The organism is Gordonia aichiensis NBRC 108223 (genome assembly GCF_000332975.1).
Taxonomy (GTDB): Bacteria; Actinomycetota; Actinomycetes; order Mycobacteriales; family Mycobacteriaceae; genus Gordonia; species Gordonia aichiensis.
In genome coordinates this window covers 1-57,671 of the sequence record NZ_BANR01000024.1, presented here as the reverse complement: position 1 = coordinate 57,671, position 57,671 = coordinate 1, and the positions used below count along the sequence as shown (strand labels likewise).

49 protein-coding genes and 1 pseudogene (1 of these 50 running past the window's edge) are annotated in these 57,671 nt (G+C 63.1%); 27 read left to right on the top strand and 23 right to left on the bottom strand.

Annotation, left to right across the window (positions count from 1 at the left end; all coding sequences use genetic code 11):
• The 8 genes from GOACH_RS18700 to GOACH_RS18665 all read left to right on the top strand — a co-directional run.
• Positions 1–1,870 carry the 3' portion of a phosphoketolase family protein gene (locus GOACH_RS18700; RefSeq protein ID WP_005178199.1) on the top strand. It extends 551 nt beyond the left edge of the window, so only the last 1,870 of its 2,421 coding nucleotides appear in the window; its start codon lies off the left edge, out of view; the stop codon is at positions 1,868–1,870.
• Positions 1,871–2,502: 632 nt separating this feature from the next.
• Positions 2,503–3,804, top strand: a complete 1,302-nt coding sequence (locus tag GOACH_RS18695; protein ID WP_005178197.1) for a TrpB-like pyridoxal phosphate-dependent enzyme — start codon at positions 2,503–2,505, stop codon at positions 3,802–3,804.
• A 2-nt stretch (positions 3,805–3,806) separates the two neighbouring features.
• On the top strand, positions 3,807–4,535 hold the full coding sequence (locus GOACH_RS18690) for a DUF429 domain-containing protein (RefSeq protein ID WP_005178195.1): 729 nt from the start codon (positions 3,807–3,809) through the stop codon (positions 4,533–4,535).
• Positions 4,536–4,812: 277 nt separating this feature from the next.
• Positions 4,813–5,784 (top strand): formylglycine-generating enzyme family protein, encoded by a 972-nt coding sequence (locus GOACH_RS18685; RefSeq protein ID WP_005178193.1) that lies wholly within the window; start codon positions 4,813–4,815, stop codon positions 5,782–5,784.
• A 51-nt stretch (positions 5,785–5,835) separates the two neighbouring features.
• On the top strand, positions 5,836–7,779 hold the full coding sequence (gene gyrB, locus GOACH_RS18680) for a DNA topoisomerase (ATP-hydrolyzing) subunit B (RefSeq protein ID WP_052004072.1): 1,944 nt from the start codon (positions 5,836–5,838) through the stop codon (positions 7,777–7,779).
• Between the two features lie 237 nt (positions 7,780–8,016).
• A complete protein-coding gene (locus GOACH_RS18675) occupies positions 8,017–8,814 on the top strand; it encodes a GntR family transcriptional regulator (protein ID WP_245551956.1) in 798 nt (265 codons plus the stop codon).
• A gap of 89 nt (positions 8,815–8,903) precedes the next feature.
• The gene (locus GOACH_RS18670; RefSeq protein ID WP_005178188.1) at positions 8,904–10,283 is read left to right on the top strand and encodes an arylsulfatase; all 1,380 of its coding nucleotides are present in this window, start codon (positions 8,904–8,906) and stop codon (positions 10,281–10,283) included.
• A gap of 240 nt (positions 10,284–10,523) precedes the next feature.
• Positions 10,524–12,071: a SulP family inorganic anion transporter gene (locus GOACH_RS18665; protein ID WP_005178185.1), complete on the top strand. Its 1,548-nt coding sequence runs from the start codon at positions 10,524–10,526 to the stop codon at positions 12,069–12,071.
• Between the two features lie 45 nt (positions 12,072–12,116).
• Here the strand turns inward: GOACH_RS18665 and GOACH_RS18660 are convergent, their stop codons facing one another.
• Both GOACH_RS18660 and GOACH_RS18655 read right to left on the bottom strand, forming a co-directional pair.
• A complete protein-coding gene (locus tag GOACH_RS18660) occupies positions 12,117–12,512 on the bottom strand; it encodes a DUF202 domain-containing protein (protein WP_005178183.1) in 396 nt (131 codons plus the stop codon).
• Positions 12,509–12,868 carry a YidH family protein gene (locus GOACH_RS18655; RefSeq protein ID WP_040519126.1) on the bottom strand — a complete coding sequence of 120 codons (360 nt, stop codon included), beginning with the start codon at positions 12,866–12,868 and terminating at the stop codon, positions 12,509–12,511. Before GOACH_RS18655 ends, GOACH_RS18660 begins: the two co-directional genes overlap by 4 nt.
• Before the next feature lie 277 nt (positions 12,869–13,145).
• Here GOACH_RS18655 and GOACH_RS18650 point away from each other — a divergent pair, with 277 nt between their 5' ends.
• From GOACH_RS18650 to GOACH_RS18640, 3 genes are read left to right on the top strand one after another with little or no spacing between them, the layout of a single operon-like run.
• Positions 13,146–14,636 (top strand): ABC transporter substrate-binding protein, encoded by a 1,491-nt coding sequence (locus GOACH_RS18650; protein ID WP_005178178.1) that lies wholly within the window; start codon positions 13,146–13,148, stop codon positions 14,634–14,636.
• A 49-nt stretch (positions 14,637–14,685) separates the two neighbouring features.
• Positions 14,686–15,594 (top strand): ABC transporter permease, encoded by a 909-nt coding sequence (locus GOACH_RS18645; protein WP_005178177.1) that lies wholly within the window; start codon positions 14,686–14,688, stop codon positions 15,592–15,594.
• Between the two features lie 50 nt (positions 15,595–15,644).
• Positions 15,645–16,496 carry an ABC transporter ATP-binding protein gene (locus tag GOACH_RS18640; protein ID WP_005178174.1) on the top strand — a complete coding sequence of 284 codons (852 nt, stop codon included), beginning with the start codon at positions 15,645–15,647 and terminating at the stop codon, positions 16,494–16,496.
• 114 nt (positions 16,497–16,610) lie between these two features.
• Here the strand turns inward: GOACH_RS18640 and GOACH_RS18635 are convergent, their stop codons facing one another.
• A complete protein-coding gene (locus GOACH_RS18635; protein ID WP_005178172.1) occupies positions 16,611–17,261 on the bottom strand; it encodes a hypothetical protein in 651 nt (216 codons plus the stop codon).
• A 188-nt stretch (positions 17,262–17,449) separates the two neighbouring features.
• On the opposite strand from GOACH_RS18635, the gene GOACH_RS18630 reads away from it, so the two are divergent.
• A complete protein-coding gene (locus tag GOACH_RS18630) occupies positions 17,450–17,947 on the top strand; it encodes an LURP-one-related/scramblase family protein (protein WP_005178166.1) in 498 nt (165 codons plus the stop codon).
• Between the two features lie 55 nt (positions 17,948–18,002).
• On the opposite strand, the gene GOACH_RS18625 is transcribed toward GOACH_RS18630, so the two are convergent.
• The 13 genes and pseudogenes from GOACH_RS18625 to GOACH_RS18560 all read right to left on the bottom strand — a co-directional run bounded on the left by GOACH_RS18625 (position 18,003) and on the right by GOACH_RS18560 (position 31,070).
• On the bottom strand, positions 18,003–19,229 hold the full coding sequence (locus GOACH_RS18625) for a TerD family protein (RefSeq protein ID WP_040519118.1): 1,227 nt from the start codon (positions 19,227–19,229) through the stop codon (positions 18,003–18,005).
• On the bottom strand, positions 19,226–20,065 hold the full coding sequence (locus GOACH_RS18620; protein ID WP_005178162.1) for an HAD family hydrolase: 840 nt from the start codon (positions 20,063–20,065) through the stop codon (positions 19,226–19,228). The genes GOACH_RS18625 and GOACH_RS18620 overlap by 4 nt, the downstream gene beginning before the upstream one ends.
• On the bottom strand, positions 20,062–21,201 hold the full coding sequence (locus tag GOACH_RS18615; RefSeq protein WP_005178160.1) for a cysteine protease StiP family protein: 1,140 nt from the start codon (positions 21,199–21,201) through the stop codon (positions 20,062–20,064). Before GOACH_RS18615 ends, GOACH_RS18620 begins: the two co-directional genes overlap by 4 nt.
• Positions 21,198–22,529, bottom strand: coding sequence for a phosphoribosyltransferase family protein (locus GOACH_RS18610; RefSeq protein ID WP_005178158.1), 1,332 nt, complete (start codon positions 22,527–22,529; stop codon positions 21,198–21,200). Before GOACH_RS18610 ends, GOACH_RS18615 begins: the two co-directional genes overlap by 4 nt.
• On the bottom strand, positions 22,526–23,731 hold the full coding sequence (locus GOACH_RS18605) for an HpcH/HpaI aldolase/citrate lyase family protein (RefSeq protein WP_005178155.1): 1,206 nt from the start codon (positions 23,729–23,731) through the stop codon (positions 22,526–22,528). Before GOACH_RS18605 ends, GOACH_RS18610 begins: the two co-directional genes overlap by 4 nt.
• Complete coding sequence (locus GOACH_RS18600; RefSeq protein WP_040519117.1) at positions 23,728–24,831, bottom strand: hypothetical protein; 1,104 nt, start codon at positions 24,829–24,831, stop codon at positions 23,728–23,730. Before GOACH_RS18600 ends, GOACH_RS18605 begins: the two co-directional genes overlap by 4 nt.
• Before the next feature lie 474 nt (positions 24,832–25,305).
• On the bottom strand, positions 25,306–25,914 hold the full coding sequence (locus tag GOACH_RS18590) for a TerD family protein (RefSeq protein ID WP_005178151.1): 609 nt from the start codon (positions 25,912–25,914) through the stop codon (positions 25,306–25,308).
• Positions 25,844–27,043: a DUF475 domain-containing protein gene (locus GOACH_RS18585; protein ID WP_005178148.1), complete on the bottom strand. Its 1,200-nt coding sequence runs from the start codon at positions 27,041–27,043 to the stop codon at positions 25,844–25,846. Before GOACH_RS18585 ends, GOACH_RS18590 begins: the two co-directional genes overlap by 71 nt.
• A 132-nt stretch (positions 27,044–27,175) precedes the next feature.
• Positions 27,176–27,751, bottom strand: a complete 576-nt coding sequence (locus tag GOACH_RS18580; RefSeq protein ID WP_005178147.1) for a TerD family protein — start codon at positions 27,749–27,751, stop codon at positions 27,176–27,178.
• Positions 27,752–27,961: 210 nt separating this feature from the next.
• A pseudogene (locus tag GOACH_RS24530) lies at positions 27,962–29,350 on the bottom strand (acyl-CoA synthetase).
• 31 nt (positions 29,351–29,381) lie between these two features.
• Positions 29,382–29,702: a hypothetical protein gene (locus GOACH_RS18570; RefSeq protein ID WP_005178141.1), complete on the bottom strand. Its 321-nt coding sequence runs from the start codon at positions 29,700–29,702 to the stop codon at positions 29,382–29,384.
• A gap of 191 nt (positions 29,703–29,893) precedes the next feature.
• A complete protein-coding gene (locus GOACH_RS18565) occupies positions 29,894–30,400 on the bottom strand; it encodes a hypothetical protein (RefSeq protein WP_005178139.1) in 507 nt (168 codons plus the stop codon).
• On the bottom strand, positions 30,390–31,070 hold the full coding sequence (locus GOACH_RS18560) for a hypothetical protein (RefSeq protein WP_005178137.1): 681 nt from the start codon (positions 31,068–31,070) through the stop codon (positions 30,390–30,392). The genes GOACH_RS18565 and GOACH_RS18560 overlap by 11 nt, the downstream gene beginning before the upstream one ends.
• A gap of 813 nt (positions 31,071–31,883) precedes the next feature.
• Here GOACH_RS18560 and GOACH_RS18555 point away from each other — a divergent pair.
• From GOACH_RS18555 to grpE, 3 genes are all read left to right on the top strand, one after another.
• Entirely contained in the window at positions 31,884–33,017 is a 1,134-nt protein-coding gene (locus GOACH_RS18555; protein WP_005178134.1) for a tetratricopeptide repeat protein, read from the top strand.
• Positions 32,963–34,525, top strand: coding sequence for an Hsp70 family protein (locus GOACH_RS18550; protein ID WP_245551954.1), 1,563 nt, complete (start codon positions 32,963–32,965; stop codon positions 34,523–34,525). Before GOACH_RS18555 ends, GOACH_RS18550 begins: the two co-directional genes overlap by 55 nt.
• 80 nt (positions 34,526–34,605) lie before the next feature.
• A complete protein-coding gene (grpE, locus tag GOACH_RS23475; RefSeq protein ID WP_157227834.1) occupies positions 34,606–35,346 on the top strand; it encodes a nucleotide exchange factor GrpE in 741 nt (246 codons plus the stop codon).
• A 751-nt stretch (positions 35,347–36,097) separates the two neighbouring features.
• Here the strand turns inward: grpE and GOACH_RS18540 are convergent.
• Positions 36,098–37,957 carry an AAA family ATPase gene (locus tag GOACH_RS18540; RefSeq protein WP_005178129.1) on the bottom strand — a complete coding sequence of 620 codons (1,860 nt, stop codon included), beginning with the start codon at positions 37,955–37,957 and terminating at the stop codon, positions 36,098–36,100.
• A gap of 678 nt (positions 37,958–38,635) precedes the next feature.
• On the opposite strand from GOACH_RS18540, the gene GOACH_RS18535 reads away from it, so the two are divergent.
• From GOACH_RS18535 to GOACH_RS18515, 3 genes are all read left to right on the top strand, one after another.
• Complete coding sequence (locus GOACH_RS18535) at positions 38,636–39,115, top strand: protein phosphatase 2C domain-containing protein (protein WP_040519114.1); 480 nt, start codon at positions 38,636–38,638, stop codon at positions 39,113–39,115.
• Positions 39,116–40,241: 1,126 nt separating this feature from the next.
• Positions 40,242–40,556: a DUF5663 domain-containing protein gene (locus tag GOACH_RS18520; RefSeq protein WP_005178123.1), complete on the top strand. Its 315-nt coding sequence runs from the start codon at positions 40,242–40,244 to the stop codon at positions 40,554–40,556.
• Positions 40,557–40,594: 38 nt separating this feature from the next.
• Positions 40,595–42,760, top strand: a complete 2,166-nt coding sequence (locus tag GOACH_RS18515) for a type IV secretory system conjugative DNA transfer family protein (protein WP_005178121.1) — start codon at positions 40,595–40,597, stop codon at positions 42,758–42,760.
• Between the two features lie 291 nt (positions 42,761–43,051).
• Here the strand turns inward: GOACH_RS18515 and GOACH_RS23165 are convergent, their stop codons facing one another.
• On the bottom strand, positions 43,052–43,354 hold the full coding sequence (locus tag GOACH_RS23165; protein ID WP_005178117.1) for an HD domain-containing protein: 303 nt from the start codon (positions 43,352–43,354) through the stop codon (positions 43,052–43,054).
• A gap of 157 nt (positions 43,355–43,511) precedes the next feature.
• Between GOACH_RS23165 and GOACH_RS18505 the strand changes: the two genes are divergently transcribed.
• From GOACH_RS18505 to GOACH_RS18490, 4 genes are all read left to right on the top strand, one after another.
• Positions 43,512–44,438: a hypothetical protein gene (locus GOACH_RS18505; protein WP_005178109.1), complete on the top strand. Its 927-nt coding sequence runs from the start codon at positions 43,512–43,514 to the stop codon at positions 44,436–44,438.
• Positions 44,439–44,467: 29 nt separating this feature from the next.
• Positions 44,468–44,659 (top strand): OmpA family protein, encoded by a 192-nt coding sequence (locus GOACH_RS24655; protein WP_040519112.1) that lies wholly within the window; start codon positions 44,468–44,470, stop codon positions 44,657–44,659.
• Positions 44,660–45,321: 662 nt separating this feature from the next.
• Entirely contained in the window at positions 45,322–46,080 is a 759-nt protein-coding gene (locus GOACH_RS24345; RefSeq protein WP_245551953.1) for a hypothetical protein, read from the top strand.
• Positions 46,081–46,376: 296 nt separating this feature from the next.
• A complete protein-coding gene (locus GOACH_RS18490) occupies positions 46,377–47,414 on the top strand; it encodes a hypothetical protein (RefSeq protein WP_245551952.1) in 1,038 nt (345 codons plus the stop codon).
• Positions 47,415–47,488: 74 nt separating this feature from the next.
• Here the strand turns inward: GOACH_RS18490 and GOACH_RS24340 are convergent, their stop codons facing one another.
• Positions 47,489–47,713 carry a hypothetical protein gene (locus GOACH_RS24340; protein WP_005178102.1) on the bottom strand — a complete coding sequence of 75 codons (225 nt, stop codon included), beginning with the start codon at positions 47,711–47,713 and terminating at the stop codon, positions 47,489–47,491.
• A gap of 498 nt (positions 47,714–48,211) precedes the next feature.
• Between GOACH_RS24340 and GOACH_RS24335 the strand changes: the two genes are divergently transcribed.
• Both GOACH_RS24335 and GOACH_RS18480 read left to right on the top strand, forming a co-directional pair.
• Positions 48,212–48,748 carry a hypothetical protein gene (locus GOACH_RS24335; RefSeq protein WP_245551951.1) on the top strand — a complete coding sequence of 179 codons (537 nt, stop codon included), beginning with the start codon at positions 48,212–48,214 and terminating at the stop codon, positions 48,746–48,748.
• Positions 48,745–50,268 carry a tetratricopeptide repeat protein gene (locus GOACH_RS18480; RefSeq protein WP_005178096.1) on the top strand — a complete coding sequence of 508 codons (1,524 nt, stop codon included), beginning with the start codon at positions 48,745–48,747 and terminating at the stop codon, positions 50,266–50,268. Before GOACH_RS24335 ends, GOACH_RS18480 begins: the two co-directional genes overlap by 4 nt.
• A gap of 28 nt (positions 50,269–50,296) precedes the next feature.
• On the opposite strand, the gene GOACH_RS18475 is transcribed toward GOACH_RS18480, so the two are convergent.
• Entirely contained in the window at positions 50,297–51,568 is a 1,272-nt protein-coding gene (locus tag GOACH_RS18475) for a hypothetical protein (RefSeq protein WP_005178095.1), read from the bottom strand.
• 189 nt (positions 51,569–51,757) lie between these two features.
• Between GOACH_RS18475 and GOACH_RS18470 the strand changes: the two genes are divergently transcribed.
• Positions 51,758–52,375, top strand: a complete 618-nt coding sequence (locus GOACH_RS18470) for a helix-turn-helix transcriptional regulator (RefSeq protein WP_005178094.1) — start codon at positions 51,758–51,760, stop codon at positions 52,373–52,375.
• Between the two features lie 24 nt (positions 52,376–52,399).
• Here GOACH_RS18470 and GOACH_RS18465 read toward each other — a convergent pair whose 3' ends face one another.
• Both GOACH_RS18465 and GOACH_RS18460 read right to left on the bottom strand, forming a co-directional pair.
• Positions 52,400–53,143, bottom strand: coding sequence for a hypothetical protein (locus GOACH_RS18465; RefSeq protein WP_245551950.1), 744 nt, complete (start codon positions 53,141–53,143; stop codon positions 52,400–52,402).
• A gap of 91 nt (positions 53,144–53,234) precedes the next feature.
• On the bottom strand, positions 53,235–53,873 hold the full coding sequence (locus GOACH_RS18460; protein WP_005178092.1) for a helix-turn-helix transcriptional regulator: 639 nt from the start codon (positions 53,871–53,873) through the stop codon (positions 53,235–53,237).
• A gap of 229 nt (positions 53,874–54,102) precedes the next feature.
• On the opposite strand from GOACH_RS18460, the gene GOACH_RS18455 reads away from it, so the two are divergent.
• On the top strand, positions 54,103–55,536 hold the full coding sequence (locus GOACH_RS18455; RefSeq protein WP_005178091.1) for a phenylacetate--CoA ligase family protein: 1,434 nt from the start codon (positions 54,103–54,105) through the stop codon (positions 55,534–55,536).
• Positions 55,536–56,564 (top strand): ThiF family adenylyltransferase, encoded by a 1,029-nt coding sequence (locus GOACH_RS18450; protein WP_005178089.1) that lies wholly within the window; start codon positions 55,536–55,538, stop codon positions 56,562–56,564. The genes GOACH_RS18455 and GOACH_RS18450 overlap by 1 nt, the downstream gene beginning before the upstream one ends.
• Before the next feature lie 61 nt (positions 56,565–56,625).
• Here the strand turns inward: GOACH_RS18450 and GOACH_RS18445 are convergent, their stop codons facing one another.
• Positions 56,626–57,369 (bottom strand): MSMEG_1198 family transcriptional regulator, encoded by a 744-nt coding sequence (locus tag GOACH_RS18445; RefSeq protein ID WP_005178087.1) that lies wholly within the window; start codon positions 57,367–57,369, stop codon positions 56,626–56,628.
• Positions 57,370–57,671 lie beyond the last annotated feature (302 nt).

The window sequence follows — 57,671 nt, the reverse complement described above, 5'->3', positions numbered from 1 at the left end:
ATCGGGGTCGTGGAAGATCCCTGCGTTCCTCAACGCCGCACGCGATGGCGCCGTGCTGCCGATCCTGCATCTCAACGAGGCCAAGATCGCCGGTCCGACGGTTCTCGGACGCAGCACCGACGCCGAGGTCACCGACTACCTGCGCGGGCAGGGGTGGATGCCGACGTTCGTCGAGGGCGACGACCCGGCACAGGTCTTCACCGATCTGCGCGCCGCCATCGTCGAGGCTCGACGCCGCATCGTCGAAATCCAGTCGGAGGCACGGGGTTCCGGTGCTGATTCACCACTGCCCGACACCCACTGGCCCGCCATCGTGATGCGTACGCCGAAGGGCTGGACGGGCCCGAAGGAGGTCGACGGCAAGAAGATCGAGGGCACACACTGGGCTCACCAGGTGCCGTTGTCGGGGGTACGGGAGAATCCAGAGCACCTCGAGATCCTCGAGAAGTGGCTCAAGTCGTACAAGCCCGAGGAGATATTCGACGAGGACGGCGACATCGTCGAATCGATCGCATCGCTGGCGCCGGCCGGCGATCTGCGCATGGGATCGAGCCCATACGCGAACGGCGGTCGACTGCTTTCCCCGCTGCGACTGCCGCCGATCGAGCAGTACGCACTTGACATCACCGAGCCCGGTGACGTTCTGTTCGAGACGACGCGTGTGCTCGGCGAGTTCATGCGGGACATCTACAAGCAGAACTCCGACGACGACGGTGGCGGCACCTTCCGGTTGTTCTGCCCCGACGAGACGGCCAGTAACCGGCTGCAGGCGGTCTTCGAGGTCACCGACAGAGCATGGCAGCTGCCGCTCAAGGACTTCGACGACAATCTGTCGGCGTCGGGCCGAGTGATGGAGGTACTCAGCGAGCACCTGTGCCAGGGCTGGCTGGAGGGATACACGCTGACCGGCCGACACGGACTGTTCGCCACGTACGAGGCATTCGCCATGGTCAGCGCGTCGATGGTCGTGCAGCACACCAAGTGGCTGCAGCACGCGACAACCTTGCCGTGGCGCGAACCGGTCGCGTCGCTGAACATCCTGCTGACCTCGACCTGCTGGCGTAACGACCACAACGGCTTCTCGCACCAGGGCCCGGGGCTCATCGACCTCGTACTCCCGCTGTCTCCCGAGATCGTCCGCGTGTGGCTGCCGCCGGACTCCAACACCCTGCTCTCGATCTCGGATCACTGCTTCCGCAGCCGTGATCACGTCAACCTGATCGTCGTCGACAAGCAGCCCCACCTGCAGTACCTCTCGCTGGAGGAGGCCAACAAGCAGGCCGCTGCCGGTGCGTCGATCTGGGACTGGGCGGGCACCGAGAACGCGCCGGGCGAGCTGCCGGACATCGTGCTCGCCTGCGCAGGCGACGTGCCGACCCAGGAGATCCTGGCCGCGGCCCAACTGCTGCGCGAATGGGTCCCCTACCTGCGGGTACGCGTGGTGAATGTGATGGATCTGATGGTGCTGCTGCCGCAGAACGACCACCCGCACGGACTGCCGGAGGACAAGTTCACCGACTTGTTCACCCGCGACGTCGACGTGGTCTTCGGATTCCACGGCTACCCGCGCGCGATCCACCAGCTGGTGCACGGTCGGACCCATCCGGGGCGCTTCCACGTGCGGGGCTTCTCCGAGCAGGGCACCACCACCACACCGTTCGACATGGTGGTGCTCAACAAGATGAGCCGCTACCACCTGGTGATCGAGGCGCTGCGTCGTGCCCGTCGCGCACCGGAGAAGGCCGAAGAGCTGGTGGAGTTCTGCAACACCCAGCTCGCCCGGCACCACGACTACGTCCGCGAACACTTCGAGGACCTGCCCGAGGTGCGCGACTGGAAGTGGTCGGAGCCCAGCGGCTCCCGGGACTGACATCCCGCTGCCGCGAGGCGGGGACCGGCGCTGGTGCCGGTCCCCGCCTTTTCGTGTGACACCGGGGGCGGGTGGTCGGGTCGGGGCGGGTGCGGGTCCGCGGGCACGCAGCCGCGTGCAGAAAGTGGGGGAAGAGTTCCTTCCGCGGGAAACTTCTAGGGGAAACGCGGCCCGCGCCCGCGGCCGCGCGCAGAAATCCGGGGAAGCGCTCCTTCCGCTGGAAACTTCTAGCGGAAGAACGGCCCGGGCTGCCGGGGACTCGGCCCAGAGTGCTGAAAGTGGGGGAAGGGCTGTTTCCGCGGGTCCTGGTCGTTTCCGCGGGGAACTTCTCGGGAAGGGGTCAGAGAGTAGGGGAAGAGTTCCTTCCGCGGGAAACTTCTAGGGGAAACGCGGCCCGCGCCCGCGGCCGCGCGCAGAAACCAGGGGAAACGCTCCTTCCCTGGGAAACTTCTAGCGGAAGGACCGCCCCGCAGCCCCGGCGCGCCGCTGAACCCCCGGTGTGCCGCCCAGCCCCCGCACGCCGCCGAGCACCCGGCACGCCAACGAGCCCCGCGCGCCGCTGAGCCCCCGGCCCGACGTCGAGCGACAAAACCGGGACGCGGAGCGCGCAGCGCTCCGTCTACAGTGTTCGCATGACGATGCACGTGGACGTGAGCAACCCGGACCTCATCACCGTGGACGTGCCGACGCACTGGTACAACCTCGCGGCGGAACTGTCCGAGCCGATCCCGCCGCATCTGCATCCCGGTACCAAGGAGCCCGTCGGTCCCGACGATCTCGTCGCGCTGTTCCCGAGCGGTCTGATTGCGCAGGAGGTCTCGACCGAGCCCTACATCGAGATTCCCGAGCCGGTCCGCGAGATCTACAAGATGTGGAGGCCTTCGCCGCTGATCCGGGCGCGGCGTTTCGAGGAGTCGCTCAACACCGGCGCCCGCATCTACGTCAAGTATGAGGGTGTCAGCCCGGTCGGCTCACACAAAACCAATTCCGCTGTCGCGCAAGCGTATTACAACAGCGTCGACGGTGTTCGCAAGCTCACCACCGAGACCGGCGCAGGTCAGTGGGGCAGTGCACTGGCCTTCGCGGGAGCCCAGTTCGGCATCGACGTCGAGGTCTGGCAGGTGCGCGCTTCGTATGAGTCGAAGCCCTACCGCGGTTACCTGATCCGAACCTACGGCGGCACCATTCACTCCAGCCCGTCCACGCTGACGGAGTCCGGTCGCGCGATCCTGGAGAAGACGCCCGACACCACCGGCAGCCTCGGAATGGCTGTCAGTGAGGCCGTCGAGGTCGCTGCCGGTGATCCCGATGCGCGCTACGCGCTCGGCAGCGTGCTCAATCACGTTGTGCTGCATCAGAGCGTGATCGGCCAGGAGGCCGTCGAACAGCTCGTTGCGGTAGAGCCGGGCGGTGCCGACTTCGTATTCGGTTGCGCGGGAGGCGGTTCCAACCTCGCTGGGCTCTCGTTCCCGTTCCTCCGTGAGAAGTTGCACGGTCGTTCGGAGCCGCGTGTGATCGCGGCGGAGCCGGCAGCGTGTCCGTCGATCACGCAGGGGGAATACCGCTACGACCACGGCGACGTCGCAGGACTCACGCCGCTGCTCAAGATGCACACTCTCGGAATGGATTTCGTACCAGATCCCATCCACGCAGGCGGCCTGCGCTACCACGGCATGGCGCCGGCGCTGAGCCACACCGTCGAGCTCGGACTGGTGGAGGGTGTCGCAATCGACCAGCACGACGCCTTCGCTGCGGGAGTGCAGTTCGCGCGCACGCAGGGCATCGTACCTGCGCCCGAGTCCACTCACGCCATCGCCGCATGCGCCCGTCAGGTCGCCGACAACCCTGCCGAGCAGGTCGTCGTGATCGGGCTGTCCGGCCACGGCCAACTCGACCTTCCCGCGTACGCGGAGTTCCTCGACGGGAACATCTGAGCGTGCTCACCGCAGGCGTCGACCTCTCGGCGTCGCCTGCGTCGACAGCCGTCGCCGTCGTCGAGTGGCGCGGACACGACGCGCGTCTGCGCGAGTTGGTCACTCCCGCAGCTGATTCGACGATCCGCGAGCTTGTCGAGGAATCTGACAGGTGCGGTATCGACTCGCCGTTCGGATGGCCGGAGGCCTTCGTCGACTTCGTCGCGGGACACCATCGCGGCACCACGGCGGCCGGCTCGCGACTCGACGACATCGCACGACGACGCCCACTGGCATACCGTCGCACCGACATGTACCTGGTGGAGCACGGCCTTGGCAGGCCGCTGAGCGTGTCGGCCGATCAGATCGCACACGTGGCCTTCCGATGTGCGGGGTTGCTCGCCGATCTCGGGGTCACCGACCGCGTCGACGGCTGGGCTGTGGAGGCATATCCGGCCGGTGCGCTGAAACACTGGGGGCTGACGTCCCGCGGATACAAAAGATCGGGCAATCGTGCTGTGCTGCAGATTCTCTGCGCAGATCTCCAGGCGGCGGCACCATGGCTGGACCTCGGACCACACGTAAACCTGATGAGGCACGACGACAACGCGTTTGACGCCGTCATCACGGCGCTCATCGCGCGGGCAGCGAGCCTCGGTGCGACCACACTGCCCGACGAGTTCGACACGCCGATCGCTCAGCGTGAGGGCTGGATCCACGTGCCAACCGGGCGCCTCGACGATCTGCTCTGACGAGAGCGACAACGCCAAGCGGATCGCGCCGAGTGCAGCTGCGAGATCGTTCTGCGCGTGACGCGCCAGAACCGGGCCGCGCCCGCGTGGGACCCGCCCCTGTCTGCGATACCCCGGGCACGAGCGCGTGTCACGGCAGAAATGTCGACGCCACGCGGGTGGCGGAATGGCGGTCATTGCGCCACCCGAGCGGGTGTGACCAGCCGGTTCACGTGCGACGAGGTGGCGTAATACGCAGGGTAACGCCACGAAACGACGAGCTTGGCAGCATGGCCCCATGCTCGTCGAGACACAGGTACCTGCCGCTGCGGTGCGCGCGCGAAAGAACATGGCCTACATCCCCTCCGGCGTCTTCTGGATGGGTTCTGACGACTTCTACCCGGAAGAGCGACCCGTCCACCAGGTTGCGGTCGACGGCTTCTGGATCGACACCCACCCCGTGACGGTCGCCGAGTTCCGGCGGTTCGTTCGCGACACCGGATACGTGACCACTGCGGCGCGTGAACCGGATCCGGACGACTACCCCGACGCCGATCCGACGCTCCTGCGCGCGGGATCGATGGTGTTCACGCCGCCACCGGGACCGGTGCCGCTCGACGATTATCGCCGGTGGTGGTCGTATGTGCCGGGGGCCGATTGGGAGCACCCGGAGGGGCCCGGGAGCAATGTCGGTGCCAGGAACAGGCACCCCGTCACGCATGTGTCCTATGCCGACGCCCAGGCGTACGCCGCGTGGGCGGGCAAGGAACTGCCCACCGAGGCGGAATGGGAGTACGCGGCCCGCGGGGGACTCGACCGTAAACCGTATGCCTGGGGCGATGAACTCCACCCGCACGGACGACCAGCAGCCAACACCTGGTACGGCGAATTCCCTTGGCAGAACACTGAAGAGGACGGCTACTCCCGCACCTCGCCGGTCGGACGCTTCCGTCCCAATGGCTATGGACTGGTCGACGTCATCGGCAACGTGTGGGAGTGGACCTGCGATCACTACACCACCGATCACGCTGCGGGAGACAAGAACGTCGCGCCCGCGAGCACGTGCTGCATACCCCGAAACCCGGTGCAACGCGCGGCCGTCGACACCGGGCATGGCGTCGAACGCTTCGCACGCCGCACCATCAAGGGCGGATCGCATCTGTGTGCACCGAATTACTGTGTGCGGTACCGGCCGTCGGCGCGACAGAGCCACACCGAGGACGCCTCCACCAGCCATATCGGCTTCCGTTGCGTCGTCCGCGAAGGCTGACACGTGACCACCACCATGCGCCCTGACCACACCATGCGCACAGAAAACACCATGCGCCCAGAACACAACACACCGGCCGATTCCGGGGCCTACGGAGCCGACTCGATCACGATTCTCGAAGGCCTCGACGTGGTGCGTAAGCGCCCGGGCATGTACATCGGGTCGACGAGTGCGCGCGGCCTGCACCACATGCTGTGGGAGGTCATCGACAACGGCGTCGACGAAGCGATGGCCGGTCATGCGACGCGTGTCGAGGTGACTCTGCTGGCCGACGGCGGCGCAGAGGTCAGCGACAACGGGCGGGGTATCCCCGTAGCCATGCACGCCACGGGAATTCCGACGGTCGACGTCGTCATGACGCAGCTGCACGCCGGTGGCAAGTTCGACGCCGAGGGCGGCGCGTACGCGGTGTCCGGTGGCTTGCACGGGGTCGGTGTCTCGGTGGTGAACGCCTTGTCGACACGACTCGAGGTCGACATCAGCCGGGACGGCTACGAATGGTCGCAGACGTACGAGAGGTCGGTGCCGCGCACCCTGACGCGCGGCGCGGCGACACGCGACACCGGTACCACCGTACGATTCTGGCCGGACCCAGACGTCTTCGAGACCATCGAGCTCGACCGCGAGACGGTGGCACAACGTCTACAGGAGATGGCCTTCCTCAACAGTGGACTCGAGATCATCCTGTTCGACGAGCGCGACGGCGAGCGCAGCCGATTCTGCTACCCCGACGGACTCGTCGACTTCGTGGCGCATGTGAACCGCAGCAGAACCCCGCTGCATCCATCTGTCATCGGGTTCATCGGCCGAGCCCCCGGCCATGAACTCGAGGTTGCGCTGCAATGGAATTCGGGATACTCGGAGTCGGTCCACACCTTCGCCAATACCATCAACACCCACGAGGGTGGAGTCCACGAAGAGGGTTTTCGCGCGGCGTTGACGACGGTGGTGAACAAGTACGCCAGGACGCTGAAGGTCCTCAAGGAGAAGGAGCCCAACCTCACCGGCGACGACATCCGCGAAGGACTCGCTGCGATCGTGTCGGTGAAGGTCGCCGACCCGCAGTTCGAGGGGCAGACGAAGACTCGGTTGGGCAACAGCGAGATCCGCTCGTTCGTGCAACGGATCTGCTACGAACAACTCGCCGAGTGGTTCGACGCCAACCCCGCCGAAGCCAAGACGGTTCTCACCAAGGCCGCGGCGTCGGCACAAGCACGTACCGCTGCTCGACGGGCGCGGGAACTGGTGCGCCGCAAGACAGCAGGTAGCCTCGGCGGACTGCCCGGCAAGCTGGCAGACTGCCGCAGCAGTGACGCCGAACGTGGCGAACTGTTCATCGTCGAAGGGGACTCGGCGGGAGGTAGCGCGAAATCCGGACGTGACTCGATGTACCAGGCGATACTTCCGTTGCGCGGCAAGATCATCAACGTCGAGAAGGCTCGCATCGATCGCGTCTTGAAGAACACCGAGGTGCAGGCGATCATCACGGCACTCGGTACCGGCATCCATGACGAGTTCGATCTCGCCAAGCTGCGTTATCACAAGATCGTCCTGATGGCCGATGCCGACGTCGACGGACAACACATCTCGACGCTCCTGCTCACCCTGCTGTTTCGCTTCATGCGCCCGCTGATTGAGCAGGGTCACGTCTACCTGGCGGCACCTCCCCTCTACAAGATCAAGTGGCAGAAGGGCCAGCCGGACTACGCCTATTCCGATCGCCAGCGCGATGAGATCGTTGCACGTGGCCGGGAGGAGGGGCGAAAGCTGCCGTCCGACAGTGCCATCCAGCGCTACAAAGGTCTCGGTGAGATGAATCCGTCCGAACTGTGGGAGACCACGATGGATCCCGAGACGCGAATACTGCGGCGACTCACGCTGTCCGACGCCGCTCTGGCCGACGAGTTGTTCTCGATCCTGATGGGCGAAGACGTCGATGCCCGCCGCGGCTTCATCGTCCGCAACGCGAAGGACGAACGGTTCCTGGATATCTGAGCCCACCTGAACACACACCGGCTGACCCAGATCAGCCTCGACCCGACCCCGGTTCGCGCCCCTATCCGGCGCGAACCGGGGTCGCGTTGTCGTGGCAGCACGGATGCAGGTGGCGTTTCTCGACGCTTGCGCCGAACAAAACCCGCTGGCCAGCGCATTGGGAGTAGAAATACTGGCGTAACAAACGGATAATTCCATGGCAAATAGTCCGGAATGAGCGAACCCCACCATAGACACATGCCATCGAGACCACGGATAGCTCCGAAAGACTTCCCGCGCCCGCAGGTGCGGAAGTACGCCGGAACACGCGAGGACGCCGCACGCTGGGTGCGCGATGTCCTGCGCACCCAGATTCTCGATGGCGTGTTCGGCGGACTGGCCGCACCGCGACCACTCCTGCCGCCCGAGAACCAGCTGGCCAAGGAACTCGGGGTCAGCCGCAACGCCATCCGCGAAGCGCTTGATCTTCTTCGTGCCGAAGGTCTCATCACCCGGGTGCAGGGCGCAGGCACCTTCGTCACCGGAGCCAAACTCCGGCAGCGTATCGACCGACTCGAAGGTCTCGCGGAATCGCTTGCCGGACATCAGCTCACCGTCGAGAACAAGGTGCTCTCGGCCCGCGAGTCGACGGCAACGCCGTTCGTCGCGACCAAACTCGCTGTCCCTGAAGGAAGCCCGATCCTGTTCATCGAACGGCTTCGCACCGTCGCGACGGTGCCGTTGTCGCTCGACACCACGTCGTTGCGGCCTGAGGCGATCGACGCCCTCGATGGAGCGAACCTCGTCGAGGAGGACGTGTTCGGGCTCCTCGAGGAGCGTCTCGGCGTACGGCTCGGACAAGCCGAGAACACAGTCGAAGCCGTTGCGGCTGATACGGGAACCGCACGTCTACTCGACGTCCGACCCGGCTCACCGGTGTTGCTGATGCACCGTCTCACCTTTCTCGAGGACGGCACCCCGTTCGATCTCGAATCCGTGCGCTATCGCTCGGACCGGGTCTCGCTCACGTCCGTGACTCCGCGCCTGCAGCGCTGACAGTTACCCGCCTATAAGACCGACTGACGGTCCCGCGCCTGTGCGGGACGAGTCGAGAACACCCAATGAAAGAGAAATGAGGATCACCCATGTCCGAATCACCCCAGAAGCAGCCGAACATCGTCTACTTCCACGTCGACAACCTCGGGCTCGGCGAGCTCGGTTGCTACGGCGGCGGCATCCTGCGCGGCGCCGACACCAAGAACATCGACTCCTTTGCAGGCGACTCGCTGAAGCTGTCGCACTTCGTCGTCGAACCGCAATGCACCCCAACGCGTTCGGCACTCATGACGGGTCGCTATCCGATCCGCTCGGGCAACCACACCATCGCACTCGGCGGTAACGCGGGCGGCCTCGTCGCCTGGGAACGCACCATGGGCGACATCCTGTCGGACGCAGGCTACGCAACCGCCTGCTACGGCAAGTGGCACATCGGCGCCGAGGACGGACGCTGGCCGACCGATCACGGATTCGACGAGTTCTACGGTCCCGCACGCACCTACGACGAATGCCTGTGGCCCGACGATCCCTGGTACGACGGCGACCGGGACGGCTGGTCCTACTTGTACGACGGCACCAAGTCGGGCGGCGTGATCGCAACCGACGAGCAGCTGACCGTCGAGCTGAAGGGCCGTATGGATGCCGAATACGACCGTCGCGCAAAGAACTTCATGCGCAAGGCCGTCGCCGACGACAAGCCGTTCTTCCTCTACCACAACCACTCGCTGCTGCACTTCCCCATCGAGGTGCGCGAGGAGTTCAAGGGCAAGAGCGACAACGGCGACTGGGGCGACGCCCTGCTGATGCTCGACCACGACTTCCAGAGTCTGCTCGATGAACTCGACGAGCTCGGCATCGCCGACAACACGATCGTCGTCTTCGCGGGAGACAACGGTCCGGAGGATCACCTCGCGGGTCGCGGCACCGCGGGATTCTTCGACGGCTCCTACTTCAGTTCGGCCGAAGGCGGGATCCGTACTCCGGCCCTGATTCGGTGGCCGGGGAGAGTCAAGCCACGTGAGAGCAACGAAATGGTCCACGTCACAGACATGTTCACCACCCTGTTGCGTTTCGCGGACTGCGAGATCCCCGACGATCGCCTCATCGACGGGATCGACCAGCGTGAATTCTTTGCCGGCGCAGACAAATCGGCGCGTGAGGCGAGCATGGTCTGGCTCAACGACGAGCTGCACGCGGTCAAGTGGCTGCAGTTCAAGATCAGCTTCGTCCGTCAGCAGCACTTCCACGACCCGGAAATCCCGCTCGGGTTCGCGCGTATCATCAACTTGCTCGAGGATCCCAAGGAGCGTGAAGCCGTCAACCAGACCTTCGTCCGGTGGTGGGTCATGCAGCACGCGCACCGGGTGATCCGTGAGTACAACGAGAGCATCGAGCGCGAGGAACTGATCCCGCCGGGCGCACCTCTCGACTTCGTGCCACAGCGCACGTTCGAGACCGTCTCGGCCTGACGTCGACCGCCGGTGGAGCCCCGCTCCTGGGGACTCCACCGGCGTTGGCGTGTCATCACCTATGGCTCCACGGCAACGCCGCCGACGCAGCTCGTCCACCACACCGAGCAACCGGACAGCCGGGCAACCGGACAGCCGGGCAACAACACAGCTAGCAACGACAGAGCCGAACTACCCGCGAACGAGCAAGAACACCAACGAGCCAGAACGACCACATCGAGATCCGAGGAGGAGCCGGCGATGTCCGTGACCGATGACCAGGCATCAACCGTGCCACGCCGGGAAGCCGAGCCTCACCGGCGGCAGATCTCGGTGATGGCCGCCCTGCGGGATCCGCGACTGCTGCGCACCGAGGTCTTTGCCGGCCTCGTCACCGCACTCGCGTTGATCCCCGAGACCATCTCCTTCTCGATCATCGCCGGGGTGGGTCCCGCCGTCGGACTGTTCACGTCGTTCATCTTCGCGATGACGATCGCCGTTGTCGGGGGCCGGCCGGCGATGGTGTCGGCGGCGGCCGGTTCGGTCGCGCTCGTCGTCGCCCCGGTGGTACGTGATCATGGCGTCGACTACCTGATCGTCACCGTGATCGCGGCCGGCATCCTCCAGATCGTTCTCGCGTTCGCGGGGGTGGCCAAGATGATGCGGTTCATTCCGCAGAGCGTGATGACGGGCTTTGTCAACGCACTGGCGATCCTGATCTTCACCGCGCAGGTGCCGCACCTCGTCGGGGTACCGTGGCTGGTCTATCCCATGGTTGCGGCCGGTCTGGCGCTGATGATCCTGCTGCCCAGGATCACGACCGTGATCCCGGCACCACTGATCGCCACCGCGTTGCTCACCGGCGCGGCCGTCGTGTTCTCACTGAGCGTCCCGCGGGTGGCGGACGAGGGCGATGTCTCGTCCGGGCTGCCGATACCCGGTCTGCCGAATGTGCCGATGACCTGGGAGACGGTACGCATCATCGCTCCCTATGCACTGGCGGTCGCGCTGGTCGGACTGCTCGAATCGCTGATCACCGAGCGCATCGTCGACGAGATCACCGAGACGCCGTCGAATCCCCGACGCGAGAGTTGGGGGCAGGGGGTGTCGAACATCGTCGTCGGCTTCTTCGGTGGCATGGGTGGCTGCGCGATGATCGGGCAGACCATCATGAACGTGAAGACCTGCGGTGCTCGAACCCGCATCTCGACATTCGTGGCCGGAGTGGCGCTGCTGTGCATGCTCGCCTTCTTCAGCCCGGTGTTGGCCGCCATTCCGATGGCGGCCCTCGTCGCGGTGATGATCATGGTGTCAGTGGCGACGATGGACTGGCGTTCGATCGCGCCGAGCACGCTGCGCCGGATGCCGATCGGTGAATCCGCGACGATGCTGATCACCGTCGTCGTCACGGTGGTGACACACAACCTGGCGCTGGGGGTAATCGCAGGCGTGGTGTGCGCGTGCGCGATCTTCGTGCGACGGCAATCCACCAGCGCAGCCGTCAGTGATCATGAGCACCACGACGACCCCGACGATGCTGATCAATCGCGGTGTGTGCACCGGCTCACCGGTTCACTGTTCTTCGCGTCCAGCAGCGTACTCGTCGAGAGATTCGACTACGCCTGCGCAGCGACAGATGTCGAACTCGACCTGTCGCAGGCACATATCTGGGACGCAACCAGCGTCGCGGCACTCGACGGCGTCTGTGAACGCTTCCGGCGCAATGGAAAACGCGTTCGACTCACCGGCCTCAACGACTCGTCGGCCATTCTGCATGCCCGGCTGAGCGCTCCGGATTCCGCCAACTGAGTCCGACCGGCCCGGCGGGCCGTCTCAACCCACCCCGGCAGGGACTCACAAGAGCGCCGCGGTGATGAGCACGACGATCGTGACCATCACCGCGGCGCCTGTCGTCGTGATGGCCAGGGTGTCGGCCCGGTGCAGAGGCACGGATCGATCCGCGAGGGCGCGACGGCGCCGTCGCCCGACAACGGCGACCACGAGGGCGGCGACGGCGGCGACCCCCGCCAGTGCATAGACGAAGGGGGTCGGTGATGCGTCAGGACGCAGTACGTCGCGGCCGGCCACCAACAGACCGTTGACGATGATGGCGATCGACGTCCTGCTCCACGAAAGATCGGTGCGCTCGGCCTGCAGACCGCCGTCGGCTCCGTGGTCAGGGTCGGTGCCAGGGTCAGGGCCGCAGGCGGCGCCGCAAGCGGGAACGGAGTCGGGATCGGAGCCGGTCATACCAACGCGAAGATCAGCGCGGTGACGACCGCGACCACCCCGATGACCACAAGCGCGATACCGAGGACCGCGATGAGTGGCGTTCGCGGTAGCGGTCGGTCGCCGCGGATCGCGCGGTCGTTGTCGCGCCAGCGGCGCATGCCACCCGCGGAGACGATGACGGCGAGGACGCCGAGTGACAGGCCGAGCCCGTACCGGAACGCGGGATGCGTCGGGTCCGGCAGGAATTGCAGAGCGGCCACGGCGGCCGCGAGCAGGCCGAGAGCGGTGCGTTGCCAGGCCAGGAATGTACGCTCGTTTGCCAGCGTGAATCGGTAATCCGGTTCGTGCGACGTCTGCTCGGAACTCTCGCTCATCTCATTGTCGGGCACCCCTCCACTCTCTCGCAGGATCACTGTTCTGCGCCAACCCGACAGCCTGCGTAATCGTGTTGTCCGCGTGCGTAACTGACCGTCGTCGACTCGGCTGTGTCGGCACCGTGTACACGAAACAAACTGCGTACCAACGGATTCGAGAGAAAGAACCGATGTGCTGGGCGGGTTTGCAGGGTGGCGCAACCCGCTGACCTGGTGGCTTAACCGAGGTGCAATGGTGAGTCGCCCGGTTGTAACAGAATCCTCCGAGTCTTGTTGCATGTCCAAGAGCACCACGTCGCAAGGTCACAGCAGCACCGCACCGGCATCCCGAGTCCGTACTCGTGGTCGCCTGGCAGTCGCGGCCATCACCGCCGGCGCTGCCCTGTCGGGCATGCTCTCCGGCTGCGCGGCGGTAGGCGGCGAGACCGTGACCGTCAACGTCGGCTACCAGTCCAAGACCATCAACACCGTCAACGCCGGCACCCTCATGCGCGACCGCGGAGAGTTCGAGAAGGCTCTCTCCGACGCCGGCAAGAAGAGCGGGACCAAGTATCGCGTCGTCTGGCAGGACTTCTCCTCCGGCGCTCCGCTGACCGCGGCGATGATCGCCACCCACGTCGACATCGGGTCGATGGGCGACTATCCGTTGCTGACCAACGGCTCCAAGACCCGCAAGTACGACGACGCCGCGACGGAGTTCATCGCGACCACCGGATACAACCTGCGCGGCTCGCTCAACCAGGTCGTCGTACCGACCTCGTCGACGGCCACGACGCTGGCGGACCTGAAGGGTGAGAGCGTGTCCACCAGCCTCGGCTCGGCGGGCGACGGGATGTTCTCCACCGCGCTGCAGAAGGCGGGCATGTCCTCCGACGACGTGCACGTGGCGAACCAGGATCCGTCGATCGGCGCCGCGGCCATCGAGGGCGGCCAGGTCGATGCACTCGCACAATTCGTTCCGTGGCCGCAGCTCGTCGTCTTCCGCAACCAAGGCCGGTTGCTCTACGACGGCGGCGACAACGGTGTCCCGACCTTCCACGGCGTCGTCACCCGCAAGCAGTTCGCCGGTGCGCACCCCGAAGTGATCTCGGCGTTCGTGACGGCGATGTCGAGGACCACCGACTACCTGCGCACCCGGCCCCTGCAGGCGGCCCAACGCCTCAGCACGATCACCGGCATCGAACCCGAGGTCGCCTACCTCTACAACGGGCCCAACGGCCTCGTCTCCTTCGACCTCCCGATCAAGCCGCAGTTCCGTGAGTCGCTGCAGCAGGTCAAGAAGTTCCTGGTCAAGCGCAAGTCCGTGACGAAGGACTTCGACATCGACGGTTTCATCAACGAGTCGGCCGTACGTGACACGCTCGGAGCGTCGTACACCGCCCACCGCGACAACCTGGCCAACCCGACGCCGCTCACCGGCACCGACGAGCTGTGCAGGCTTCCGGTCGGCGACCCGGCAACGGCCTCCGAGGTGTGGTTCTCCGGCGACGACCACACGGTGCCTGCCGCCACACCGAGCTGCCTGCTACGTCGAGTTGCCGACACACCCTCGCGCACACCCCGCGCCGTCTACGTTCCCGACGCCGTGACCGGCACCAAGCTGTTCGCCGACCACGCGACCTGGCTGGTCGACCCGGCAGCACAGGCCAGCGCCCGCTACCTGCCGTTCGCGACTCAGGCCGGCGCTGCCGATTACCGGCGCAGCCACCCCGGAACCGCCCCCATCGACTATCGGACCGCGGTGTCGCAGTCGGTCACCACCGACTGACCGCGTACGCACCGAGCCCCGCACCTCAAGGAAGGAACCCACACACACCATGGCATCGTCAGTACCCGCTACCGCCCCGTCCCCGATCACTGATGACGAAACGCGCACCGTGACCGCATCACCGACGACACCGCAGGTCGAGCCACCCGCATCCCGGCGGGGCATCGTCGACGCCGCGCGGGCCCGAAAGCTTGCCGCCTCGATCCTGTTGCCGCTCATCCCGATTGCCGCCTTCATCGTCGTCTGGGATCTGCTCACCGAGAACCAGGTGGTCGCGTGGCTGCGATTCAACCGGATGCCCACTCCGGCGGCGGTGCTCGACAGCTTCGGCGAACGACTCGGGTCGAGCGCCTACTACGAGGACCTGCTGGCCAGTCTGCAGCGCATTCTGCTCGGCTTCGCTCTGGCAGCGATCGTCGGCGTCGCCCTGGGCATGCTCATCGGACGCTCCGACGTCGCTCGAAAGACGTTGCGCCCGTTCATCGAGATCGTCCGACCGATCCCGGCAATCGCGCTCGTCCCGCTGACCATCCTGCTGTTCCCGTCGAGTGAACAGGGCATCGTCTTCATCACCTTCTTCGCGGCGTTCTTCCCCGTGCTCGTCAGCACCATCCACGCGATGGACTCGCTGCCCAAGGTGTGGCAGGAGGCGGCCTACACCATGGGCGCAGGTCGCGCGACGATCCTGCGCCAGGTCGTCCTGCCGGGCGCACTACCGGGAATCTTCTCGGGACTGTCCGTCGCGATGGGCGTCGCGTGGATCTGTGTCGTCAGCGCCGAGATGATCTCCGGACAGTTCGGCATCGGCTACTACACGTGGCAGGCCTACGGACTGCTCGACTACGCGGGAGTCGTCGTCGGCATGCTCTCCATCGGGGCGCTCGGGCTGATCACCGCATGGATCGTCGAGATGATCGGTCGCCGCATCAACCACTGGCTGCCGCGCGCCAAGCACTGACGACACCGCTACTCGCCCACACGAACTCATCACACAGGAAGCGCAATCCGATGGCACACAACACCGAAGCACGACGCCGCTCGGCCGCAGCCCGCGCCGCAGCAATCCAGGCGAGGTTCACCAGCGACATCCCCGTCAGCAACGACGGACCCGGCGCCGCCGTCAACCTCGATCGACTCCAACTGGGATTCGACGGCAAGGTGGCCGCCGACGTCACACTCGACATCGAGCCCGGTGAGGTCGTCGTCTTCCTTGGACCGTCGGGCTGTGGCAAGTCGACGATCCTGCGCGCCCTCGCCGGACTCCTGACCCCGATGAGCGGCGAGGCCACCGTCAACGGCCGTCCGGTCACAGGCAACGACGCCCACTGCGCGATGGTCTTCCAGGAGGATGCGCTCTTCCCGTGGCGTACCGCGGCCAAGAACGTGCAGTTCCCGCTGCGGCTACGCGGACTCGGACGCGCCGAGGCGAAGCAGAAGGCTGCGACGTATCTCGAGCAGGTCGGTCTGAGCGCCTACCTCGACCATCTGCCGAGCCGCCTGTCGGGTGGCATGCGTCAGCGCGTGCAGCTTGCACGCACATTCGCCTGCGATCCGCTGGTCATGCTGATGGACGAACCGTTCGGCGCGCTTGACGCCCAAACCCGACTCGACATGCAGCAACTCCTCATCTCGGTCTGGGAGCAGACCCGCATGACCATTCTGTTCGTCACCCACGACGTCGACGAAGCGCTGCTCCTTGCCGATCGAGTGGTGCTTTTGACCCATCGACCCGCGAGCGTTGCCGACGTGATCACCATCGAGAACCCGCGCGATCCGCAGGCACAGTTCACCGAGGAGTACCAGCGTCGACGCCAGTCGATCCTCGAGTTCCTCGGGCACGCTCCCCTCGGCGCGCACTGAGCGCGTCGACGCTCGAACTGCGGCGCCCAGCCCGACTGATCTGGTCGGCTGGGCGCCCCGTCGTGTCGAGGAGTCTGTGTTGTGGCTAGTCGTGTCGACGGTTGTCGCGCTTCGTCATTCCGGTCGCTGCTGACGTAGAACGATTGCACGGGAAATCGCGAAGGTGACACTGAGGGTCAGAATGACCAGGGCTGTCGCGACTACCCATGTCGAGGTGACAGTGGAGAAGCCCAACGCCCAGGCACTCACCACCCCGACAACGGTCGCGATCAGCGCCCCCACCGGTAACAGGAGAGCGACGGCACGGGCTGTGGCGCGCGCTGCTTGATCGCCGACCATACGCAATGCGACATATACCCCTGCGATCGCGAGGCCGTAACCGACTGCACCACAGACCGCGTACAGCACCAGCGGATGTAGGCCGTCGGGGAGATCCGTCACCGTGGCCGCCGCGACCATGGCGGGCAGCACTCCCACCGCGCAGGCGACAAGACCGACCGCCGCGGTGAGCCCGACACGACGTCGTGGCTGCACTCGTGCACCGGCCAGATGGAGTACACCCCCCGCGACTGCTCCCACGGCCGCGCCCACCAAACCGATCACCGCGTACCTCATCGGCTCCGAGACAGTGGTACTGCCTGCAGTGACCGAGGAGATGGCGAGGTACTCGCCGTCGCCCGGTCCCATCAGTCCCTCAAAGAGTGCTACTGCCAGCAGCCCGATGACACAACCCAGGAACATCAACCACAGACACATGCGACCCATGCAGGCATAGTGCCACGGGAGCTCTCGCTCTATGCGGCATCGCCAGGCCCCGCCGAACTCGCACCGGGCAGAGTGAGGTGTACGCGCAAGCGGCGACGCGGCTCTTCAGGAATGGTCGGCCGGCGGGCACCGTGACCTGCGTGGGTTGTCTGGCTAGGGTGGGCACCACCCCGGCGGAAGGTTGCGACGTGTCCAGGCTGTTCATCAAGCAGAAGGTCTTCTCGGTCGGCGAGAAGTTCACGGTGTTCGACGAACTTCAGCAACCCCGCTACTACGTGCGTGGGAGCTTCATGCAGATCCCGAAACGGTTCACCGTCACCACGGCGGCGGATGCGGCGGTCGCGCAGATCACCAAGACCGCGCTCAGTTTTCTGCCGCGGTTCACCGTCGAGATGGAGGGCGTCGGGCTAGTCGCCACGATCCGCAAGGAGTTCAGCTTCTTCAGGCCGAAGTACTCCGTCGACGGCGCTGCGCTGAGCGTCTCCGGCGACTGGTGGGACATGAACTTCTCGGTGTTCCGGGCGAACCACGAGGTGGCGCGGATCCATCGAAAACTGTTGAGCTGGGCCGACACCTACGAGGTCGATATCGTCGATGACACCCTCGAGGCGATGGTCATCTCGCTCGTCGTCGCCATCGACCGCGTACGGTCCGACGAATCGAGCGCCGGCGCCGCCACCATGTGACACGGCCACGTGAGAGCGGCATCGCCGATGAGGTGGTGTCAGTCGCCGAGAAGGCCTACTCCAGGTAACTGCCGAGATACTTCTGGGCGGCCTTGGGGGTCTTGGCTTTGAACCCGTCGCCAACTGCGCGCATCTTCCAGTCGCTGCCGCTTCGTGACATCACGGCCATGAGCACGCCGGTGAACGGCATGCCGCCCTGCAGTGTGAAGCGTGCGAGTTCGGCACCGGTTGTGTCGTCGACGAGGCGACAGAACGCGTTCTCGATCTCTTGGAAGGTCTGGCCGCGATAGGACGTCACGATGAACGCGAGGTTGTCGATGTTCGGTGGTATGGCCTGGAGGTTGACGCTGATCACCTCGTCGTCGCCGTCACCGGCCCCGGTCAGGTTGTCGCCGGAGTGGATGATCGAGCCGTCACGGCTGCGCAGCTGACCGAAGTAGACAGTTTCGGCGAGCGAGCCCCTCGAGTACGTCAGCACCGATGCGTCGAGATCGATGTTGCGGGATCCGCCGAAAAAGCCGCGCTTGACCGGGTCCCAGCCGAGCCCCATGCGAACCCGGGTGAGCGCGACGCCCCCGTCCTTGCGCAGCGTGACCTTCTGGCCTTTGACCAGGTTGACCCGCTTGTTCTTCGTCAGACTGATTTCCGCGGGCGGTTGCTGCCCGCCGAACTGCGGGGGCGGCGGCGCGTGGTGTGGTGCAGCGGGTTGGGGCGCAGCCGTCGGTGCGGACTGCGCCGGAGGCGTCGGGGCAGCGGGACTGGCTGGAGGCGATGAGGCGGGTGCGTCGTCTACCGAAACCCCGTGATCACGAACGAGATCTGCGAACCCACCTGCATAGCCCTGTCCGATCGACCGGACCTTCCACCCTGTATCCCGCCGGTAGATCTCCACGGCCACGACGACGACCTCGCTACTGAGATCGGGGATGGTGAAGGAGAACAGCTCGGATCCCGCGGAGTCGAAGACCCGTGCGACCGGCGGTGGAGTCCTGCCGAATGACGACGACGCATCGTCGAGCGTGATCACCGCGCGTACCGCGTGGATCTCCTGGGGCACCGCGGCGGGGGTGATCCGGAGCGTCTGTCGGCCGGGAGCCGACGCCAGTGTCACGCCCGCCCCGGACGGTTGGTTGTAGAACACGAAGTCGGCGTCGGTGCGCACACGCATGTCGGGTGTCACCAGTAGGGCCGAGAGGTCAACTGGCGCAGCAACGTCCACGGAGATCGTGATCTCTCCGGCGGGCAACGGAGCGTTCTGGCCTTTGGACAACACTGTCGTCATATCGCCGTCTTTGCTTGTCGGGTCACCGCACTGAGCAACCATTCGAGTATCTCTTCACCTGCCAGAGCACCCGTGCGTGACGTGACGGTCACGCTCGGGTGCTGCCAGTTCAGTTCGGCCAGTTCACCATGCGCCGGGCGGATGGCTGCGTCAGCGAATTCGAGCAGGTCGACGTCGAGCCTGCCATCGCCCGCGGCGAACACGGGATCGTCCCCGGCCACTGAGCCTTCGTCGACGCACCGTCGGTACACTTCCGCGACTGCAGCTGATTTGGTGACTGCGTCAGGAACCGCGTAGATCTTGCGGCCCTGCTGGGAGGCAACCCATCCGCGCTCGACGCACCACTGCTCCCACTCGGGGAGGAACCAGTCGGGCTGCCGATGAGGATCGACGACGAGATAGCAGAACAGATCATCTGCAGTCCGCAGAGTTGTCACCCAGTCCTGCTCTGCCACAACGTCCAACCGTCGAGTCACCTCCTTGAGCGGCGCAGAACGGGCTGCGACAGCCTGTTCGACACTGGTGCGCCAGTGCTCGTCGTCGGTGCCGTTGACGAGTATGCGCCCTCCGCTGCTGACCACACCGTAGCGGGTCGTACCTCCCGGAAGGCAGACGCTGGCGAATTGCTCGGGGGTGCGGGTCGTGACCGGAACGAAAACCGAGCGTGTGCGTAGCTCGGTCAGCAGTGCGATCGCCGAACTGGTCATGTACGACAAAGGTGCGTCGCGATAGATCTCAACGCACGTCGGTGAGTGCTTGTGAAACTGGCTCTCTCCCATAGCATCACGTGAGTAGATGAGAGTCCTGTCCAGATCGCTGGCCACCAGCCCGGTCACGAGTCCTCCTTGATCAGCCCTACACACGAGTACGCGAGATCGTCGTGGACCTCGATCGGCACCCCGCGCTCGGCAGCGAGGATTCGGATGTGTCGGTGTTCGGGTAGGCCTGCATCTCGTACGAGCACCCGCCAGGGCTCGCGCCGTAGAAGTACCCGAGTCGTCTCCCCGACACCGGGCTTGACGAAGTTCATCGACGAAAGCCCGTACTCGGCACGAATCTTCTCCACCGACTCCCATCCCGCCCACGTCGCCGTACGCTGTGCGCGACCCAGCGCTGCGATGTGGGAGGTGACGGACTCGCGCACCGTGTCGAATTGTGCAGATACGGCGTCGAGGAAGCGGTTGGACATGTCGTGGTCGGCGAGATGTCGGTAGAACTTGGCGCCGTGGAACTCGCCGTCGCCGATGTGGTCGGAGTTGAGGACGGTGCGCGAAATGAGGCCAGAAACAGTCGAATTCAAACAGGCCGACGCGATGAGAAAGTCGTCGCGGGTGCCGAAGGTGGTGGTGGCGCACCCAGGGTCGGCGAGAACGGCGAGTTCGTCGAACAGTGCCGGCCCCCCGCCGTCGGCGTACGTCCGGAGTGCCGCGGTCAACTCGCGTTGGATGGCACCCTTTCCGGTCCACCCGTCGACAAACACCACCGACGCGGCGTCGTGGCGTTTGGTGATGTGGTCGAGCGCAACGGTATCGATGCCGCGATCACGGACGATCGAGATCGTGTAGTGCGGTGCAGCCCAGCCGTGAACGCGTAAGAGCCAGCGGCGAAGCAGGATTCCGATCGGCGTGCCCGCTCGCGCCAATGACACGAGCGTTGGCTCGCGATGTCGCTCGGCGATGAGAAGTTCGCCGACGACACCGACGGCATGCGCCAGACGCTTCGCCGACTCATCGAGAGTGTCGGCGAACAGCTGTTGGTACTCGGCTCCCGGCTGGTACTCGATCGGCAGCGACTCCGCGTAGTGGGCTGCGCCCGCTTGGATCCGGCGCTCACGCACGGCGAGGTCGGCTTCGAGAGGAACATGCGAGAGATCCTTGAGGAGCCAGGTCACCTCGTCCGGTGCGTACGAGCCGAATCGAGGGCCTCGTAGTGCAGGAGCGTCGGCGTGTGGGTCGACTCGCTGCCACCTCACGGCCCGCTCCTGACGTGTTGCAAGGTGCTCTGTCGGGTGGCCGTGACGACAGCGACGACCACGTCGTGACCCGCCGCCGTCAGCACGTCGAGAAGTCCACCCCGTGCTCTGAGCTCTGGAGTATCGGCGGGGTCGTCGACTATCAGAAGGATACGTGGCAGACCGGGGGATACGCCGGGCTCGGCGAGGTTGTAGACGAATCTCGGTGTCCCCGGGTCACTCTCGGGCGCGATGAAGGTCAGCCCACGACGAAGCGGGTACCCATCGACATCGCGGACGAAAGCGGGTGAACGTGTGGTGGTCTGGAATGACGCGCGGATCCCGGCGCCCTGAAGGCCCTCGGCGATGCACAGCGGTAGGTACATCAGTTCCTCGTGCCCCACGACCACGGTGCTCGCCTGCGGATCGAGATGGGGTAGCAGGACGGTGACGGCATCGGAGACCGCGCCCGTGAACGCCCTTGTGTCCGAACGGAGAAAACCGTGACGTCCACCCTCGGGTACGTCGACAGGCCACGGGAGTGGCACCGTCGCGGTCGTCCCGCGCGCGCCGGACGGATTGAGCGGCGTCGACGGCGCATCCCAGACCGCGTCGGTGAGGCCTGGCGGAAGAACGATGTCCCCCTGTGCGAGTGACACATGCTCGACGCTGATGCCGTGCTCCGCAGCGAACTCGTCGGTGGTGCCGCGATGTTCGGCTGACCGCACATCGACGAGCGAGGCGATCAGGTAGTTCGACCTTCCGGTTGCCTCACGTATCGCTGTGACCGCACGCAGGGCAGTGGCACCTGTGGATATCTCGTCGTCGACGAGGATCACCGGGCTGTCATCGTTGTCCGTCAGGAGGCCGGCGGGGCCCGGCTGCAGCAGGTGGGTTGTCGCGTGTGAGTGTCCCTCCTCGAAGGAGCCGAGCGTATGTACCCCAGGAGGGCGTCTGCGCGTGGAATGCAGGTAGACGTGAGCCGACAGTGCATGGAACACGCAGTGGCCCAGCCCGGTTGCCGTCTCGGCGAAACCCACAACCGACGACGTCCTGGCCGCGTCCGCGCCGATGCGGGCGCTGATGAGTGAGGCGAGATCGTCTGCAGCGCCACGGACGCGCTCGGGTGGGGTGGGAATGTGTTTGCCGAGAACGGTGGATACCAGCAGGTGCGCGCGACGTCGATTGCGACGCAGACCGAGCAGGACGAGTTCGTCGAGACCCCAACCGGAGGCTGCGTCGTCACTCGTGCTGGTCTCGGTGAGCGACACCCCGAAGGTGTCGGTGACCCACCCTCGCGCAGCCGCAGAATCGACGACCTGCGACCTCCGGGGACCTGTAGCCGTCACGATAGGTCCATCGCGGTGAGCAGGTCGACGAAACCGACTCCCGGTCGGGTGACCCCGAACACGGCGGCCCTGTCGATCACGCGCGACGCCCAGTTCCGGTGCGGTTTACGCTCATTCATCTTGTTTCGATACGCAGATGCCTGCACGCCTCCTGCGTCGGAGGAGAGGATGTCGAGCGCGTCGTTGTACTCCTCGTGGGTGACGGCACTGAGCGCGTGGACCGCAGCGGCGTGGCTCGGATGGATGACGGTCTTGCCGTGCATCCCGTTCGCACGGTCGAGGGCTATCTCACGCAGCAATCCGTCGAGGTCTCTACTGACCAACTGGCTGCGGAACCGCACAGCGCCCTGATCCTGAAACGGGGTCTGTCGCAGTGCGGGCTTGAACAGTCGCTCATGGTCGGCGAAGTACTCCCAGACCGGCCCGGTGATGATGTGCCCGGACGAGTCGCAGCGTCCGAGCCGGTTGATGATCGACGCGATCACGTCCGCCGCGACGCGGACGTCGTAGATCGTGAGGTCGCGGTCGCGGCGGATGCCGAACAATCCGCACATGTCTGTCGCGCCGATCCGGACGGCGAGTACCCGACTGCGGTGCTCGTCGACGGCATCGGCGATCACGGAAAGATGATGCTCCCGGGTTTCGCGATGCACGACGGCTGCCGATTCCAGCACCGGCATGGCCCAGAAGTGCCGACCCGACTTTTTGCCCGCCTCGTGCACCGCGGCCAAGAAGTCGTGTGCGTTGTCGGCATCGAACTTGGGGACCACGAATCCCATGAGCGAGTTCGACGCGCCGACGGCCTCGGCGATCGTGTCGATCTGATCGGCGGATCGAACGCGGACGAACAGCATCATCTCGACGGACTCCGCGGAATCGAACCTGCGCAGGGCGTCGACCGCATTCTCGATGGCGGTCGCCTGGTCAGCGTCGTCGACGGCGTCTTCGAGGTCGATCACCATCGAGACGACGCCGTCAGCACGACGACGCATGATCACCTCGGCGAGATCGGCACGGGTCGCGGGCACATAGAGCGTGGCGCCGAGCGCGATCGCGAGCCGCGGCGTCGACCATGTTGTGGAGACCGGCGAGGGCTGCACGCAGAATAGACGCTCGCGCGTCGACGCGGAAAGATGACGGAAGTGCCTGGCGCCGTTGCCCGCACGACGCGTGCTCGGTACCTCCGTGGTGGTGAGTGTCATCGCTTGGCCACCTGCCCCCTCATCCTTTCGACGATCTCCGCGACCCGCCGCTCGACAGCCGTCAGCTCCGTGGAATACGCCCAGTAGTCGGGATGCACCCGGTCGAGGGCGCTGCGAGAACGGGCAATTCGGTCGGCCTGAGCATCGAGTACTGAGCCCCATTCGTCAACCAGAGCGTTGTCGACGGCAAAGTGTTGAGCATCACGGAGCCGGAAGCGCACGCGCTGTTCAAGGGCCTTCGGGTCGGCACGCACCTCTCGCAGATCGCGCAACCGGTCGGCGACTGCCTCGACGGCCTGTTCAGCGCCGACGAGTTGGTCCCGTGCGGCTTCTGCTTCGGTGATCGCGAGGTCAGGGGCGTCGGACAGGTGCGATCTGGCTTTCGCGAGGTGCTCGTCGGAAGTCGCGAGGAAGCGTGTGAGAACCTGCTGATTGTCCTGGAGGTCGGCCGAACAGTCGAGACTGAACTCTCTGCGGAGGGCCGAGAGATCTGCGGGCATGCGCTCGGCGCGTGTCACGATGCCGCTGCGCCGGGTGTCGACCGTGCGGATGACCCGCTGCGCGCGCTCGGCCAACGATGGGGCGTCGGCGAGCGCGTCGTCGAGGGCCTGCTGGGCGGTCAGTACGCCTTGAGCGGCTGCCCGTCGGGAGAGGAGGCCCGATGCCGACTGCTGTGCGATGAGTGCGGCTTCGAACTTCTCAGCCGCGAGGCGAACGCTGTGGAGTGTGGCGAGGTCGCGCGGTGCCTCTCCGAGCAGTCTGCGTGTCTGAGTTGCCGCCGCCTGTGCCTGACGTTCGAGGGAGGCGACCTCGTCGACCGTGCGCGTCGCGCGCCCGAGTTCGGCAGCGTTGGCGTTGCCGAAGCGTTCCATCTCGGCTTGCAGTGATCGCAGCGCGTCTGTGCACCTCGCGACCTCACCTACCGCGGGCCTGGGTGCACTCGACAGGTTGAGATAGATTTCGGTCGCCTGTGCGTAGCGTTCGCGCACCGCATTCCACTCTCCCCGCAGCCGCGACCGCGGGGCGATCTCATGGGCTGTGGCGACCGCACTGTCGATCTTGCTCAAGGTGTTCTCGGAGTCGAGAAACGCCGAGGTCATCTGTTGGATCGACGTTGTGGAGTCGGCGGGCGCGCCTGAATTGCCACTCGCCCCCCGCCGCCGGAACCAACTGCCCACCGCCTGATGCTATCGATTACCTTCGTCCAGGGACGACGGGAGGACGGACGTGCGTCCGGTACAGCGATCGAAGCGGGTGATCGAGGCGCGGCTCAACAACACGTCGATTCCAGTGCTCTCCGGTTCGATGGTAGGTCGAGTCGCAGCAACTGATGGTGACCAACGGCAACCTCCGGTCCGCATCAGATCGCGGGCGTGGGAGCGGGCGCTGATGGGGTGTCGGGAACCGGCGGAACCATCGGCCACCGACTGACAGGCGAGCACGGGGCGACGCTCCTTGCCAGTCGAACCGGCGGCGAAGCACTGCAATTGCAGTGGTGGAACGACAGAACCCGGTTGCGACAACGGATGTCGTGAGCAACCGGGTTCCGTTCTTCGTGCGAAAACTGTCTCGGGCTACTTCCGTCCGGCGGTCCAGTTCATCCCGAAGCCGTAGGTCTCGTCGATGATCCGTTGTGCCCCATGGATATACCGCACCTCACGATTGACGCTGAGCTCATTGCCATTGCTGGTGAGCATTGCGATAGCACACGAGACCGCGCGGTCGTCTGCCGAATCGAGCGGTACTTCGACCTGTGGCCCGGAACTCGGGAACAGCGTTACCACACCGTTGGCCGCCGACCAGTTGGGCGTGCCCTCGTAGATGTAAGCGAAGATGAGGATGCGACGGAAGCGGCCGATGTCGGAGAGATTGATGTGCAGATTCTCGCCGCCGGTGTTGCTTCCGCTGCGATCGTCGCCGTCGAGGAAGATGTAGGGCGCGCGATCGAGCGAACCGAACGAATTGCCCAGCGCCTGCACGACCCCCTTGCTTCCGTCGGCGAGTTCGTACATGGCCCCGAGGTCGAGGTCTATGGCTGAGGAGCGCTTGAAGAACCTGCCTCCACCGGAACCCTGGTCCCAGTTGAGGTTCACCCTCATAGCGCCCTGGCCGTCACCCCTCTTTGCGAGCGAGACCGTCGGGCTCGACTTGCTCAGCGTGACCTTGTTCATGTTGACCGCCATTGCGAATTCCTTCCGGGGTGGTCGAGCCGTCGATGCTCGAGGGTGTGTTGTCGGGGTCTTCTTCTGGGTGGTTGCGGCGTCGGATGATGCTCGAGATCAGGGCTGCGAGGATGAGGACCACGCCCACCAGCCCGGTCACCACCTCGGGAACGTGCGTCCCGATGGAGTACATGAGGATCAGCGCCAGTGCGCCGATCGCCCAGTGAGCGCCGTGTTCGAGGTAGACGTACTCGCTGAGCGTGCCCTTGCGGACCAGATAGACGGTGAGCGAGCGTACGAACATCGCGCCGATGAAACCGAGGCCGAGCGCGATAATGATCGGGTCGGCGGTGATGGCGAACGCACCGATGACACCGTCGAAGGAGAACGACGCGTCGAGGACCTCAAGGTAGAGGAACAGGAAGAAGCCTGCTTTGCCCGTCGCCTTGGCGAGGTCGCTGGGACCCGATCGCGGAGCCGACTCCGATTCGGCGGCCTCCTCGAGTTCCTCCGGGGTGTTGAACAGTTCGCCCAACCCGTTGACCAGGATGTAGGTGATCATGCCGAGGACACCTGCGAACAGAACCGTCGAGCGCTCGTCGTCCGGCGCGAGCCATTCAGCGGTGATGACGAGGACGACGACAGCGACAACAACCGAGAGCTGGTCGAGCTTGCCGATTCGTTCCAGCGGGCGTTCGATCCACCGCAGCCAGTGCAGTTCCTTCTCCTCGAAGAGGAAGCCGAGGAACAGCATCAACAGGAACATGCCGCCGAACGCCGCGATCTGCGGATGGGCGTCAGTGATGATCTGTTCATACGTCGGGGAGCCGTCGGTCGGCGGGTTGAGTGCGAGGCGAAGGGCTTCGACCGGATTCAGCTTTGCACTCAGCCAGACGATCGCCAGCGGAAACACCAGGCGCATGCCGAACACCGCGATCAGCACACCGATGGTGAGGAAGATCTTCTGCCAGAACGCGCTCATCCGTCGCAGAACGGTCGCGTTGATGACCGCGTTGTCGAACGAGAGCGAGACCTCGAGGATTCCGAGGATGAGCGTGAGGAACAGGGCGGTCGGTCCGCCGTAGATGAAAGCGACGACCAGCGAGAGGATCGTGATGACGATGGACAATCCGAATATTCGGAGGATCACGGTGGAGCGGCCTTTCTAGCATCACCGAAGAGGGGGAGACCGCGCGTCCCGCTGCGGGTACACGCGGTTGACCAAGCAAGATGCCGCGCCTGTCGATCTCAGGCGCGGCATCTGGACATGGCTCGACGTGGGTCAGACGTTGACGCCGAAGTCACGGGCGATACCCGCAAGACCTGAGGCGTAGCCCTGGCCGACGGCTCGAAACTTCCAGTCGGCTCCGTTGCGGTACAACTCACCGAACACCATCGCGGTCTCGGTGGACGCATCCTCGGACAGGTCGTAGCGGGCGATCTCGGAACCGTTGGCGCGGTTGATAACCCGGATGTAGGCGTTTCGGACCTGGCCGAACGACTGCCCGCGTGAATCGGCGTCGTAGATCGACACGGGGAACACGATCGAGTCGATGGTGGGGGGAGTGCCCGCGAGGTCGACGTTGATGACTTCGTCGTCGCCATCGCCCTCACCGGTCAAGTTGTCACCGGTGTGCTCGATGGAGCCCTCCGGCGAACGGAGATTGTTGAAGAAGACGAAGTGCTGGTCGGACAGGACCCGCTTGTCGGGACCGCATGCGATTGCGCTGGCGTCGAGGTCGAAATCGACGCCAGTGGTGGTCCGCGCGTCCCAGCCGAGCCCGACGGCGACCGCGGTCAGTCCCGGAGCCTCCTTGGTCAGCGAGACATTTCCGCCCTTGCTCAGGCTTACGCCCATGGTTGTGCTGCCTTTCTGTCGTTGAACGGCCATCCGCAACTCTACGTGCGACGCCACACACTGTATGGGAAGAGTCGGACATGTGACAGGGCCGGTAGGTCACCTGAACGGATGGAATCCGCATGGCCTTGCGACTGCGGACGCCGTCCTCGATTCTGTCGACATCTGGATGAAACATGTTGTACGACAGAAGTTTACATCGGCGTACCGCTACCCCAACAGCTTCTTCTGCACCTTCCCCATCGCATTGCGGGGCAGCGATGCGACCCAATGGATCTCGCGGGGCCGCTTGTGGGCCGACAATTCTTCGGCCACGAGATCGATCAGCTCCGCGTCGGCGACCTGCTCGCCGACGACGTGGGAGACGATCCGCTGCCCGAGATCGTCGTCGTCAACGCCGACGACGGCCACCTCGATGACTGCGGAATGGGCGAGCAGTACCGTCTCGATCTCGCCTGCGCCGATCCGGAATCCGCCGGACTTGATGAGGTCGGTGGCGCGACGGCCGACGATGCGATGCATACCGTCCGATCCGATGACGGCGACGTCGCCGGTGGCGAACCAGCCGTCCTCGAGCCAGGATTCGGCGGTCGCCTTCGGACGATTCAGGTACCCGGAGGCCACCATCGGGCCGCGGACGTGGACGTCACCGACGCTCTCGCCGTCGTGCGGGAGATCGTCGGCACCCTCACGCTGTCGCGTCTGCACGCCGGTCACCGGCATGCCGGCCCAGCCCGGACGTCGTTCACCGTCGGCGCGGGTGCACGGTGATCAGGGTTTCGGTCATGCCGTAGCGTTCGACGATCTCGTGGCCGGTGGCCTCGCGGATCTCGTTGAACACCGGCACCGGCAGGGGCGCGCTGCCCGATACGAGGAGCCGCGCCGATGACAGTTCCCTCGCCGTCGACGGGTCGGCACCCACCCGGGACCACACCGTCGGCACACCGAAGAACATGGTCGCGCCCGTCTGGGCGGCGTGGGCATAGTTCTCCGGAGTCGGCTTGACGGTGTGATGCAGCCGGCCACCGCGACGCAACGGACCCAGCACCCCGAGAATCAGCCCGTGCATATGGAACAGCGGTAACCCGTGCGCGAGGGTGTCGGCAGCGGTCCAGTCCCAGGCATCGGCGAGGGCATCGAGACCGGCGGCGATGGCGCGACGCGTGATGGGCACACCCTTGGGTAATCCGGAGGTGCCCGACGTGTAGAGGATGAGTGCGACGGAATCGGCCGGTGGCTCCGGATGGGAATGCCACGACTTCGCGTACCGGCGAACCGGGATCGTCGGGAGAGTGGCGTCGTCGGGGGAGTCGCCGAGCCAGGCCTGCGCGCCGGAGTCGGTGAGGATGTGGTCGAGTTCGCGGCGTCCGGAATCCGGCGGCACCGGGACGATGGCCACGCCAGCGATCAGACCGCCCGCGATTGCGAGGATGGCGACACCGTCGGTTGTGCCAGGACCGCGAGGGTCTGCGCGCCGGGGATGCGTTCGGCCACCGCGGTCGCCGCGCCGACGAGTTCCTCGCGGGAGAGGCGATCGTCGCCGATGACGACGGCGTCGTCGAGGTCGGGTGCGTTGGGGAACATCGTCGGCAGTAGCATCACGGATCCACTGTGCCACGTGACACACGGATCACCGACGGTTCATACCGTCCGGCGGGCATCGGTCCGGCGTCGACACAACCACGCCAACCCGATCTCGATGAGTTCCGGCGACGGCGATCACCGGCTGGAGGAAGAAGAACGCCTGCAGCAACGCCAGTTGGATCACGATCCACACTAGAAGCGAGGCCCCGGTGAGAAACCCGGGCAGGACGGCCAGGCGCGCGTCGAGAACCACCACGACGATCACCAAGGCGGCGAGCGCCTGCGGTATCCCGATGAGCGTGATCAGCACCCCACCGGGGCCGGTCCACGTGTCAAAGGGTTTGCGCTGCAACCACTCCCGCGGCATATCCTAACAATCGTCGATGAGTGCCAGGCCGCCGGCGACCGCCTGGTAGGCGCTAAACGCCTCCACCGCTGCGTGTGCCAAGGCCGGCCAGGGGCGTCCGGAAAGGCAACCTCTCAATCCCCACCCGCCAGTGCTAACCGCACGCGAACGTCATCGATCTGGCGAGTGGATGGCACCGCCACCCGACGCCTTCATCCGAGGCGCCCGAGTAGATCGATCATTCGATGGACCGCTTCGCCGGCCGTGATCACCGCCTTGTGGTTGGCAGCCATCTCGCCGACTTTGTCGCCGCTGTTCCCTGTCGGTACCCACGTCGGATCTCCGCCTGCGCTCTGCGCGACACGTAGAGCATGAAGTGGGCGATTCGAGATCGTGCGGAACTCCGCGGGCTCATCCGGATCGATGAGGACGGTGACGAGTGCTCCGGTGGGTGTCAAGAGCACCTCTTCAACCGAGTGAGACGCCGAAGATCGTAACTTCATTCGATTGACGCCGAATGGCCAGCCCGGAAGTGAGACCGGTACCGACACCTTCTGTGTGACTGTCTCCATTCGACCGAACTTCCCGAAACGCTGCACGGTCTGGTCCTCTTGCTTTTCTCCGACCGATTGCAGAGGTCGATTTTGGCTGCGAAGTCGGTCGGCAACAATCCTGGCCTGTTCGGTGAGTTGACTCAGTCGTGGGACCTCACTTGTCATCTCGAGCTCCTTTCGCCTCGTCGATTATATGCTTGGCGATATACCATTCAATTTCAGGAAGCTTGTCGACCCATGCATTGTACGCATACACCCCCAACTGGCCGAAATAGGTGGGCCAGACAAATACCCACGCAAGTTCCCATCCTTCTCGGGATATTATTGCGGCGCTAATATCGGTCGTGAGAATTTCTAGATCGCAGTTGTTCTGACGAGCGAAGTCCTCTATGTGTGCATTGAACACATTACCTATCCTGGCGACCAGCTCCAAGGCTTCGATTTCGACGCCTTGAATCATATCTGAAATTCTACGCACGGACTCCAAATGATCGAATTCGATCGGTATCGCGCCACGATACTGCAACTCGATAGGGCCCGTCGTCCAGTCGCGTTCACCGGGGCGTTCGACTGAATCGATGGTGTCGATGAAATCGAGTACATGGGTCCAGCCGATATGATCCAAGTCGACTTCGCCACCCCGCGCAGCCCACTCGTGGATCTTTGACCTCATAACATTAAGGCGAAGGATTTCGATGTTGAGTGCAGAGGGATCCCATATGTGCAGTGCCAGGGTAGCCGCCGCGATATCACGCCACTGCGAGTCAAGAGCCGGTCCCGACAACTCGAGCATCTCGTTGAATCTCTCTCGGACGCCTTCGTCGAATGCCTGCATTTGATCGATGAACCCAGTATTTGTGCGGGGCGGCGGCGCGGAGGGCAGATTGCCGATCGGACGACGTGCGCGAGCGGCGCTCGTACTCGTGGCAGTGTCGCCGTCAGATGAAGTCAGAGACCAGAGATCCGCACCGCAGCAGGTGCATTGGGTCACCACCGCTCGGTTCTGTTCGGTCCCACAGACGCACGTGACAGTTTCCAAAGCCGGTGATGTAGGTCCGTGGGGCTGGCTCGCGGAAACGGCGGACACCGGCGCCGTTTGACCTGGCTGTGCTGTATCGGGCCGAAGCCCGCGATCTCGTCGACTTCGCAACTTGCGGGATTCTGCCGGAGCAGTCGTCTGCCCGGTGGCAGCGGGTGGGGACTCGGCGGTGTTCGCACGGCTCTTCCGCCGGGGGTGCTCGTAGTTGATCCTGTTGGGATGCGTGTAGTCAATCGGCATGAGTTGAGTTGCCCTCGACGGTTCGGTTGCAGGGTTCAAAGGTGGTGACTCGCACGGGCACCAGTTCAGAATCCTATGGTCTGCATGGGTCGACCGCTGATCGCTCGATCGGATGACATGTGGATTCGTCCAAACAGACTAATCGTCGACAGTGCTGACGGACGTTTACTCCGTATGGACTAATTCTCTTCAATCGTTCCAGCACACCTCTGGATTGATCCAAACGGATGACAGGTCAGAGCAGGGCGCGATGATAGCTTCTGAATTCTTAGCTTGGGGAAGCCAGGGCTGCCGCGCCAGCGTAGACGCGGTGGCAGAGACCTATGGCCGCAAAAACTTGCCGACGATCGAACTGGAGCGAAACACCCGATGGTTGAAGTTGACTACTACGAACTGCTTGGAGTGCCACCCACTGCCAGTGAGGCCGAGATCGAGGACGCGTCGAAGCGGGCGACGCGACAGTGGACCAAACGCGCGTCGTCTCCGAACATTGACGTACGGCACGAAGCAGAGACGAAGATGAAGCGCCTCCGAGAGGCCCGAGAGGCGTTGTTGTCGGGACCACAGCGGCGCATGGCGTATGACCGCGATCTTCAGCAAGGCGTGGTGCCGGCGGCGGCGCCGGTTCAGCAACCGGCGGCCGCCGGGAGCGGAACAGACTGGGTCGCAACTGCACGTGCAGCTCTGGCAGCAAACGATTATCACTCCGCAGCCTATGCTGCCAAGGAAGCCACAACAGTGCTCGGTGGTAACGCGGAATCGTGGAGCCTCCGTTCGCGCGCCAACTTGGGACTAGGTCGGGTCCAGGACGCGCTATATGAAGCGCGGCAGGCAACCGAGATCGAGATCAACAATGCTGAATACCACTTCAACCTGGGCAATGTGCATGAGCAGGTCAAGGACTGGGCGAAGGCGCTGAAGGAGTATCAGGTCGCCACGCAACTGGATCCGTCCAGCTTCGTCTACCCGCTCGCACAGGGATCCGTGTTGCAGCAGAACGGACTTCTTGACCAGGCTATCGACATGTACCGGAGAGTTTTCGCCAACCATCAGAGTTCGGAACCCGTCCGGTACTACTTGGCAATGGCGTTGCTTGAGAAGGCGGAATCGATTCCAAAGTTGCAGCGGAACGGAGGTTATGCGATTACACAGGAAGCCGAGATACACCCCATGGGGGCGCTGGCTGGTGAGGCGCAGCAGCTGTCGCGTGATCCCGACGTGCAGAAGGCAGCCGCAGAAATTCTCGCATACGTGAACAAGCAACGAGACGTTGTCTGGTGTCTGCCGACCATGGTGTCCGACTCTCCATTTGTGTGGCTCGGAGGCATTGTAGGAGCCTTCGTGCTGGGGCTGATCGTTTCTGGCTTCTCAGGCGGATTCGCAGCGGTTCTCATCATTGGATCTCTCGTAGCGGCTGGATTGGTCATCTGGCAATCGAGAGTTCCCAGGTGGAAGGGTTCCCAGCGCAAGAATTCACTCGCGTTGATGATGGCTGGTCACTGATGGGAAAGGTAGTCGGAATTGATCTCGGTACAACGAACTCGGCGGTCGCCGTCTTAGGTGCCGATGGATTGCCGACAATAATCCACAATCGCGAAGGAGATAACACGACTCCCTCTGCAGTCTTGTTCGACGACGGAGAAGTAGCCGTTGGAAAACAGGCCAAGAACGCCGAGACGTCCCTCCCCAACAATGTTGTCCGTTACGTAAAGCGGCACATGGGAAACCCGGACTACAAATTCGTCCCCGAGCGGACCGATGACGAGTATGGGCCAGAATTAATCTCATCCTTCATTTTGCGATTCCTTGTCGACGACGCGTCCGACTTTCTTGGAGAGAAGGTCGAGGATGTCGTCATCACGGTTCCGGCCTACTTCGGTGACGCCGAACGCACGGCAACTCGGCAGGCGGGTGAGATCGCAGGATTGAACGTACTGCAGGTCATCAATGAGCCCACGGCTGCTGCGCTGAGCTTCGGCCTCAAAGGGGGCTACAACGGAAAGGTTCTTGTCTACGATCTGGGAGGCGGAACCTTCGATGTCACACTGATGAACATCTCCAACAACAACTTTACTGTCTTGGCTTCGGCAGGCGATCGAAACCTCGGCGGCTTCGATTTCGACAACGAGTTGATCAGACTGGTCGAAGCCCGATATCGAGAACTCGGGGGAACGCTCGATCCCGAGGATGACAAGCAACTCGCACTGATCCGTGAGCAGGCAGAGGCGGCCAAGCATCGCCTTTCGACGAGTGACAAGGCCAAGATCAGGATCGGAACCGAGTCCATCACAATAGTTCGCGACGAGTTCGATCGCGCGGTGGCGGACTTAGTCACCAGGACTCGGTACATTCTGGAAGACGTCATGGACCAATCCGGTGTGTCCTACTCGGATGTGGATAAGCTCCTACTCGTCGGTGGATCAACGCGCATGAAGATCATCGAGCGGTCTGTGAAGGAGTGGACCGGGTTGGACCCCGACAAGAGTGTTCATCCTGACGAGGCCGTTGCGCTGGGTGCGGCAATAGTTGCTGAGCTGCGAAACGCCGCTGAGAGTGGGAAACCACCAATCGTCAAAGCCAATGTGTCAGACGTGGTTGCGCAGGGCCTCGGGGTCGCGGTGCTCGCTGACGATGGATCGAAGATGTTGAATAGCGTGGTGGTCGCACCCAACACTCATGTGCCGAATCGAATCGAAGCGAGCTCGTTCTCGACAGTAGGCGCGACGAACCAGATCAATTTGCAGATCACCGAAGGCGACGAGAATGGCGCAGAGTTACAGTACGTAAAGGTCTTGGGTAAATCGCTACTCAACCTTGACTACGACTTGCCTGCCAAAGCTCCGCTGCGGGTCGTATTCGTCGTAAATGAAAATCAGACGGTCGAGGCTGAACTTCACGATGCTGTCAATGGGCGACTCATCGGACATATGGTGGTGGAACGAACGGCGAACCTGAAGGCCGAAGATGTGGTTTCACTACGCAAGCAGAGCAAAGAGATCGTGGTGCAATGACTTTCCCAATGCCAGGCTCCCCATACAGCGATGCGGACGTCCCCGTCGGCTCGGGTGCCCGCCACGACCACTCGGAACGGATGGAAACCACAGCACCACCAACTGCGACTGCGGATGAACCATCGACATCGGGGGATCGTCCAGGCCAGGGTATCGACGCGGGCTCCCAGTGGGATCCGGAAGTAACGGCACCTACCAGTGAGGTTCCCACTGCTTCCACCCCTTACGGAGCAGGTGCTGCGGACTATCAGGAGGTTTCGTCGGCAGAATATGTAGAAGGTGCCGAAGAAGCCGAGAACCGGGGTGGCGCGACTTATTCAGCAGAGGCCGCCACCCTATTGGCGCAAATGCACGGGCGCTTCGACAGAATTGAAAGCGCTATCAGTTCGGAAAACGGTACTGTGGCGCGTAACTACGAGCAGTCGCTGATTGTGCTGCGAGACCGGGCGGTGGCCGCGGAGACCGGTGTATCGCACACACTATTGCGCCCGATCGCGCGCCAGATGGCTGCGTTGATCGATCGGGTGGAGTTGGAAGCCTCGAGGCGCCAGGCAGACCCGTGGTCGTTGACTGCCAGCCTTGTAGACGAACTTCTCGACATCCTCGAAGATTTCGGTGTCGAAACGATCGAGTGCACGCCGGGCACTGAAGTCGATAAAGCCCGGCACCGTGTGGTGCGAAGCAGTGCTGGCCGAAGTGACCAAAACGACGAGCTGCGGATTGTCGAACGGATTCGGCAGGGTTACGAGATTGGCGGCTATGTTGTGCGCCCCGCCGAGGTCGCCGCCGAGTGGGTATCGCATCGCCCAACATACAGTTGACCAGAGTGATGACCAACGAGAAGTAATACTCGATTTTCGATGGGAAGGGTTAGTGCATGGCAGAGACAGGTTCGTCATCCCGAAGTGGCGAATACACCGAGGTCCACAAGTGCCGCAGCTGCGGCCGGGCCTTCTGGGGAAAGCGATCATGGAATCGCGTCACAGTGAATTGTCCGCATTGTGGTACCGGAAACTGAGCGATAGTCGGCAAGAGTTCATTCGCTTGTTAAAGTAACCAAGTTGGTTCGAATCCCTGACCTGACGTTCTCGCGGGGGATTGAGGACACGCATTTCGGCGCAGGAGCCACCGAGGGTGAGTTCCGCTTGCGCTTCTGGTGTGGAGTCCGTGGGCCGGCTTGCTCAGTACGCGTAGGTGGGCGTTGGTTGCTTCGCTGCGTGCGTTCGCGTTGCGGATGTGATTCGTTGTCGCGGTTCAACCAGGCGACCGATGCCCGCGAAATGCTCATCCGTGATGCCGGACAACTATGCGATCCACAGGAACTCGGTGACCGCCGAGTGATGGCATGGGGTAACCATGCCCCATGCCATCAATGGTACGCGGGTGTAGGGCGCGAGGCCGCGCCACCGGACCGCCTCAGTGATCACACATGAACACGGCACCACAGCCGCGGACCGAAGCTTCCAGCCGACACCGGGCGGTACCTGAACGATCGCGTCAATGGGCAATACCTTCTGCACGCGCTGGGAGATGCCCGTGACGCGGCGGACGCATCGGGGCTGCCGAAGCCCCTCATCGAAGCCATACATTCCAGGCTTCGCCGGACCTCTTGATTCGTGTCACCACCACTTCGGGTGGCACCGTCGGAAGATCGAACATTGCGCGGGCGAGCGGATTGATGAGCATGGCTTCGACGACGTTGGCCACGCCGCGGCCACCGAAGTCGAGGTTCTGTGTGGCTCCGGACTTGAGAGTTTGGATGGCTTCATCGGAGATCACCAGTCGCGCTCCGGTGGTCTCGCGGACACGGTTGCCTATGTTGGTCACGAACACGTCGACCAGTTCGTTGCCGACGTCCTCAGACACAAAGTCGAATACGACGACGTTCTCGCCTATGCGATTCAGAATCTCCGGCCGGCCCAAGTCTCGGGTGAAATGCTCTGCGACCGCAGCGCGGATGGTTGTCTCGACCTCTCGGTATCCGGCACCTCGGGTGATTCGTGGCGTGCGCAGTCCGTCAGGTCCGACTGTGTAGACCCCGAGGTTCGAGGTGAATACGATGAGTGCCTCGGAGAAGTACACGGTCGATCCGTTCCCGTCGGTCAGCCGACCGTCCTCGAGGATCTGAAGAAACTTGTCGAAGATCTGCGGATGGGCCTTCTCAACCTCGTCGAACAGGATCAGGCGGAACGGCTGTTGCCGAACGGCGTTGGTCAGTTCACCCCCGGCGTTGTGCCCGATGTAGCCGGGTGGCGCGCCGATCAGGCGCGCTTCGGCGCCCTCGTGTGCGAACTCGCTCATGTCGAATCGGAGAAAGGCGTCCTTACGTCCGAAAACCAACTCGGCCACCGACTTTGCCAGTTCAGTCTTGCCCACACCCGTCGGACCCGCGAAGAAGAGAACGCCCTGCGGGCGTCCTCCGGAGCTCGCGGTTTGGGCGCCGGTTAGTCCCATGGTCGATCGGATAAGGATGTCGACGGTCTTGCGAACTGCGGCAGGCTGACCGAGGACACTGCGGTTCAGAGTCGCCGCGGCCTCGCGGATCTTGGCCTTCAATGCCGGGTCGTGCCACGGGTTGTCCGGAATTCCGACGCGGTAGGTGCGGACTGCATCTTCAATACGGGCTCCGGGGATCCCGCGGTCGATGGCCAGTCGGTTGATCTCGTTGATCGAACGCAACGTCAGTCCACCCGTAAGACCGGCGTAGCGGTCGATCAGCTTCGTCGACGCTTCGTCGAGCTCGTGGTCGAAGGGGATCGGCACTGCATTCGGGAGCGAATTGATAAGGGGTCGAATGAGATTGCGTCGATCGCCGAGAGACGGGAGTGGGATTGAGATCACTCGGACCAGATCGTTGCCGACGATCCAGTGCGGAAGGTCGCCTTCGCGGTCGACCATCCAAAAGACTGTGTTGTAGAGCGGTGTGCGGTGCGAACCGGCAACGCGATGGCGGACAGCGGTGAGAAGTGCACGCTCGGCGGTGACGAGGAGTTCGTGCAGTTCTCCCCCAAACGTTTCTGATTCGGCGCGGAGGCGGGAGGCACCTTCGATAACCAGGCAGCAAGAGTTCTCTGCTGAGGCGACCAGCCGGATAAGGACTCGAAGCTGTCGCGTCAGGGATGCTTCGCTGCCCGCGGCCTTTTCGGCATCGCGGATGAGTGTTGAGGCGACCTGTCCCTGCTCGGAGAGAATTCCGAGTCCTTCGGCGGGATTGAACGAGACGATATTCTGGTGACCTGCCTGAGACAGCGCGTGGACCAGAGCCGAAGTGATGTCGAGACTCCGGTACGGCGGGCCTCCGGATTTTTCGGTCGGTATCAGGACGAAATCACGAAGGTTGCCGGTGAGGACTACCTGAGGATTGGCGGCGAGGGCGATATCGACCTCTCGGATCCACGTGGGCGTGGTCCGGTCTGCGTGTGCGAGGGTCACGGCGGAGACTCTCCAAGGTGGCTGGACATCAGTACATGAACGAAATACCTTGCCATGTGACACCGGAGGGCGTCTATCCCCCAAACGCCTCAACAATGCGGACTGCGCACCTCTTCTCGTCTGAGTTCAAGAGACCGGGGCTGTTGCGGTTTCGTGAGGGTGGATCGATGGCACAGAATGGGGGCCTGTGGTTTCTGTCCAGCGGCTGTTGGTGGCGGTCGGGTTCGGCAGTTTCTTGAGCTACGAAAGGTGACGGGGGCGTGGGGCCATCCCCGGCCACAACACAATCGTATGGATGGGCGGCAGACTCCTCCACGATCTTGCCACTGAACTTCTCGCAGACTTGATCGAGGGGAATCGTTGGGTACGCGCAGGAATGACTGAAAGCATGACGTGCCAACGAATTTGACCCTCTCGCCACTAGCTAGAGCGGCTCCGGTTTGGCACGCACGTTCGAGCGCTCGTCGATCGGCCCGATCGACGGGTCAACGAAGATCGCTGCCGGCGGTCAGGGGACCGTTTACCGTGCATCGAAAGTAAAGACCTCCTTCACCTCCAATATGGTGTACAAGGAGTACAAGCCGGAGATTATCAGCAAGCTCAGCCGGAGCGCATTGGCAGCAATGCCGGATTTTCTCGAGAGACTGGGCCATTTGGAAGCATCGAAGCTCATCGAGATTGCGGCGTGGCCATGCGCGCTGGTGTGCGGCCTGGACGATCGTCGAACAGGCGAAGACCACTCTGGGCCTGGAAGACCCCGATCGAACTGCGGCCGCGCGCGACTTCTCCACGACACTCGTAGTGGCCATCGTCGATCCTCGTGACGACGGCAGCGCCGATGTCCGGATCACCGATGTCGGCGATTCAGGTGCATGGGTCCTCTCACGCGGAGGATTCGAATCGGTGATCGCAGGGAAGTCGGCTGATGAAGGCGGGATCACGAGCTCAGCGGTATCGGGTCTGCCGCGAGTGCCGCAGACGCTGCAGGTCAGGTCTGTGGTGCTCGAACCAGGCGAGGTGCTGCTGGTCGGCACCGACGGTATCGGGGATCCGCTGGGAAGTGGCGAAGGTAGTGTCGGCAACCTTTTTCAAGGACGTTCTGGGCGTCGGAGTCCCATCACTCCTGGAATTTGCCAACGCCGCCGACTTCAGCCGTGAGACGTTTGACGACGACAGTACCTTGGTTGCCGTCTGGCCTGGTGCTGCTGTCGCGGCGGGTGCCGAAGGAGGTGACTCACAGACCTACTAGCACCGTCGGTGAATCGAGGGTCTTCCCAGAACGGAATCGAGTTCCTGTCCCGGCGCCGACCATCGGCGTCGGCGCCCGAAAGGATATGTAGCATGCCCGGATACAACCCGTCGTGTGGCAACTGTCACCGCTGCGCGAAGTGCAGGGGGGATGGCACGGTCACCGAGGTGAAGTACGAGAAAGACTATCGCGGAAAGCAGGTGCGAACCGAGGTTCGCAAGACCTGTCCATCGTGCAACGGTGTCGGTGGGCGCGTCGGTGTGGGTCCTCACGATCACCGGTGAGGAAGCTTGATCGCGGCGCCGGAACTCCCGGCGCCGCGATCTGCTGCGCTGTTCAGTCAGTTGCTGATCCCGGACGGCTCAGTCCGCAGTAGCCGTTCGGCAGCACGACGGCACGGCGGAGTTGCTGTTTGGCTCAAGAGGATTCGGCAGGCGAACCGCCGGACTCGACTGCGACTGGATGCCGATGGATGTCGACCTTGCGGGCATTTCTCCCGCTGGCGTCTGACTGTATTGTGTTGTGCAGGCGTGCTTCAGTGCGCGGCCATCTGCGGGGGACTCACTCGTCTTGTTGACGGGAGCCCCAGCTTGTCTGTTGTGGACGTGACTTACTTGCCGTTGCCGTGCTTCGGTATTTGCCAGCAGGAATGCGTGGACCGGTTGTTCTTCCGGGCCTCCTCGCATGAAGCGCAGGTGCAGGTGCAGGTCGCCATCTTCTTCACCTCCTCTCGGTTTGTGCACTGGTCGAGGTCGGATTGGATGAGTCTCATCGATCTACCGCCTGGGATCCAAAGGATATCGTCCCACGGGTGTCCGCGCACCATGGGTTGCCTTAATTTCATCCTTACGGCAATCGCTTCGACCGCGACAATGTGCACCAACTGACTGCCGGCGGATACGTTACAGGTGGTCCGCTACGACGGGACGGGGAAAGTCTCCAGCGTCCACTTCACGAACGCCTGGCTGGCGCATGGATCAAATCAAACGGGGAAACGGTACTGAGCGTGAATGACGACGCGACCAGGAGGTTTCCATGATCGATCTCAACGCAATACTTGCAGAAGCACTGCCCTCCACCCTGCCTACAGATGCGCTGGAGCAACTTGCCCAGATCGCGTACGCGGAACTTGAACGGCGTACTGGCGAGCGGATCTACGACACGTTCACGCTGCCGGCATTGAAGGCCTTCGAAGAGGCGCTCGACATCGGAAACGACGAGCTGACGCTGCAGATCCTGCAAGGAGAGTGCCCCCAGTACGAGCAAATCATCAAAGAAGAAGTTGAGCGCATCGTTTCCGAGACTGTAGTGCGGATCAGCGCTCTGGTTGCCGATGGGGAAACGGGGTAACGGCTGTCATTCGAAGTCGGGAAAAGTGAGGATCTCCAGTGAACGAAGCACTCAACAACCGCCACGACAGCTTTACGATCTCTGCCCTGCGCAGCAGAGACTGCGACAGCGATGTCGAGGTTCCCCGTGGCATTCTCTCGATGATGCAACTGCTACCGGACGTCTCGGTGACACTCCGGGCGGGTGTCTGCGAGAGCGAAGGTCTTGCGCATCTGACCATCGGTGTGGAAACCCCATCCGAGCAGCTGAGAGGAGAGATGGCGCACCTGGTTGGTCAAACTGCCGAGGTCACACGACGACGGAGCGTTCCGATGCTTCAGGAGCACGTATGGCCGGGCAGCCCCGAAGCCTCAGGCTTGGGCTTTGTTCCGACTGCCGGTGGTCAGCGCCATTGGCGTGCATCACGGATGCCCGCGGAGGCTGAACTCGCACGCGTATGGCACGCCCTCACATATTGGCCGACCGGACATCTCGAGATTCGGCTCGCCGCAGTCGCGGATTCAACCTACCGGATCGGCGTGAGCCTCGTGGGCTCAAGCGCTCCGACCCTCGCTGTTCGTGGTGCGATGACAGATGCCTTCCCTGGACTGACCTTTCGGGAAGCCGACGAGTGCTCGGCCGACTTCGTCGGCGAGGCAACGGAAGCGGAAACAGTACTTGCTGTCGGCCTTCCGCTGGGTCGCGCTCATGTACCGGGTTTCCTGGTGGCTCCGGCTGCAGCAAAGCCAGTCGCGCTCATCTCGGCGCGCGCGCAAGACGAGACCGCGGTGTTGAGCCTGGGCGCAGCGGTCACCGATGCCGGTGTTGTGATTGACGAGCGTCTCGGTGATTCCGAAGTGCTGCGCCACGTTCATGTGGTGGGGGCGACAGGGACCGGCAAGAGCACCTTGCTATCGAATATCGTCCATCAGTTGGCTCACAGCGATCACGGCGCACTGGTCCTTGATCCACACGGGACACTGGTCGACCGGATCGTCACGGAACTCCCTGAGTCAGCGGCCAACCGGTGCATCGTCGTTCGTGCCGACGATCTGGAGAACCCGCTTCCCTTGAATCCGCTTGCAGCACGCGATGAAGCTGCCCTGGAAACAGCCATCGCTGACATCGGGCAGATGTTCTACGAGCTGTTCGACCCGAAACACACAGGGATTGTGGGACCTCGGTTCGAGGATCGCATCGCTCACGCCCTGCGGGGGCTGGCGGTCTTGCGCGGACCAAGAGCAAGCCTGCTTGACGTACCCCTCATGCTCGAGCATGAGGGAATGCGCAAGACCCTTGCCGCGGTTCTGACCGATCCCAGGGAAAAGCTGTGGTGGCAGAACGAGATGCGAAACAAGAAGTCCTCGGACTATGCGGATCTCGTGGCGTGGTGCAACAGCAAGTTCGAGAGATTCTCTGCGAGCCCCGCCTTGCGTGCAATTCTGGGATCCGGTCATGACTGCTACGACCCGATTGGCGCGATGGATGACGGACGAATCATTCTGGTGGATCTGGCAAAAGGAAAGATCGGTGAGACGGCCTCAAGGCTCCTCGGGTACTTACTACTGAACCGATTCTGGGTTGCTGCCATGAACCGCTCCCGACCGGAGCACCGCTTCCACGTGATTGTGGACGAGGCGCATTCGGTGATGGCGGGTTCGTTGTCCAACATGCTGTCGGAAGGACGAAAGTTCGGCATCTCGGTAACGGCCGCGCATCAGTTTCTGGGTCAGCTTGACCGTGAAGTTGCAGAGGCATTGGCCGCCAATGTGGGAACGTCCGTGGTGTTCCGCTCCAATGGCCCCCACGTAGGAGCGCTGGTGGCCGCGACCGGTGACCAAGTGAGCCCCTCGACGTTCATGAGCCTGCCTGCTCTCACGGCGATCGTCACTCGAACGGCCGCAACCGGTGTCACATCGAAGCCCCACACCGTTCGGGTCGACACAGCGATACGCAACTGCCTCACGGCCAGCGCTGGAAGCGTTCTCGCCAACACACGGACGCTGACTAACGGGTTGTCGCTGAAAGCCCTCGACCCAGAGGCAGAGTACGGGGATCGGCGCGGGGGCGCCGAGACACGCGGCGCAGATGCAGAGCCGAAGGACAAGAGCTTCCTCGACGAGTGGCTGGCGAAGCGCGCCGCGTCCGCGAAGGCCGATCAGCTCATGCCCTCCGCTTCTGCTGGTGGTGCACCAGCAAACGATGCGGAGGACGTCGTTGCATAAAAGCTATTTATCGTTTGCAACGATCGTCCGAAGGCGAGACCCCGCATCCCTCAAACGTTCCTTGAGGAATGCGGGTATCGGCTTCTCCTCAAGAGTTCTGATTTGCCGGTCACAATTCCAAAGAACATCCGATTCTGATGCCTTGAAGACTTTCCATAGTTCCTCGCCTACTGACTCGAAATCCGTCACCATTGAGTCGATGCTGTGGCATTTGTCGGCGGCGCTCACGATTAGCGAGTCGGTATCATCGAGCAACCGAAGATGCTGGATGTAGTCTTCCTTGCGTACGCGCTACGGCCGTGTTCTTCCGCCCTCGGACTTGATTTCGGATACGTTCGCCACAATCTCTGTGACGTGTTCACCGAATTCGTCACGCATCCGATCCGCCGAGTAAATGTCTGGTGAGACGTCTTCCAGGATGTCATGGAACAGCGCAGCGATGACGGCGTCTTCGTTGCCGGTGTACTGGGCTGTGATCAGGGCGACCCCAATGGGGTGAGAGACGTAAGGTACACCGGAAACTTTCCGGTACTGACCGTCATGTGCCATGGCCGCCGTGGTGATAGCGCGGTCGATCCTTGCCGTGTACTCCACAGGTGTGACGGTATCCGAACGCGGATCGGTTGGTCAGAGACCAAATAGATGAAATGAACCGTCCGCCAGACCTGACGCGGTGTGAGGTGGGGAAGCGGTCATGGATTCGTCACTACCCGCCCACCGACAGAGTCGGTGGCGACCTCGAAGGACGACCATGATTCGAAACATCAAGAACATCCTCGCTTGCGTACTCATCGGAGGCAGCGCTGTCGCGACGCTGAGCGCTTGCGGCGACGCCACCGAACGTACGCGCGACGCACATCTCGTCGTCGTCACAACAGCGACCTCAAATGAACCGCTACCGGCGTACCCCACCGTGCTCGACCACCTCGTGACTACGGCCGTTCAGACCGGAGAAGGATCGATGCAGATCCTGGTTTCCCGTGGTGTTCGAGTCGATTCGGCCGGAGAGCCGATCGATCTCGTCCTTCGCCGGGAAAGCGGCGACATCGAGAACGACCCCGCCGAGATCGCGACACGACTTCCGGCGCTGCTCACCACGATTTCATCACGATTGTCGAACGTCGCCTCCAACGCTTCGACGCTGGATCTGCTTGCCGGACTGAATGAGTCGGTGCGACAGGATGCCGGAACCATCGTTGCGATATCCAGCGGGCTACAGACAGAAGGGCTCATGGACTTCGCTGCTATCGGGTGGGATTTCAGTAACGCAGAGGAGATTCAGAAACTGCGGGAAGGCGGATTCTTGCCAGATCTCTCCGGTCGCCGCGTCTTCTTCGCAGGCTTGGGGCGAGTAGCGGGACAGCAGCCCGCGCTACCCGAGCCGATGATCAGGAAACTGCAGTCGTTCTGGATGGACCTCTGCGCGGCCGCCAATGCAAATGAGTGTGAGGCGGTTGATTCGGGTGCGGCACCCATGCCCGCAGCGTCCACGGTGCCAGCGAAGGTCGTGACGGTTCCGAGTTTTGCGCTGCCCGAACTCTCGCGGAACACCCATCAGATCTCGCTGGACTCCTCCGCGCTGTTCGCTCCTGATTCCGCTGAGTTGTTGCCGGGAGTGATCGGTGAGCTGAACACGCTGGCTCGGAGGCTGACGTCTCTGGGGTCCGCTGTCAATTGACAGGTCATACGTGGCGAGTCGGTCCTGCCGTGGGCGCCCGAGAACTGTCGACGTCGCGCGCGCAGGCAGTCGCCGACGCTCTGGTTTCTGGTGGACTTCATCGGTCCTTGATCCGTACGGTTCGCGGGGTTGGCTACGACGAGACCATCACTCCGCCGAACGCCGGCCCAGATGAGGTGGCACAAGCCAACCGCGCCGTGATCATCGAGATCGTTCGATGAGAACCCGGAGTTCGCAGGCATACGAATGCGATGCGGGCCCTAGACTTGCAGAGCTACGTGACATCGAGAGGGTGAATGTGAAGATCGAACGACCGGTTATACCACCGATCGAGACCGAGTTGTCCATCGACCTGCTCGATATCCCCGCCGAGGGGCTCTCGCGTAACCGAATGCTCGAACAGTGGTACCGAAAGATGTCTCCACCTCCGCCAGAGAAGAAGGTGACGGACAACGAACTGCGGGCGTGGTCGGGCACTCTCGGATCGTCGACATGGTTTCGTGTCGTCTACGGCGACACCACTGGTTTGGTCATGTGCGAGCCGAAGGTCCGTTTCTCGGACGCCAAGACGTGGGAGAACGCGATTGAAGCGTGCCGCGAGACCGTAGAGCCACTCACCCGGTATACAGGTGGATGGGCATCTGCGTTCGGCCGGATACGACCGCCTCGACTACCCGGCAATGTCGCAACCGCGATTCGCAACTACGAGCGTGGCACGCCGGCTGCCGTCCGCCGCGGACTGGTCGGGCCGTCAGGGATCATGCAAACTGCATCCCACACGACGGCCTTCATTTCCGACCAGAGCTCTCGGGCAGAAACTGACATCCGGACTGCAGGGCAGTTCTACGTCGATGGGCTCGCTACTCTCGTGTCCGCTGCGCGCGTGGGTGATGCAGAACTCGACGATGCGACGTGTCGACGCTTGGCGGAGCATCTGGCCGAGGTGCTCGCAGCATTGGACGTTGAATCCACGGAAGACCCTGCAGCTGACGTCTCGGACGCTCAGCGCAGCGCAGCCACCGACTTCCTGAACTCTGTCATCACCAATGGCCTGCCGATACGGAAGGCTGACCTCGACAATCTGGCGGAAGCGTACGTACGCGTTCACAAGACCTACGTGAATCGATTGCGACACGGTAAGCCCCTGGAGGGAACAGAGGGATATCTGCGGATGCGTCTTGAATCAATTCGACAGGAGAAAGGCAGGCTCGCCGCAATACGGGACAAACACGAACAACCGTTGAATGTGGACGGTGATCCGAACACCATCCGAGCTCACGATGGTGCTGACGACCCGGCAACCTCGAAATCAGAGATCTACCGTGCGCGTGCACTAGTTGAACTTGCGGTGCAAGTATTGCTCAACGACCCCGGACTCGTACTTGACGGGAATCGGTTATGGGAGGCGGATCTCGCGATTGCGATACTACGGGGTGATGTCTCGCCGGGCGAAGCGAGTTCGCAACAGCTTTCCCGATTCATTCAGGAGGCGTGGGAGACCGAGCGCCCCGCGAACTCGCGATCGCGAACAGGCCGTGCCTCGGCCATGGATGTGACGCTGCTCATGCGAACGGCGATATCCACGGCGCAGCGACTGCGGAGCGAAACCGATACCGGTGGAAAGGGGATGGAGCCGCAATGAGTGATCTAGTGGGGACCGCTGTCAGAGCCCACGACGGAAGCCTCTCGTGGCATGCAAATATCTCGGTCGCGCTTGGTCCGATCTCGTTTGAGCTCGACGGCTGTGTGTTCGTCGTGGATGCGGCCTTTCCGGACACGGTTGTCGACTTCGCAGTCGTAAGCAACGATCGGTTGAGTTCGCTCGCCGGTCTCTTTGCCGACGCGGAATCGGTTGACGTGCTGTTGGGGGTGGCGGCTGGTGAGACATCGGAGGTCGCGGGCCTCACACTCGGGGCCGATCTGGCCCGGTTGGCGACCGTGCAGGCCGTGCGCGCCATTCACCTGGGTGATCTGGACGAGGGAATCCTCAGTCTCGATCGTGCACACGCCTACCGGCGTGTTGGGGCCGAAGATGTTGCGCGAACTCAGTACGCCTTCGCCGCCCCGGCAGTCGAACTACTGACTGAACGCATCGTGAATGACGGTCTGGCCGGTCCCTTGGTCTCAGGCCTTCTGGACGCTGTCCAGGCGTCGCCACGTGATGTATTCGTAGGCAACGCATGGGAACGTGTCATGACCTTCTTGCGGGAGACGGACGCACAATCAGAGTTGAGCTGGCAGCATCAGTTCTTCCTGGAGGCGGATCCATTGGCGACCAGCTTGGGATCCATTGCCGTTGTCACCGGGCAACTATTGGATCTGCGTATGGTTCCCCCACGGATCCTCCGGTTCACCGGTCCCGATCGCCCCGACCTCGAGATCATTTCGAGTGGAACATCTGTCACTGTGCAAGCAGATCTTCGCGACGATGCACTCGAGGACTCGGCTGAGCTGGCGGAGTTGTTTGCGGTGGCAGCCGACGCAGATACCGGCGCGATTACCGCCTCGAGCCCGTGTTCGGTCGACCATGGCCTGGTATCGGCACGATTGCAGGTGGGCACAGATACAGATCGACTCCACTACATGCTGGTTTCCGCAGACGCGGATATTGACGCGATACGACTTGATACGACGGGGGTTGCCGTCGCCCAGATTGATCGATTTTGTCGATACGCGTGGACGATGCACCGAACGGCGGGCGCCCTGAGGTTCGGAGTGGGTGCATCCAGCACCGGTGCGGACATAGACAATTCGAGTTTGGCGGCCGAGCAGGCAGAGTTGACCGCGGTCGACGCAATGTCGACGGCGGTCGGTCTGGTCCGCCAGTTGGCGCGCCGTACGCGCCGCGGGCCGGCCGGAGAGGCAATCGCCGGCTACTCCGCCGCGGTACAACGGTTGGCCGAACATATCGAGGAACGCTCAATGCCGACTGCGGCGCTGGAACCGACACTGGCCGAGTTGGTCGAGCTGACATGACGCCGGGAAGAACCCTGCTCCTTCGTGCTTACGACGCGGGTGACACGTATGTGTCCTTCCGCTGGCTTGACGATTCAGAGAATCCAGTAGTGCACCGGATCCCGGCGCAAAGCCGTGATCGTGCACTCGGCGCCCTGGCCAGGGCGCTGGTGGAGGTACCCGGTGAACAGGGCGACGATGACGCGGCACTCGAAGAAGCCGTGCGCGAAGCTGTCACCGGACCGTTTACTCGTCGGGTGGGAGAGCTGGGCCTCAGCGCAACCCTCTCCGCTCTGATACTTCCCAAGAGTGTTTGCCAACAGCTACTTTCACCATCATCGTGCAGAGTTCTCGTGAGAATCACTCCAAGCCGGATGCTGGCGCGAGTTCCTTTTGAACTCCTACCCATCGACGATTTAACCAGGCTCATCGAGGTGGCCGATCTGTGTTATGAGCCTCCCGCAGCGGTCCATGTGGGTCGGTCGCGCCTGCCGGAGCCCTGGTCGGCCACGACCGCGGCCCGTCCGGTTGCCTATCTCATCGATCCTCAGCTTCCTGCTGGGTCTGGGCTTGGGCCGACTCTGCCGCGCGGCGCGGCGGCCGCCGGCAACACGAATGCGAGAGTATTCAAGGATCGATTGGCCACTCGTAGTACCACCCGATGTTCCGGAGTCGGAAAAGTTTGCGGGCGATGGGATCTGAGTGAGGACCTAAATCAGTTGCCGGGGCGTTTGGTGTACTTCGGCCATGCGACCGCGGATCCCGGCGAACCAGGATCGGCATCTTTGCACCTCAGCGATGACGCCAGAGTCTGGGGAGTGACTCAATCGATCAACAAGGTGCACCGCCCGCTTTCCGCCCTCGACCTCTTGCTGGGCACTGCCCGGGCCGAGCTGAACGCGAGTGAAAGTGAGCTTGAGGCGGAAGTCGGTTGGGGCCCCGAGTTATGGCCAATGCCGCCTCGCGTGGCGATCATCGCGTGTGAGGGCGGGGTCGACTTCCGAACGTCCGAGACATTCGGACTGGTCATGGCAATTTTCAATGCCGGGGCCGAAGTCGTGACCACTACGCGTTGGACGCTGCCGTCGGACAACGGGTTCCACAAGTACGCCGGAGTTGACTCGGTTCCCGGACCGACGACCGAACTCGCGCTCGCGGTCGACACAACGCATGAAGATACGGATCCCATACGCGCCTTGGGGGATTGGCAACGTCAGAAGTTGCAGGAGTGGATGGCTGCTCCAGGTCCGGCGACGTCACCTCTGGTGTGGGCTGCGGCCGCATGCCATACGTGTCCGCCGAGAGAAGTTGTATCGCCTCGACTCGCCGTAACCGAGAAAGGCCAATCAGCATGACGACCTCTCATTCTCACGACGGTGACGGCAGCCCGGATGATGTCGACACGGAGTACGAAGAATGGTCGCGCCGGTTGGACGAGCTGGACGCGCGCGCGGAAGCAGCGATGGAGTCCGGCGATGACAAAGCCATCGGCGTGAGCTACGTGGATCTGGCAGAGCACCTCGCCGGAGCCGCCGAGAACGGTGTCGTCATCGAACTTCTCTTAACGGCGCGAGAGGCGTTTCTGACGCATGATCCTGAGTCCGCTGCGAACTGTGCCGCAGGGATCGGCTACTTGGCTCAGAGCATCGGAGACTACGAGACTGCTTTCGGCGCCTTCGACACGGCCAGCGAGGAATGGGAGTCGCTCGGAGAATTGAGGCTGATGGCCGATGCCGACAGCAACGTCGGCGCCATGGCGACGCGCCTCGGTGAATATGAGACTGCCGACACATATCTCAGGTCGGCGATCATGTACTACATCGACCACGGTCTGCTTGACGATGCCCAGCAATCGATGGTGAATCTGGCCAACAATCTGCTTCTGGCAGGAGACCCGAAAGAAGCCGAGACGATTCTGACGGATCTGCTCGCCGGCTTCCGCCCAGACTCAGAAGAGTACGCCAAGTGCCTCGCTTCGCTCGCCAGCATCTATGCGACCTCGAGTCGTATTGAGGAAGCGAGACGCAACCTCGACTCCGCGAGTGCGATATTCGAATCCTTGGGCCGATCAGACGATGCCCAGGATACCCAGATGACACTGAGTCACGTACTTCTGACCGCAGGCCAGTACTCGCGGGCGATCGATATAGCCACAAGGTCGCGGGAGTACTACGCACAGCAGGATCGGCACGACAAGACCGCGGTGTGTGACTACAACCTCGCCAACTACTACACGATCACGGGGGACTACTCGGCTGCCGACGTCGCGTTCAGCCGAGCGTTTGAGGGACTGCGCGCGGCGGGTCAGCACCATCACATCGCGAACCTGCAATGGAACAGAACGAAACGTCTCCTTATGGAGGCGGCAGTCAATGCGCGGGAACGTGCTCAGCTCTCGAAGGACGCGTTCGATACGGCCGTGTCATCGCTCGTGGCGCTCGAGCACCAACGATTTCAGTTCACCCAGGCCCGGGATCGAGTCAAGTGGTCGGAGACGTTGGCCGATCGTCTCGCGACGACATTCGCCATGGCCGAGCAGCTGGGCAGGCGAGATCTCGTCGCGGACTTGATCGAGACCGGAATCAACGCGGGTGTCTACCACGGCGGTTCGAGCGATCCATCGAGCTTCCAGCATGATCTCATCCCCATGGACTCTGATCCGCCGCAATTTGCGGTCGAAGACACGCCTGCTGCCATCACGCACGGTTCCGTATCCATTCTGCTATCCGACTCGTTGCCCATGTCGCCGCCGCCGACCCTCGTGAGCGGTTCAACCGGTGAGCCGATTCTCAAGCACCAGCGCGAACTCGCGGCGAGCCTTGATCCCAAGTTGGATCAAGTGCTCGCCGGAGTTCCCTCAGTACCGTTGTGGTAACGGGTGTTTTGGTGTGTTCGCGCAGTCGTCAGGCAGCATCGGTGACCACATGCGGGCCGCCGTATCCGTGATTGGTGCCATTGGGCTCGACCAGTGCCCGCAATCGCTCGAGGTGCGCCCATCCACCGAGCTCACGCCGATCTGAGATACCGGGAAGGTGCAACGGAACGTAGAGTTCACCGGCGTGACCGAACTCGGTGCGGAGGCGCAAGATCAGCTGGTTCGCAGGAAGAAACGCGGCGCGGAGGTCGCGATCGGCCTCGATGAGCAGCCGGCGACACTTCTCGTCGACTGACGACATCAACTTCGTGACCGCGACGATCTCGTCGTCGATCTTCGCCCGGCGCTGGTCGGCAGAGGTGATCAACGCTGCCAGGCTGTCTCGGAACTCCACTTCCGGCGACCTCCCGAGCGCAGCAATGGCGGCGACGACGATCGGCGCGAACAGCGCGCACAGTCCGATTGTGGCACCGACCCAGCCAGCGAGCCCGGATACCTTGGTGCCTTCAGCGACAGTGACGATCCGCCGGTCGATGGACCAACCGACCAGGGTCGACAGCGCGACCATCATCGCGGTGCCGGTCAGAATGGCGGAGCGGCTATCGGCAAGGTGCCCCAACCCTTGGTCGCCCGCATGAACTGAACGGTGGATTCGTCGAAACACAGCGTGTCCCACGGTGTGTGACACGATGGCCAACACGGTCGCAGCGAGCAGCGCGAAGCCTGCCGCCGTGATCATCTTTGCGGCCTCGGCAGCAGGGTCGAGCGCAAAGGCGTGGAAGCTGGTGTTCTCGATGGTCAGCATCAGCATGAACAGTGCCGCAACATCGACGATGACGACTCCGATGGCCAGAATTCGCCAGGTCCGTGAGACATGATGCCGGTGTCGCGTCGATCCGCGACGAGTCTCGTCGTCGATGAGTTCTGTCAGTTCCGCTGCGCGAGTGCTCATCTCGTCGAGGGTCAATGGTCCGGTCCCCACCTGACACGGATCGTTCACGACATGGCGCTCCGAGGTACTGCGTTCGCGTTGTTCACGAAGCCGCGCGAGCCGGATCTCAGCACTCTGATGACTGGTGCGGAGGTCGGTGAGCTTCGTGGCATACGCCGACTCAACTGCGGTCGCCGCGCGCGAGATGAGGGATAGCACCTCGGCCTCGCCAGCGAGGAGCGCACCACCGGTGTCGGCGGACTCGTCCTCGGTCAGGCGCCTGATCTGCCCGACGGCGCGCGAGTAATACTCATCGGCCACCTTCTTTGTCCGGCGGTGGTGCCAGTGAGCTCTGAAGTTCGCGAGCATGAAGTCCTCCTCAGGATCTTTCGACTGCGCGGTTGCGCTGCCTTGGTCCCGTTTCCCCAGACCCCCAGAACGAGATGCCGACTCTCGTGAGCGATATCGCGATGCCTGCTTACGGCCGGGTGGGGAAACGGTAAGCGATTCGCACGCCGACATCTGATCGGAACCTGCTCACGAAATGGATTCCACACCATGCTGATTCAAAAGGCTCCACACCATGCCGCCGACGTCGTCGTCATCGCATCGGGCACGGCGCTGGACCACGCCCTCATCGCCTTGGTGGAGAAGTGCGGCTACTCGGCCACGGTGGCGCGTCCAGAGGTCGGCACGTGTCATCAGGCGAACGTTCTGATCGTTTCTGACGACCTGGTGCTCAGGACGCTACCGAAGCAGCTTCTGTCCAGCGCGACCACACTCATTGGAATTCCAACGTCCGACGGTCAGACGAGGGGGCCTCAGCGCGGAGTGGTCTGGCTATCGGGCACGGACACGGTGGGGCAACTCGGCCGGATTCTCCACCGGGCAGTTGGTCCCGGACCGAATGGCAGAGGTGGGCCCCGAATTCACCTTTCGCATCGGGAACGCGAGGTCCTGGGAACCTACACGATGGGAGCCACAGTCACGGAAACCGCTGCTATTCACTTCATCGCGGCCTCCACGGTGAAGGCGCACTATCGGCGCGTGGTCGCGAAGTATGAGGCTGCCGGTCGAATCGTCGAGAACAAGGCACAGTTGATGGTCGAATTGATTGCCGACGGATGGTTGGACTCGCCGTGGGCGTGCGCCTGCGAATCCTGGCGAGTCGGGTGACAACTCAGTGCGCCACGGAAGGTTCTATCGGTTCTGCCGACGCGCCGCGAGGCCGCCGAGGAGTCCCGCGACAACGAGATAGGTGGTCACCAACCCGAGCGCCGATGGCGTGCCGTCGTGTGCTGTGCACGCAGTGGCAGTTTCGTTTGCGGCGCCGAGGATCGCACCGAGTGCGGTGACCGCACCCAACAGGGTCATCCCGATGTGGGGGGCGATCGCAATCACGACGCCAGACAGTAGCGCGGCTGCGATGGCGATCAAGAGCACTCCTGACTCATCGCCGAGAAAGGTGCGCGACGCTGGTTCACTCCAGAACAGAACCATCTCGACAAATCCGAACAGGCCCAACCCGATGTACCGAAGTTGGCCGATCCGTAGTCCCCGATAGAGAAAGAAGATCAGCGAGCAGGTGAAGGCCAACATGAACACAACCATCGTCAAGATGGCCCCGGTCACATTCGTTCCGCCGCCACAATCCCCGGTGAAGATCGCGAGGAGTGCGGGGACGAGGGCTATCACGGAGATGAGGCTGAAGAACCACTCGGCACCGACGGTGATCGCTGTGCGCAGCGGGGTCGCGCGGGCCCACATGGCCAGTGACGCCACGATCGCGATGATGCCGCCTGAGAAAGGTCCGCCTGCAGTGGGTGAGCCGGCGGCGATGGCGAGCTGGCCGGCGGCGATGGCGCACAACAGACCCGCGAAATAGGTGTAGGCCAGGCTGTTTCGCTCATCGTCCACAGCTCGGGATCGGGTGCTGTAAACCATTCGATGAATGTAGGTCAACCGGGCGGCGGGTGTGCATCCTCTTTTTGTGGGAACCCGCGGCCGATCGTGGTGGAGTGTCGCGGCCCGCGTGTCAGCAGGCCGCGTGCAGGATCTCGTGTGGGTTGACCCAGCCGTCCGCCATGAGCCGAATGAGTAGCTGGGCCTTGTTGCCGACGGGGCGCCCAGCGACTTCGTAACGGTTGGTGACACGTCGATAGTGCGCGCGAACGGTGCTTTCCGCGATATTGTGAGCGGCCGCCGTCTCGCTCATCGTGGCGCCGAGGGCGTACGTCGTCAGGATCTGACGTTCCCGACCTGTCAGTCGCACGTTCTCATGGGAGCCACGCCCGGTCGCGAGTTCGGACAGGAAACTTGCCAGCTCCGACGTTGCGCGCGCGCCGTTAGGAATGTCGATTCCATGATCGTTCGCGGCAGCGAATCCGAGTCCGATGACGGCTGCGTCGTCGAAGGCCGGGTCGCTCTGCACTCGCTTCTGGGCAGTGGCTGTCCGTACAACCACTGCGCCGTAGGTCACAGTGGGCGACGATGGCACTGAGGCGACACAGTTCGGGGATCCGGTGCCACTGGGACTTACCGCAACGGCACTGAACCCGAATCGCTCGATCAGCGCGCACAACGCCGAGTCAAAGATGTCGTTCTCGGTGACCACGGCAACGACCATCTCGTCGCTCCCGTTGTGATGGACGTTGTACGACGCTGTTGGATTCATGGATCGAGCTTTGCCGAACAAGGGAGGGGGGTCATCACTTCTTGCGACACGCTTGACAGAGCATTGCGTCAGAACGCGCTCGAACTTCCCGAGTCCATGCGTAATCGCGCATGAGCACCTCGCGATGCTTCGCGATTCTGAATATTCCTGCAGTAAACGAAGTCTGATTTCGTGTGGCGAACATGAGCGTGGGGAAACGGCCTCCAGGTCACGACGACAGGAGATAACCATGAATCCACTCATGACCACCACAACGCCGGATCTGGATCATGCGATCAGTCTGGCCAACCGTGCGCTCGCGCACGTCCCCGCGTACCAGGAGCACGTCCAGACGCACGGCCTGGATGGGCGGCGGGTACAAACCGCCCGAGAGTTCGCGACGCTTCCGGTGACCACCAAGCTCAATTACCTTCGGCGACGATCACTTTCGGGACTGGTGTGGGATGGCGACATCGCTGGGGCGGGAACGTGGTCGGCAACCTCTGGGTCGACAGGCGGCCCGACATTCTTTCCTCGCGATTGCTCCGCAGCCAAGGAAAGCGTCGAGATCTACGGGCGGATACTCTCCGAGAACTTCGAGGTCGGCGATCGTTCCACCCTGGTCATCGTGTGCTTTGCCATGGGTACGTGGATAGGAGGTACTTACAGTTACCAGGCGGTGTTGGGCTTGCGTGCTCGCGGACATCGGGTGTCGGCGACAACACCCGGAATTGACGTCCGGGCGGCCGTGAAGAATCTCAGTGAACTTGCGCCGTACTACGAGAAGGTGGTGATCGCCGGGTATCCGCCGTTGGTGAAGGACATCCTGGATCAGGCACCCGACAGTGCGCTTGCCCAGGACATCAGCATTCTGCTGGCGGGCGAAGCGATTACCGAGACGTGGCGCGACCATGTGCTGAGGCGGATCGGACGCGCAGGTCAGTTCCGCCGGGTGTGCGTGATGTATGGGACGGCTGAAGCGGGCGTGATGGGCCACGAGACGCCGTTCACCATTGCTTTGCGTCGATCCGGTCTGCTGGGTACCGAAATGGGAAAGCTCCTGTTCGGCGCCGAAAGTCGTACTCTGCCAACATTCGTCGAGTTCAATCCGATGAGGCTGTTTACCGAGGTTGATGCCGACGGATACCTCCTGTTCACCATCGACTCAACGCTTCCGCTGATTCGCTACCGCATCAACGACACCGGGAAGGTGTTCACCGGGCGGGAGCTGGGCGTTCTCTTGCAGCGGTGCCCACACGCAGATCTGGCCGAGGCCGTCGACCCCGATGCCGGTTACATCGTGCTGACCGGGCGGCCGGACGTCGCGACGACCTTCTACTCGTCGAACATCTACCCGCGCGACCTTGTGCCTGCGTTCGAGAACCCCTCCGTCGCGAACATGATCACGAACAAGTTCCGGGCCAGCGGGCTGCCCGATGGAGATCATCAGCCGGTCCTGAGGATCGACGTGGAGCTCGCGGCGGGGGTGATGTCGCCAGGGCAGGATTTGCCCGAGGAACTGTCCCGGCTATGCCGGGCGTCGCTGAGGGCGAATAACGAGGAATTCCGGGCGTTGGACGATGAACGTGACGACGACCGCTGCCACCCCCGGATCACTCTGCACGCGTACGGGACCGGGCCGTTCGGTTCCGATGTCAAGCAGACCTATGTGGTGGTGGCGTGATGATCGAGATCCTGCACCCTCGCTACGACCGCGACCGTCTCACCCAACTGGCCGCAGGTCATGTCAGGATCGTCGACACGTGGCCCGAGTCTGTGAACGAGTATTTGGCGATGGCTGCACTCGACTCCGACCTTCCCGCCATCAACGGCGATAACCCCGATGCACACACACGATGGATCTATTTCCCTTGGCGTGCAACGCTGGTACGTCTCCCGGATTCCGACGTGTTTCATCGTCTCCGCACGGGCCGTAACCGGTACCTCATCACCGATGCCGAACAGCAGCGGTGGGCAGAGGCAACGATTGCCGTGGCAGGCCTCAGCGTCGGTGCCTCGCTGTTGCACACATGCGTGCTCACGGGGTGCCGTCGCTTCCGTATCGCCGACGGCGACACTCTCGGCCCGACCAACCTCAACAGGTTGACTGGTTCGGTATGCGATCTCGGGATGAAGAAGTCGCTGCTGGCGCATCGGCGCATGCTCGAGACAGATCCGTATCTGAGCGTGGATGTATTCAGCTCCGGCGTCATGCCGTCGACAGCTCGGGAGTTCGTATCTGGCGGAGAGGGAGTCGCGCGGGCAGACGTCGTCCTCGAGGAAGTCGATGACCTTCCCACGAAGGTTGAGCTCCGCCGACAGGCCCGTGCGGCCGGCGCGCCCCTGGTCATGGTGACCGACGACGGCGACAATGTCATCGTCGACGTCGAGCGCTACGACCTCGACCCGAACTACCCCGCGTTCCATGGAAGTGTGGGCGATATCGAATCCTGGGGTGAGGCTGATCTGCGCGATCCGAGACACCGGATGTGGCTCGTCGGTTCGATCGTCGGAGATGACATTTCCCCGCGTGTGTCCGAGGCGTTCGCCGTGGTGGGTCGACGGATTCCGTCGTGGCCGCAACTGGGAACGGCGTCGACGGCGGCCGGCGCGGTTGGGGCCTGCGTCGCTCGCAGAATTGTCTGCGGTGACGCGGTGCTGTCGGGTCGTGCCCGTGTACGCATCGACAACCTTGTTTTCGACGCCCGGTAGTACCCCAGGTGGGGGTACCCAGAGAATTGGGTACCCCCACCTGGGGCTACCCGGCCGGTATTCAGGTCGTACGGCCTGGTGGCTCGAGAACGTCGGAATGGCCATGTCGACGGCACCAACTGACTATGTAGCGGGCGTGAAGGCCGCACCATCGGTACACCGAGGGCTGCGTGAGAGGGAGGCGTTCGTCATGCTCGTGACGCGCCCGCATCAGTGGTCCGATGTAGTTGGCGGCGACCTTGTTCGCGGTATTCGGTGATACTCGTGCAGCGACGGCCAAGGAAGCATTGTCGACGGCGTTGCCCGAGGCTATGGCACCGGCCATCCGGGCCGCGGTCGTCCCGCGCCGACCGTCGAATAACTCAAACAGAGAGGGGCGGGTGCTCTTTTGTGGGAGTGCTGGTAGACGCTGTCCCAGTGCGATCGTCTTCAATGCGTCCACGAATGCCGCTAGGCCGTCTGATTTCGCCACCACGCCGGACACGTCTGAGCGTAGCCGCGCTTCGGCGATGTGATCCTCTTCCATAGAGTGGCCCTGCGTCGCGAGAAGAACCGGAGCCAACCGGTCGGCGGTGCGCAACCCCTCGATGACGTCCAGGCCGTCGAATGTCCACTCAAGGTCAGCCCGATTGAATACCAGGTCTGCGCTGACCACGTCGAAGCGGACACGGGCCGCGATCGAGCTCAAAAACTCACTGCGGTCACGTGCCACTACCACTGTGACGTCGTCGAACGCGGATTGCAGCGGTGCGGCGACGACGTGTCCGAGGGGGGACGCAATGAGAATGCGCAAACCAGCTGTCATATGCGCAATCATGCCTTATCGGTCAGGTACATGCGTGATCAGACATTGGAACTGCGTGGTTAGGGGTCAGATGAAGAAAAGTCGCTGAGGGCAGGTCATGGGCGGGCATGAACTCTCGGCCCGAAAAGTCAATGCTTGGGTTGCCCGCCGGCGCGCATTGCGCCCCCACAGCCGCCAGTTCCCTCTGCCAACGGAGAAGCCCAATGACCATTCAGGTTGATCAAGCGCTGAGAGTTCCACCAACACTTCGTGCGGCGGATGCTCCGGTTGTGGTGGGTGCATGCCATGACCTAACAGATGTT

Coding starts and splice junctions, on each gene's coding strand:
- GOACH_RS18695 (WP_005178197.1), top strand. CDS start 2,503: ATGACGATGCACGTGGACGTGAGCAACCCGGACCTCATCACCGTGGAC.
- GOACH_RS18685 (WP_005178193.1), top strand. CDS start 4,813: ATGCTCGTCGAGACACAGGTACCTGCCGCTGCGGTGCGCGCGCGAAAG.
- gyrB (WP_052004072.1), top strand. CDS start 5,836: ATGCGCCCAGAACACAACACACCGGCCGATTCCGGGGCCTACGGAGCC.
- GOACH_RS18675 (WP_245551956.1), top strand. CDS start 8,017: ATGCCATCGAGACCACGGATAGCTCCGAAAGACTTCCCGCGCCCGCAG.
- GOACH_RS18670 (WP_005178188.1), top strand. CDS start 8,904: ATGTCCGAATCACCCCAGAAGCAGCCGAACATCGTCTACTTCCACGTC.
- GOACH_RS18665 (WP_005178185.1), top strand. CDS start 10,524: ATGTCCGTGACCGATGACCAGGCATCAACCGTGCCACGCCGGGAAGCC.
- GOACH_RS18660 (WP_005178183.1), bottom strand. CDS start 12,512: ATGACCGGCTCCGATCCCGACTCCGTTCCCGCTTGCGGCGCCGCCTGC.
- GOACH_RS18655 (WP_040519126.1), bottom strand. CDS start 12,868: ATGAGCGAGAGTTCCGAGCAGACGTCGCACGAACCGGATTACCGATTC.
- GOACH_RS18650 (WP_005178178.1), top strand. CDS start 13,146: ATGTCCAAGAGCACCACGTCGCAAGGTCACAGCAGCACCGCACCGGCA.
- GOACH_RS18645 (WP_005178177.1), top strand. CDS start 14,686: ATGGCATCGTCAGTACCCGCTACCGCCCCGTCCCCGATCACTGATGAC.
- GOACH_RS18640 (WP_005178174.1), top strand. CDS start 15,645: ATGGCACACAACACCGAAGCACGACGCCGCTCGGCCGCAGCCCGCGCC.
- GOACH_RS18635 (WP_005178172.1), bottom strand. CDS start 17,261: ATGGGTCGCATGTGTCTGTGGTTGATGTTCCTGGGTTGTGTCATCGGG.
- GOACH_RS18625 (WP_040519118.1), bottom strand. CDS start 19,229: ATGACGACAGTGTTGTCCAAAGGCCAGAACGCTCCGTTGCCCGCCGGA.
- GOACH_RS18605 (WP_005178155.1), bottom strand. CDS start 23,731: ATGACACTCACCACCACGGAGGTACCGAGCACGCGTCGTGCGGGCAAC.
- GOACH_RS18600 (WP_040519117.1), bottom strand. CDS start 24,831: ATGACCTCGGCGTTTCTCGACTCCGAGAACACCTTGAGCAAGATCGAC.
- GOACH_RS18590 (WP_005178151.1), bottom strand. CDS start 25,914: ATGGCGGTCAACATGAACAAGGTCACGCTGAGCAAGTCGAGCCCGACG.
- GOACH_RS18580 (WP_005178147.1), bottom strand. CDS start 27,751: ATGGGCGTAAGCCTGAGCAAGGGCGGAAATGTCTCGCTGACCAAGGAG.
- GOACH_RS18570 (WP_005178141.1), bottom strand. CDS start 29,702: ATGCCGCGGGAGTGGTTGCAGCGCAAACCCTTTGACACGTGGACCGGC.
- GOACH_RS18565 (WP_005178139.1), bottom strand. CDS start 30,400: ATGACAAGTGAGGTCCCACGACTGAGTCAACTCACCGAACAGGCCAGG.
- GOACH_RS18560 (WP_005178137.1), bottom strand. CDS start 31,070: ATGCAGGCATTCGACGAAGGCGTCCGAGAGAGATTCAACGAGATGCTC.
- GOACH_RS18555 (WP_005178134.1), top strand. CDS start 31,884: ATGGTTGAAGTTGACTACTACGAACTGCTTGGAGTGCCACCCACTGCC.
- grpE (WP_157227834.1), top strand. CDS start 34,606: ATGGAAACCACAGCACCACCAACTGCGACTGCGGATGAACCATCGACA.
- GOACH_RS18520 (WP_005178123.1), top strand. CDS start 40,242: ATGATCGATCTCAACGCAATACTTGCAGAAGCACTGCCCTCCACCCTG.
- GOACH_RS18505 (WP_005178109.1), top strand. CDS start 43,512: ATGATTCGAAACATCAAGAACATCCTCGCTTGCGTACTCATCGGAGGC.
- GOACH_RS18480 (WP_005178096.1), top strand. CDS start 48,745: ATGACGACCTCTCATTCTCACGACGGTGACGGCAGCCCGGATGATGTC.
- GOACH_RS18475 (WP_005178095.1), bottom strand. CDS start 51,568: ATGCTCGCGAACTTCAGAGCTCACTGGCACCACCGCCGGACAAAGAAG.
- GOACH_RS18470 (WP_005178094.1), top strand. CDS start 51,758: ATGCTGATTCAAAAGGCTCCACACCATGCCGCCGACGTCGTCGTCATC.
- GOACH_RS18465 (WP_245551950.1), bottom strand. CDS start 53,143: ATGGTTTACAGCACCCGATCCCGAGCTGTGGACGATGAGCGAAACAGC.
- GOACH_RS18460 (WP_005178092.1), bottom strand. CDS start 53,873: ATGAATCCAACAGCGTCGTACAACGTCCATCACAACGGGAGCGACGAG.
- GOACH_RS18455 (WP_005178091.1), top strand. CDS start 54,103: ATGAATCCACTCATGACCACCACAACGCCGGATCTGGATCATGCGATC.
- GOACH_RS18450 (WP_005178089.1), top strand. CDS start 55,536: ATGATCGAGATCCTGCACCCTCGCTACGACCGCGACCGTCTCACCCAA.
- GOACH_RS18445 (WP_005178087.1), bottom strand. CDS start 57,369: ATGACAGCTGGTTTGCGCATTCTCATTGCGTCCCCCCTCGGACACGTC.